At 66.1% G+C, this 56,587-nt stretch carries 56 protein-coding genes and 1 pseudogene (1 of these 57 only partly in view); 19 read left to right on the top strand and 38 right to left on the bottom strand.

Features of this window, described 5'->3' with window-relative positions; all coding sequences use genetic code 11:
• From BLV94_RS36570 to BLV94_RS36545, 6 genes are all read right to left on the bottom strand, one after another.
• On the bottom strand, nt 1–1,161 hold the 5' portion of the coding sequence (locus BLV94_RS36570; protein WP_072940403.1) for an MFS transporter. 246 nt of this gene lie to the left of the window's left edge; the window shows 1,161 of its 1,407 coding nt (coding positions 1–1,161); it begins with the start codon at nt 1,159–1,161; its stop codon lies beyond the left edge, outside the window.
• Nucleotides 1,162–1,224: 63 nt separating this feature from the next.
• Nucleotides 1,225–2,766, bottom strand: coding sequence for a class I adenylate-forming enzyme family protein (locus BLV94_RS36565; RefSeq protein ID WP_072939703.1), 1,542 nt, complete (start codon nt 2,764–2,766; stop codon nt 1,225–1,227).
• 191 nt (nt 2,767–2,957) lie between these two features.
• Nucleotides 2,958–4,208 carry a CaiB/BaiF CoA transferase family protein gene (locus BLV94_RS36560; RefSeq protein WP_072939701.1) on the bottom strand — a complete coding sequence of 417 codons (1,251 nt, stop codon included), beginning with the start codon at nt 4,206–4,208 and terminating at the stop codon, nt 2,958–2,960.
• Nucleotides 4,205–4,879: a PaaI family thioesterase gene (locus tag BLV94_RS36555; protein WP_072940400.1), complete on the bottom strand. Its 675-nt coding sequence runs from the start codon at nt 4,877–4,879 to the stop codon at nt 4,205–4,207. The genes BLV94_RS36560 and BLV94_RS36555 overlap by 4 nt, the downstream gene beginning before the upstream one ends.
• A 41-nt stretch (nt 4,880–4,920) precedes the next feature.
• On the bottom strand, nt 4,921–5,682 hold the full coding sequence (locus BLV94_RS36550) for an enoyl-CoA hydratase/isomerase family protein (RefSeq protein ID WP_072939698.1): 762 nt from the start codon (nt 5,680–5,682) through the stop codon (nt 4,921–4,923).
• Complete coding sequence (locus BLV94_RS36545; protein WP_072939695.1) at nt 5,679–6,860, bottom strand: aromatic ring-hydroxylating oxygenase subunit alpha; 1,182 nt, start codon at nt 6,858–6,860, stop codon at nt 5,679–5,681. Before BLV94_RS36545 ends, BLV94_RS36550 begins: the two co-directional genes overlap by 4 nt.
• A gap of 71 nt (nt 6,861–6,931) precedes the next feature.
• On the opposite strand from BLV94_RS36545, the gene BLV94_RS36540 reads away from it, so the two are divergent.
• A complete protein-coding gene (locus BLV94_RS36540; RefSeq protein WP_072939693.1) occupies nt 6,932–7,546 on the top strand; it encodes a TetR/AcrR family transcriptional regulator in 615 nt (204 codons plus the stop codon).
• A gap of 44 nt (nt 7,547–7,590) precedes the next feature.
• Here the strand turns inward: BLV94_RS36540 and BLV94_RS36535 are convergent, their stop codons facing one another.
• The 21 genes from BLV94_RS36535 to BLV94_RS36435 all read right to left on the bottom strand — a co-directional run bounded on the left by BLV94_RS36535 (nt 7,591) and on the right by BLV94_RS36435 (nt 27,963).
• Entirely contained in the window at nt 7,591–8,112 is a 522-nt protein-coding gene (locus BLV94_RS36535; RefSeq protein WP_241031310.1) for a hypothetical protein, read from the bottom strand.
• A 166-nt stretch (nt 8,113–8,278) separates the two neighbouring features.
• Nucleotides 8,279–9,238 carry an MlaD family protein gene (locus BLV94_RS36530; RefSeq protein WP_072939687.1) on the bottom strand — a complete coding sequence of 320 codons (960 nt, stop codon included), beginning with the start codon at nt 9,236–9,238 and terminating at the stop codon, nt 8,279–8,281.
• Nucleotides 9,235–10,242, bottom strand: a complete 1,008-nt coding sequence (locus BLV94_RS36525) for an MlaD family protein (RefSeq protein ID WP_083395790.1) — start codon at nt 10,240–10,242, stop codon at nt 9,235–9,237. Before BLV94_RS36525 ends, BLV94_RS36530 begins: the two co-directional genes overlap by 4 nt.
• A 1-nt stretch (nt 10,243) precedes the next feature.
• The gene (locus tag BLV94_RS36520; RefSeq protein WP_072939684.1) at nt 10,244–11,275 is read right to left on the bottom strand and encodes an MlaD family protein; all 1,032 of its coding nucleotides are present in this window, start codon (nt 11,273–11,275) and stop codon (nt 10,244–10,246) included.
• A 1-nt stretch (nt 11,276) separates the two neighbouring features.
• Nucleotides 11,277–12,302: an MlaD family protein gene (locus tag BLV94_RS36515; protein WP_371851545.1), complete on the bottom strand. Its 1,026-nt coding sequence runs from the start codon at nt 12,300–12,302 to the stop codon at nt 11,277–11,279.
• Complete coding sequence (locus BLV94_RS36510) at nt 12,290–13,303, bottom strand: MlaD family protein (protein ID WP_072939681.1); 1,014 nt, start codon at nt 13,301–13,303, stop codon at nt 12,290–12,292. Before BLV94_RS36510 ends, BLV94_RS36515 begins: the two co-directional genes overlap by 13 nt.
• Entirely contained in the window at nt 13,300–14,382 is a 1,083-nt protein-coding gene (locus BLV94_RS36505) for an MlaD family protein (protein ID WP_072939679.1), read from the bottom strand. Before BLV94_RS36505 ends, BLV94_RS36510 begins: the two co-directional genes overlap by 4 nt.
• Before the next feature lie 4 nt (nt 14,383–14,386).
• Nucleotides 14,387–15,262: an MlaE family ABC transporter permease gene (locus BLV94_RS36500; RefSeq protein ID WP_174705470.1), complete on the bottom strand. Its 876-nt coding sequence runs from the start codon at nt 15,260–15,262 to the stop codon at nt 14,387–14,389.
• 1 nt (nt 15,263) lies between these two features.
• On the bottom strand, nt 15,264–16,076 hold the full coding sequence (locus BLV94_RS36495; RefSeq protein WP_072940389.1) for an ABC transporter permease: 813 nt from the start codon (nt 16,074–16,076) through the stop codon (nt 15,264–15,266).
• Nucleotides 16,077–16,153: 77 nt separating this feature from the next.
• Nucleotides 16,154–17,224: an ABC transporter ATP-binding protein gene (locus BLV94_RS36490; protein WP_072939676.1), complete on the bottom strand. Its 1,071-nt coding sequence runs from the start codon at nt 17,222–17,224 to the stop codon at nt 16,154–16,156.
• Between the two features lie 401 nt (nt 17,225–17,625).
• Nucleotides 17,626–18,228, bottom strand: a complete 603-nt coding sequence (locus tag BLV94_RS36485) for a TetR/AcrR family transcriptional regulator (RefSeq protein WP_072939675.1) — start codon at nt 18,226–18,228, stop codon at nt 17,626–17,628.
• A 177-nt stretch (nt 18,229–18,405) separates the two neighbouring features.
• Nucleotides 18,406–19,635: a cytochrome P450 gene (locus BLV94_RS36480; RefSeq protein WP_072939672.1), complete on the bottom strand. Its 1,230-nt coding sequence runs from the start codon at nt 19,633–19,635 to the stop codon at nt 18,406–18,408.
• A gap of 6 nt (nt 19,636–19,641) precedes the next feature.
• Entirely contained in the window at nt 19,642–19,875 is a 234-nt protein-coding gene (locus tag BLV94_RS36475; protein WP_072939670.1) for a ferredoxin, read from the bottom strand.
• A gap of 15 nt (nt 19,876–19,890) precedes the next feature.
• Complete coding sequence (locus tag BLV94_RS36470) at nt 19,891–20,763, bottom strand: SDR family NAD(P)-dependent oxidoreductase (RefSeq protein ID WP_012689023.1); 873 nt, start codon at nt 20,761–20,763, stop codon at nt 19,891–19,893.
• A 231-nt stretch (nt 20,764–20,994) separates the two neighbouring features.
• Nucleotides 20,995–22,674 carry an FAD-dependent oxidoreductase gene (locus tag BLV94_RS36465; RefSeq protein ID WP_072939667.1) on the bottom strand — a complete coding sequence of 560 codons (1,680 nt, stop codon included), beginning with the start codon at nt 22,672–22,674 and terminating at the stop codon, nt 20,995–20,997.
• Between the two features lie 182 nt (nt 22,675–22,856).
• Entirely contained in the window at nt 22,857–23,888 is a 1,032-nt protein-coding gene (locus tag BLV94_RS36460; RefSeq protein WP_072939665.1) for an alpha/beta fold hydrolase, read from the bottom strand.
• Complete coding sequence (locus BLV94_RS36455) at nt 23,885–24,676, bottom strand: MerR family transcriptional regulator (RefSeq protein ID WP_072939662.1); 792 nt, start codon at nt 24,674–24,676, stop codon at nt 23,885–23,887. The genes BLV94_RS36460 and BLV94_RS36455 overlap by 4 nt, the downstream gene beginning before the upstream one ends.
• 211 nt (nt 24,677–24,887) lie before the next feature.
• Nucleotides 24,888–25,181, bottom strand: coding sequence for a DUF2516 family protein (locus BLV94_RS36450; RefSeq protein WP_005251878.1), 294 nt, complete (start codon nt 25,179–25,181; stop codon nt 24,888–24,890).
• A 72-nt stretch (nt 25,182–25,253) separates the two neighbouring features.
• A complete protein-coding gene (gene tadA / locus BLV94_RS36445; protein WP_072939659.1) occupies nt 25,254–26,093 on the bottom strand; it encodes a major lipid droplet protein TadA in 840 nt (279 codons plus the stop codon).
• A complete protein-coding gene (locus BLV94_RS36440; RefSeq protein WP_012689029.1) occupies nt 26,086–26,592 on the bottom strand; it encodes a helix-turn-helix domain-containing protein in 507 nt (168 codons plus the stop codon). Before BLV94_RS36440 ends, tadA begins: the two co-directional genes overlap by 8 nt.
• 99 nt (nt 26,593–26,691) lie before the next feature.
• Nucleotides 26,692–27,963: a DUF445 domain-containing protein gene (locus tag BLV94_RS36435; RefSeq protein WP_143051454.1), complete on the bottom strand. Its 1,272-nt coding sequence runs from the start codon at nt 27,961–27,963 to the stop codon at nt 26,692–26,694.
• 190 nt (nt 27,964–28,153) lie between these two features.
• On the opposite strand from BLV94_RS36435, the gene BLV94_RS36430 reads away from it, so the two are divergent.
• A complete protein-coding gene (locus tag BLV94_RS36430; RefSeq protein ID WP_063721440.1) occupies nt 28,154–28,849 on the top strand; it encodes a TetR/AcrR family transcriptional regulator in 696 nt (231 codons plus the stop codon).
• Nucleotides 28,850–28,898: 49 nt separating this feature from the next.
• Entirely contained in the window at nt 28,899–29,204 is a 306-nt protein-coding gene (locus BLV94_RS36425; protein ID WP_072939650.1) for a DUF4873 domain-containing protein, read from the top strand.
• Here BLV94_RS36425 and BLV94_RS36420 read toward each other — a convergent pair.
• Nucleotides 29,191–30,666: a flavin-containing monooxygenase gene (locus BLV94_RS36420; protein WP_083395789.1), complete on the bottom strand. Its 1,476-nt coding sequence runs from the start codon at nt 30,664–30,666 to the stop codon at nt 29,191–29,193. The two genes, BLV94_RS36425 and BLV94_RS36420, sit on opposite strands and share 14 nt — an antisense overlap.
• 35 nt (nt 30,667–30,701) lie before the next feature.
• Here BLV94_RS36420 and BLV94_RS36415 point away from each other — a divergent pair, with 35 nt between their 5' ends.
• Nucleotides 30,702–31,562 carry a polyphosphate kinase 2 family protein gene (locus BLV94_RS36415; RefSeq protein WP_072939647.1) on the top strand — a complete coding sequence of 287 codons (861 nt, stop codon included), beginning with the start codon at nt 30,702–30,704 and terminating at the stop codon, nt 31,560–31,562.
• 21 nt (nt 31,563–31,583) lie between these two features.
• Here BLV94_RS36415 and BLV94_RS36410 read toward each other — a convergent pair whose 3' ends face one another.
• On the bottom strand, nt 31,584–31,805 hold the full coding sequence (locus BLV94_RS36410) for a hypothetical protein (protein WP_072939646.1): 222 nt from the start codon (nt 31,803–31,805) through the stop codon (nt 31,584–31,586).
• Nucleotides 31,806–31,910: 105 nt separating this feature from the next.
• Between BLV94_RS36410 and BLV94_RS36405 the strand changes: the two genes are divergently transcribed.
• The 3 genes from BLV94_RS36405 (at nt 31,911) to BLV94_RS36400 (ending at nt 34,029) form a co-directional block, all read left to right on the top strand.
• Nucleotides 31,911–32,468 (top strand): DUF2231 domain-containing protein, encoded by a 558-nt coding sequence (locus BLV94_RS36405; protein ID WP_072939644.1) that lies wholly within the window; start codon nt 31,911–31,913, stop codon nt 32,466–32,468.
• Between the two features lie 16 nt (nt 32,469–32,484).
• The gene (locus BLV94_RS49715) at nt 32,485–32,640 is read left to right on the top strand and encodes a DUF6131 family protein (RefSeq protein WP_095862504.1); all 156 of its coding nucleotides are present in this window, start codon (nt 32,485–32,487) and stop codon (nt 32,638–32,640) included.
• 186 nt (nt 32,641–32,826) lie between these two features.
• Entirely contained in the window at nt 32,827–34,029 is a 1,203-nt protein-coding gene (locus BLV94_RS36400; RefSeq protein ID WP_072939642.1) for a glycosyltransferase, read from the top strand.
• Nucleotides 34,030–34,051: 22 nt separating this feature from the next.
• Here the strand turns inward: BLV94_RS36400 and BLV94_RS36395 are convergent, their stop codons facing one another.
• Nucleotides 34,052–34,360 (bottom strand): STAS domain-containing protein, encoded by a 309-nt coding sequence (locus BLV94_RS36395; RefSeq protein WP_225858508.1) that lies wholly within the window; start codon nt 34,358–34,360, stop codon nt 34,052–34,054.
• Nucleotides 34,361–34,718: 358 nt separating this feature from the next.
• A complete protein-coding gene (locus BLV94_RS36390; protein WP_072939639.1) occupies nt 34,719–35,474 on the bottom strand; it encodes a GAF and ANTAR domain-containing protein in 756 nt (251 codons plus the stop codon).
• Nucleotides 35,475–35,699: 225 nt separating this feature from the next.
• Between BLV94_RS36390 and BLV94_RS36385 the strand changes: the two genes are divergently transcribed.
• Nucleotides 35,700–36,134, top strand: a complete 435-nt coding sequence (locus BLV94_RS36385; protein WP_072939637.1) for an ATP-binding protein — start codon at nt 35,700–35,702, stop codon at nt 36,132–36,134.
• Entirely contained in the window at nt 36,131–36,928 is a 798-nt protein-coding gene (locus BLV94_RS36380) for an RNA polymerase sigma factor SigF (protein WP_072939636.1), read from the top strand. The genes BLV94_RS36385 and BLV94_RS36380 overlap by 4 nt, the downstream gene beginning before the upstream one ends.
• A 1-nt stretch (nt 36,929) precedes the next feature.
• On the opposite strand, the gene BLV94_RS36375 is transcribed toward BLV94_RS36380, so the two are convergent.
• From BLV94_RS36375 to aceA, 4 genes are all read right to left on the bottom strand, one after another.
• On the bottom strand, nt 36,930–37,970 hold the full coding sequence (locus BLV94_RS36375; RefSeq protein WP_072939634.1) for an NAD(P)-dependent alcohol dehydrogenase: 1,041 nt from the start codon (nt 37,968–37,970) through the stop codon (nt 36,930–36,932).
• 83 nt (nt 37,971–38,053) lie between these two features.
• Nucleotides 38,054–40,348 carry a 5-methyltetrahydropteroyltriglutamate--homocysteine S-methyltransferase gene (metE, locus tag BLV94_RS36370; RefSeq protein WP_072939633.1) on the bottom strand — a complete coding sequence of 765 codons (2,295 nt, stop codon included), beginning with the start codon at nt 40,346–40,348 and terminating at the stop codon, nt 38,054–38,056.
• 119 nt (nt 40,349–40,467) lie between these two features.
• Complete coding sequence (locus tag BLV94_RS36365) at nt 40,468–41,364, bottom strand: 3-hydroxybutyryl-CoA dehydrogenase (RefSeq protein WP_072939631.1); 897 nt, start codon at nt 41,362–41,364, stop codon at nt 40,468–40,470.
• A gap of 119 nt (nt 41,365–41,483) precedes the next feature.
• Nucleotides 41,484–42,773, bottom strand: a complete 1,290-nt coding sequence (gene aceA / locus BLV94_RS36360; RefSeq protein ID WP_072939629.1) for an isocitrate lyase — start codon at nt 42,771–42,773, stop codon at nt 41,484–41,486.
• A gap of 402 nt (nt 42,774–43,175) precedes the next feature.
• Here aceA and BLV94_RS36355 point away from each other — a divergent pair, with 402 nt between their 5' ends.
• The 3 genes from BLV94_RS36355 (at nt 43,176) to ramB (ending at nt 46,222) form a co-directional block, all read left to right on the top strand.
• Entirely contained in the window at nt 43,176–43,466 is a 291-nt protein-coding gene (locus BLV94_RS36355) for an FmdB family zinc ribbon protein (protein WP_072940384.1), read from the top strand.
• A gap of 21 nt (nt 43,467–43,487) precedes the next feature.
• Entirely contained in the window at nt 43,488–44,747 is a 1,260-nt protein-coding gene (gene fmdA, locus BLV94_RS36350; protein ID WP_072939626.1) for a formamidase, read from the top strand.
• 62 nt (nt 44,748–44,809) lie between these two features.
• Nucleotides 44,810–46,222 (top strand): acetate metabolism transcriptional regulator RamB, encoded by a 1,413-nt coding sequence (gene ramB / locus BLV94_RS36345; RefSeq protein ID WP_072939624.1) that lies wholly within the window; start codon nt 44,810–44,812, stop codon nt 46,220–46,222.
• Nucleotides 46,223–46,261: 39 nt separating this feature from the next.
• Here the strand turns inward: ramB and BLV94_RS36340 are convergent, their stop codons facing one another.
• A complete protein-coding gene (locus BLV94_RS36340; protein WP_143051453.1) occupies nt 46,262–46,999 on the bottom strand; it encodes a Pycsar system effector family protein in 738 nt (245 codons plus the stop codon).
• 580 nt (nt 47,000–47,579) lie between these two features.
• On the opposite strand from BLV94_RS36340, the gene urtA reads away from it, so the two are divergent.
• Genes urtA through BLV94_RS36310 form a run of 6 tightly spaced genes read left to right on the top strand, consistent with a single transcriptional unit; the run spans nt 47,580 to nt 53,118 of the window.
• Nucleotides 47,580–48,830 carry an urea ABC transporter substrate-binding protein gene (gene urtA / locus BLV94_RS36335; protein ID WP_072939619.1) on the top strand — a complete coding sequence of 417 codons (1,251 nt, stop codon included), beginning with the start codon at nt 47,580–47,582 and terminating at the stop codon, nt 48,828–48,830.
• A 48-nt stretch (nt 48,831–48,878) separates the two neighbouring features.
• On the top strand, nt 48,879–49,763 hold the full coding sequence (gene urtB, locus BLV94_RS36330; protein ID WP_012689050.1) for an urea ABC transporter permease subunit UrtB: 885 nt from the start codon (nt 48,879–48,881) through the stop codon (nt 49,761–49,763).
• Entirely contained in the window at nt 49,760–50,878 is a 1,119-nt protein-coding gene (gene urtC / locus BLV94_RS36325; RefSeq protein ID WP_072939616.1) for an urea ABC transporter permease subunit UrtC, read from the top strand. Before urtB ends, urtC begins: the two co-directional genes overlap by 4 nt.
• A complete protein-coding gene (gene urtD, locus BLV94_RS36320; protein WP_072939613.1) occupies nt 50,875–51,720 on the top strand; it encodes an urea ABC transporter ATP-binding protein UrtD in 846 nt (281 codons plus the stop codon). The genes urtC and urtD overlap by 4 nt, the downstream gene beginning before the upstream one ends.
• On the top strand, nt 51,707–52,420 hold the full coding sequence (urtE, locus tag BLV94_RS36315; protein ID WP_072939610.1) for an urea ABC transporter ATP-binding subunit UrtE: 714 nt from the start codon (nt 51,707–51,709) through the stop codon (nt 52,418–52,420). The genes urtD and urtE overlap by 14 nt, the downstream gene beginning before the upstream one ends.
• Nucleotides 52,420–53,118, top strand: coding sequence for a GntR family transcriptional regulator (locus tag BLV94_RS36310; protein ID WP_072939608.1), 699 nt, complete (start codon nt 52,420–52,422; stop codon nt 53,116–53,118). Before urtE ends, BLV94_RS36310 begins: the two co-directional genes overlap by 1 nt.
• A 151-nt stretch (nt 53,119–53,269) precedes the next feature.
• Here BLV94_RS36310 and BLV94_RS36305 read toward each other — a convergent pair.
• Nucleotides 53,270–54,333 (bottom strand): annotated as a pseudogene (locus BLV94_RS36305) (RNA-guided endonuclease InsQ/TnpB family protein).
• 73 nt (nt 54,334–54,406) lie between these two features.
• Here BLV94_RS36305 and tnpA point away from each other — a divergent pair.
• The gene (gene tnpA / locus BLV94_RS36300) at nt 54,407–54,865 is read left to right on the top strand and encodes an IS200/IS605 family transposase (protein ID WP_074933905.1); all 459 of its coding nucleotides are present in this window, start codon (nt 54,407–54,409) and stop codon (nt 54,863–54,865) included.
• Between the two features lie 77 nt (nt 54,866–54,942).
• Here tnpA and BLV94_RS36295 read toward each other — a convergent pair whose 3' ends face one another.
• The gene (locus BLV94_RS36295) at nt 54,943–56,184 is read right to left on the bottom strand and encodes an IS110 family RNA-guided transposase (protein ID WP_072951796.1); all 1,242 of its coding nucleotides are present in this window, start codon (nt 56,182–56,184) and stop codon (nt 54,943–54,945) included.
• Nucleotides 56,185–56,587 lie beyond the last annotated feature (403 nt).

Below are 56,587 nucleotides of genomic sequence, written 5' to 3'. Positions count from 1 at the left end.
GACCGGGTAGATCGACGCCGCGATCGCGATGATGCCCGCCGAACTGCCGGACATCCCGAATCCGACGATGCAGATCGTGATCAGCAGCAACGTGGAGTTCGCCAGGAACATCGCGACGACGCCGATGAACAGGGCGCCGAGTGTGTAGCCGGCCATCACCACCGCGTAGGCGGCGTCCGCGCCCCGGGACCGGCGCCACGCGGTGCCGACGCGGTCGGTGATCCACCCGATCGACAGCGCGCCTGCCATACCGCCGAGGTTGAACAGCGCCGCGGCGAGGATCGCGTGGGAGGGGCTCTGCCCGGCCTGGCTGAACAGCGACGGCATCCACCCGAACAGGAAGTAGATCACCAGGAAGTTGATGACGAACACGACCCACAGCAGCACCGTGTCCAGCGCCCGGCCGCCGGCGAACAGTTCCCGGATAGGCGATCTGGTGGCCACGGCGGCGTCCACGGTGAACGTCACCGATCCGGTGATGCCCGCCTGCGGTGCGATCGCCGAGAGGATCTTCGCGGCGCCGGCGTGATCACCGCGGGAGGCGAGGAACTTGCCCGATTCCGGCAGCCCGGCCCACGCGAGCGCCGCCACGATCAGCGGGAGGACGCCGCCGGCCACGAAGATCGACTGCCACCCGTACGCCGGGATCAGTTGAGCGGCAGCGAGTCCGCCGAGGAAGCCGCCGAGCGACATGCCCGCGACGACGATGGTGACCAGGGTGGAGCGGCTGCGAGCGGGGCTGTATTCACTGGTCAGCGCAATCAGGTTCGGGGTGACGCCGCCGAGCCCGATTCCGGCGAGAATGCGCAGCACGATCAGCACCCCCATCGACGGCGCGAACGCGGACGCGAGGGTGAACACCGCGAACAGCACGGTGCACAGCAGGATCACCCGGCGCCGGCCCCAGCGGTCGGCGACGGGGCCGAACAGCAGGCTGCCGACGACCATCGCGCCGCTGCTGAGCGCCAGCAGCAGCCCGAACGAGGCCTTGGACAGGCCCCAGTCCTCGGACAGCGCGGGAATCGCGAATCCGATCAGCTGGGCGTCCATGCCGTCGAGGATCGCGAGCGCCAGGCACAACGCGATGGCACGCTTCTGGAGGGCCGACACCGGTGCGGCGTCGATGAGTTGGGAGATGTCGACTTCACGAGTTGGGGCCACGACGTGCATTCCTCTCGAAGGGGGGAACCGCGGGAGATGAAGCCTCGAACTGGATGGGTCTTGCTAGACGGGGGTGACGGTGCCGTCGACCGCGAGTGCGTCGGCGGGCACCTCGGGGAACCGCTGGCGCAGAGACGGTTTCGCGAGCTTTCCGGAGAACGTGCGCGGCAGCGGCTCGCCGAGCGCGACGGCGTGCTTGGGGCGCTTGAACTTCGCCAGGTTCTCGCCGGCGACCTCGGCGATGTCGGCGACGATCTCGGCGGCGGGGCGCTCACTGTGGAACACCACCATCGGCACCTCGCCCCATCGGTCGTCCTTGACGCCGATGACCGCGAGGTCGACCAGGCCGTCGATGCCGTGCAACGCCTTCTCGATCTCGGCGGGGTAGACGTTGAGGCCCCCGGAGATCAGCATGTCCTTGCTGCGGTCGACGATCTTCAGGAATCCGCCCTCGTCCTGCATGCCGAGGTCGCCGGTACGCAGCCACCCGTCGCCGAGGGTCGCCGCGGTGGCCTCGGGCTTGTTCCAGTACTCCCGCAGCACGTGCTCGCCGCGGACCAGGATCTCGCCGACCTCCCCGGCCGGGGTGTCGACTCCCGGATCACCGATCCGGATGTGGGTGCCGACCAGCGGCAGCCCCGCGAAGCCGGGACGGGACACGGCGTCCTCGTAGGCGAGCGTCGAGACCATGCCGGACGCCTCGGTCAGGCCGTAGCACTGGGTGAGCGGGATGCCGTGCGAGCGGTAGAAGTCGAGCAGGTCGAGGCTGACGGGAGCGCCACCGGTGCCGGCGAACGTGAACTTCGCGAGCTTGCGGGTGCCGAAGTCGGGCAGCATCGTCATCCGTTCCCAGATCACGGGGACGGTCGTGGTGGCCGTGATCTGCTCACGCTCGAACGTGTCGAGGGCGATCTCCGGGTCGTACTCGCGCAACAGGACCATCGTCGCGCCGGGCACGACGACGAGCTGCATGAAGATCGACAGGACCGAGCCGGTGTACACCAGCGGGGCGGAGCACAGCACCCGGTCGCGGGACGAGAAGCCGAACGTGATCGACTGCGAGATGCCCGGAGTCATCGCGTTGCGGTGGGTGATCAGGGCGCCCTTCTGCACGCCGGTGGTCCCCGACGTGTAGCAGATGAAGCCGGGGTCGTCGGCGTCGATGGCGACGACGGGTGCGGTCCCGGGGTCGATCAGCCGCTCGTACGGCGGATGGGCACTGCCCCCGATCGCGTACGTCTCGAACTCCGCCTGCTCGGCGGCGACCTCGAGCAGCGACGCGAAGCTGTCCTCGACGATCACCACGCGCGGCGCGGAGTCGAGCACCATCGGCGCCAGCTCCTTGCCGGTGAGCCGGAAGTTCAGCGGCACGCTGATGGCGCCGAGCTTGAGGGTCGCCAGGATGATGTGGGCGAGTTCGGGGCGATTGAGCATCATCACCGCCACCCGGTCCCCCTTGCGGACGCCCCGCGCCGCGAGGCCGCGGGCGAGTGCGTCGGTGATCGCGTCGACCTCGGCCCAGGTCTGTGCCGTGTCCCCGAACACGATGGCCTGCTGCTGCGAACGTGTCTTACCCCAGAACCGGGTCAGGTCCGCGAGATTCATCTGTGCTCCTCGTGCTCGTCAGCCGGGTGTGACCACCCTCACTTCGTGTGCCGTAAACCTAACAGTTGTAGGCGAACGGCGCAATGCTCGATTCGGGAATTTCGGGCACCCGACAGAACCGGACCGTCGCACGAAAACAACACCCACACAGTGTATTTCGTGTGAGTGTTGCTTCCGCGGAATGCGTCCGGTCAGCCGGCGGGAGGTGCCTCGCGCCGAGGGCTCGCCGAGTCGGTTGCCGCGGCGACCCGCGTGGTGTCGTACCGCGCCACCGTCCGCAGCACCTCCGCGGTGTCCGCGCCCACGACCGGCGGCAGCGCGGGCGCGAACTTCTCCCCGGCGACGCGCACGGGGCTGACCACGAACTCGAGCTCGCCGACCCCCGGGTAGTCGACCCGGTAGGTGTTGTCCCGCGCCCGGAAGTGCGGGTCGTCGAGCATGTCGGCCACGCTGTTGACCGGGCCTCCCGCGATGCCGTGTTCGAGAAACAGCTGCACCCACTCGGCGCGGGTGCGCTGCGCGAAGATCTCCGTCAGCGCGCGCCACACCAGGTCCGCGCGGGCGGGGGCACCGTCGTCGGTGCCGGTGAGGTCGACGTCGATCAGGTCCTGGCGTCCGACCGCGACCAGGAAGTTGTGCCAGAACTTCTCCACGTGCGACCCGAACAGGATCGCCTCGCCGTCGCTGGTGCGGTAGGCCTCGAGCCGTGGCCAGTCGGGCAGCCGGCCGTCCGGCAGCCAGGTCGGCCGGGGAATCGAGCGGTCCCTGTTCAACTCCGCGTCCACCAGGTCCGGCATCCACGCGGCGGCGACGTCGATGCCCGCCACCTCGACGTGACAGCCGGTACCGGTGGCGCCGGCCTTGTGCAGCGCCGCGAGCAGGCCCATCGCCCCGTACGCGCCGAGCGCGTACATCGCGATCGGCGGCGTCGTGGATCCCGCCATCCCCTCGGTCGGCGGCTCCGCGGGAGTGCCGACCTCGCGGAGCCCGGCGTACGCGTCGAACACCGGACCTCCGGTGCCGAGAACACGGTACGGTCCGTCGGTGCCCATGCCCGACACCGTGCACAGCACGATCTTCGGATTCACCTGTCGCAGTTGCTCGTAGCCGATGCCGAGCCAGTCGAGGTACCCGCCCCGCATGCCCTCGATGACCGCGTCGCACGACCGCGCGAGGTCGAGGAACGCCTGCTTGCCTACGGGTGTGCGCAGATCGAGTGCGACGCTGCGCTTTCCGCGATTCCATCGCAGGTGCATGAAGGCAGGCCCGTCCTCTCCTCCGACGGCACGGCTGCCGCCGATGCGCACGGGATCCCCGAGCGGACCGGATTCGACCTTGATCACGTCCGCACCCAGATCGGCGAGATGCCCGCCGAGCGACGACGGCGCCAGCTGCGCGACCTCGAGGATCCGAACGCCGTCCAGCAGCGAGTACCCACTCATGAACCCTCCTTCGCTCCCCGGCCGACGGCCAGCGAGACATTCTGTGTCTGTTCCGGTTTCAGTTCGATCCAGAGTCCGTCGACGTCGGCGACGAGGACGTCGCCGTGATACATCGCGCCGCGCAGGAATCGCTTGCGGCCCTCCTGCCCGGCCAGCTCCGCCTCCACGCGCAATTCGACGCCGAGCGGCGCGGGGGCTCGGTAGTTGACGTGCAGGTACGCCGTGCGTGCCCAGTGCCTGCCGGAACTGTTGGCGAGGCGCGCGAGTATCTCGTCGAAGATCAGCGGCGTCACGCCGCCGTTCATCGCGTAGCGCCCGGAATGGAATCTGCCGACCGTGACGCGCCCCCGCGCCCGGGTCGCGGTCACCTCGTCGACGTGGAGGGGTGGCGTCAGCGCCTGTGCCCGGCCGGGAAGATCCCAGCGCCTGCCGGCGATCTGTTCGTCCTCACCGACCTCGAACTCCGCCAGTCGTGCTGCGAGGCCGCGGAGCGTACGCGCCGCGCGACTCGCCGCGTCCGGACCCGGGCGACTGCGGGTGACGGCCTCCTGCACGGAGCGCAGAGCCTCGGCCAGTTCCGCGAACTCGTCGTCACCGCCCGCGGTCGGTTCGAATGGGTCGTCCCAGCTGGGACTCCAGATGTCGTCGGGAGTCGAGAGGGTGACGTCCATCCGGACCTCGCTTGCGGTGCTGACGAGTGACGGCCCGCGGTTCACCGGGCGCGCCGTCCGAAGTAGGAGCCGAACATCTCCTCGACCGGACGCGGCCGGAGCGTCGTGCGCGACACGACGTTCTCCCGGTCGTACCGGGACCGCAGGTCGCGTCCCGGTCCGTCGAGCAGCAGAGTCTTGATCTCGCGCATCGACTCCGGGGGCTGGGCGGCGATCTGCCCGGCCGCCTCGAGCGCGGCGCCGAGCACGTCGTCGTCGGCGGCATACCGGGAGACGAGACCCATCCGGTGGGCCTCCTCACCGGTGACTGCCCGGGACGTCATCAGCAGATCGCGGGCGAGTCCGGCACCGATCAGGTGGTCGAGTACCCACGTGAGGTTGGCGCCGCCGTACTTCGCCGCGGTGACAGTGATGCGGGTGCCGGGACCTCCGACGCGCAGATCAGAACACGCCGCCAGCAGGGTGCCCGCGCCGTAGGCCATTCCCTGGACCGCGGCGACGGTGGGTTTGGGGAACGTGAAGTATCTCCACAACAGTTCGTCCCGTTCGAGCAGGCTGAGGGCGCAGGCGTCCGCCGTCATCGCCCGGAGTTCCTTCAGGTCGTATCCCGCGGAGAACGCGGCGGTACCCTCCCCTGCCAGCAGCACCACCCGGACGTCCGGGTCGTCCGCCGCCTCGGCGAGCGCGGCATCGAGTTCACGTTGCAGGCCGAGGGTGATCGCGTTGTGCACGTCGGGCCGCGCGAGTTCGAGTTGCAGCACTCCGGGCGCGGGCGACGATCGGCGCAGGTCGCCCGTCGTCACCTCACACCGCCGGCCGCGGCCTCCTGCCGAGCGACCTCCTCGGCATCGCGGGTGATCATCTTGTGGAACACCTGACCGGGAAGCTCGTTGCGTCCGTAAATCAGCTCGTCGACCTGCCCGTGCGCCGCGTTGGCCGTGATCGTCTTCGTGACGAACCAGTCCTCGGCGTGCAGGGTCTCCATCAGGAGTTCCCAGTTCTTGTCCAGAATCCGCTTCTCCCGCGGAGTCTCGGGTTCCTTCGGGGAGAGAAGGCGAATGGTGCAGTACGACACGTTGGGATCTTCGGTGTCGGGCACGATCGTCCAGATCTCGAAGTGGTTGGGCTCGGTCACGAGCATCGTGCCCGGGTAGATCGTGTAGTTCGCGAGGGAGTAGTCGCGGACGTCGAACGAGTCGGGATCTGCGCCGCGAACCTCGGTGATCGACTTGCGGGCCACGACGATTCGCCACGAACGGTCGACCAGGTCGTAGGCCGTGATGTTGCCCTCGAGGTAGTTGCACACGGTCTTGGTGTGCAGCTGGCACAGGTGGTACGAGTCCTGGACGCCGTCGACGGCGATCTTCCAGTTCATGTCGAGTTTCCAGGTCTCCTTGCGCACCTGGAACGACTCGGCCATCCCGGTGTCCGTCACCTCCGCGTCGTGCTTGGCGCCGAGAATCCCGGCGATGTCGAGTTCGGCGCCGACCGTCGGAACCACCCAGACCAGGCCGTGCCGCACCTCGCAGGGAAATTCGACGAGCCCGTATTGCGAGCGGTCCATGCCGTCGAAGCCTTCCGCATGCGGCATTCCCCGCAGATCTCCACCGCGGCCGTACGCCCAGTTGTGATACGGGCAGCTGAAGACGCGCTTGCAGCCGGCCTCCTCGAACTCCACCTTCGAGCCCCGGTGCCTGCAGACGTTGGAGAAGGCCTTGACGCTGCCGTCCGTCTGCTTGACCACCAGTAGCGGCGTGCCGATCAGCTCGGTCGTGACGAAGTCGCCCGCCTTCTTCAGCTCGTCGACGTGGGCGACGATGTGCGGCAGCCGCCGGACCACCGTGCGCTCGCGTTCGGCGAGTTCGGGGTCGTTGAACACCGAGAACGGCACTCGAAGCAGGTCGTCCGCGTAGTCGGTGCTGTTGTTGTCGACGTGTGCGATCAGTCGCTCGGTGAGTGTGATCTTGTCTTCGCGCTCCATACACCGAGAGTGGCACATGAGACATTCATTGTCTAGCGTCTCACGGCAGATTGTGGTTGTACTGTTTCCTCGTGGCTGCAAGGACTGGAAACGACCCCGCGACCGACGTCCGCTCGACGATCCTCACCGCAGCGGAGTCGTGCTTCGAACGCTTCGGGATCACCAAGACGACCATGGAGGACGTCGCCCGCGCGGCGGACATGTCCCGCGCAACCGTCTACCGGTATTTCTCCGACCGGGAGAGTCTGATCATCGAATCGGTCGCGCGGCGCGCGCGCAAGAACATGACGCCCGCCCGCGCCTTCATCGCGAAGTGGCCCACTATCGAGGAGCGACTCGTCGAGGGCATCTGCCAGAACGTCGAGAGCGGCCTGCGGGACCCCATGGTCCACCTGCTCGTCTCCCCCGCGGAGATGACCCTGGCGAACTCCCTGCTGACCACGTCGGGCAAGGCCGTCGAACTGACGAGTGAGCTGTGGGAGCCGATTCTGCGCGAAGCGCAGGAGGCCGGCGACCTCCGCGCCGACCTGGATCTGACATTGCTGTGCGAATGGATCTCGGAACTCGAGATCATGTGTATCAGCCAACTCAACGGCGGCACCGGCTCGCTGGAACGGTTCCGCGAGAAGATCCGCACGTTCCTGGTCCCCTCGGTTGTTCGTGCCGCGCTGCCTGCCGGCGACTGAGTACGCACGGTACGGCGCCGCCGGCAGAGGGCCCCGAACTCCGGCTACCGCGGCGCCGTGTCCCCGTCGAGTGCGGAATCGATTCCGCTGATCTCGGTGATCTTCCAGTCGTTTCCGCTGTCGACCGTCATCTTGTAGGTCGCGGTCGACTGCAGTCCGTCCGGTGCCTGGCTGTTCTTCGTCAGGACGCTGACGAAGCAGTCGACCGAATAGGTTCCGTCCGGTCCCGGTTCTGCTTTCGCCGAGATCGGCTGTGCGCTCGACGTCCACTGGAGCGGAGCGATGATCTGCTCCATCGACGTCGCGGCCTGGGTGAGACGGTTGGACAGTTCCGGGGCGGTGCCCGCCGTCAGCCGTGTTCGCCACGCGGGCAGGTCGCGAAAGTCCATTTCGGCGGCGCCGGTCGCGTAGTCGAGGGCGATCCGTTCGGCCTGCTGCCTGCTCGCCGCCGCGTCGTGGAGTTGGTCGAGTTCGTCGGTCGTGCTCCGAAGTTGCCACCCGAGCACCGCCAGTGCGACGACGAGAACGGCGACCAGGCCCCCGACCACCACCGACCGCAGTGGCACGTTCCTGCCACCTCGACGCTCACGATCGCCCGCACCATCGGAGGGTCCGGCCTCGGGGGCGGTTCCGGAGTTCACGAGTTCCATTGATTTCTGCATCGTTCGCCTTTCGCTGGGCTGTCCGATCTCCGGGGGTGGACGATCGAGTACGTCTGGGGTGCGGTCGGCTCTACCGCCCCGACGGGCTGAGGTGGACTGTCAGTGCATCTCCGGATGCGGTGGACGCCATGACGTTGTCGAGCAGGCGGCCCACGTCGACGGTCCGCATCGACGCCGCCCCGGCCTGGACCGAGGGCAGGAGATTCACGCCGATCACCTGCAGGTCCGGGGCGGTGTGATCGAGGAACGTCTGCAGTTCCCCGATGAAAGGGCTTGCTCCGCCTGCGATTCCGTCGCGCAGCGGACCCTTCTCGGTGGCGAACCGGATTCCGCCGAGCACGTCGTGGAACCCGCTGCCGAACTCGGCGACGATCGGTGTCGTATCCCGGAAACCCTGAGGGAGGGTGGCACTGTCCATCAGCAGTGGTTGCAGGGTGTCGAACAGCGTCGTGAGGTTGTCGGACTGCTGGGTGAGCGTCGCCGCGAGTAGTTCGCCTGCCCGCGTGAGATTGTTCAGGACCGCGAAGTCGTCGGGAAGCGCGACGTCGATCGTGTCGAAGATCGCTTGTACCCGAACGGGATCCACCTGCCCGAGGAGCCTGGTCAGGCGCTCCGAGAGCTCCTTGAACGTCGTCGGCACCACGACCTGGTTCGCCGGGACGGTGTCCCCGTCCTCGAGATACGGCCCCGCTGCGGACGAGGGCAGCACCGCGAGGAACGGTTCGCCCAGCGCCGACAGGTTGTCGACGCGGAACTCGCTGTCGGCGGGGATCGACCGGTCACTCTCGTAGTTCCACGCGACCTCGATGTGATCGGCCGACGCCGTCACGTCACTGATGTGTCCGATCGCCACCCCCCGGAGCAGCACACGGGAGCCGACGACGAGCCCGTTCGTGTCCGGCACGTCCAACGTGGCGGTGCGTACGTCGTCGAACCGGGAGACGTGCAGACCCGCCCGGCCCATGTACAGGAACGACAGCACGGCGATCACCACCATGCCGAGAATCGACAACGAAGTCTTGACAGTCATTTCACTGCTCCCAGCATGCGGAGCAGGTTCTCCGCGTCGGCCACGATCTGGTCTCCCCCGGCAGATTCGATGCCCTCGATCTCGACGGAAGGCTTCTGCGCGAACGGCACGATCCTGCTGCGCAGGAAACGGGACAGCACGACGGTCGTGTCCGGGCCCTCGTCCCAGACGTCGCGCGCCACGTCCCCCGTGTCGGCCAGCGTGTTCAGCATGGGAACCATCCACAGTCCGCCTTCGTAGACGCTGCCGACGGAGGGCAGGATCTGGCCGATGTGCGACACCACCGAGATCGCGAGTCGCCGCCAGTAATGCACGCTGGAACTGTCGAACATGGCCGAAAGCGCGTCGGTGCGATCGTCGAACGACAGTGCGGTCTCGTTCAACCCCGTCAGCGTCCGGTCGATCTCCTGCGTCCTGGCAGCGAGGTCCTGCAGGTCCAGCGCCGCCACGGACGCCGCGTCGCGCACGGCCGGGAGCGGCGGCACGACGGCATTGACGCGGGCCATCACATCCTCGATCCGCTGGATGCTGCCGCCGTTGACGAAGTTCGCGAGGACTGCGATGGTGTCCTCCAACTGCGGTGGCGAGATGGTGCGGGCGACGGGGATCGTGCCACCGGCAGGCAGGTACCCGTCGGCGGAATGTTCGCCGTCACCGGTGACCGCGATATAGGTGTCGCCGAGGAGAGTGTCCTGACGGACGATCGCCCGCGCATCGGCGGGAATCCTGGTGCCGCTTCCGACTCCGGCCGACACCGTCACCGTCGATCCGGACACCTGCAAAGACCGGACCTCGCCGACCCGCAGGCCGTCCATCATCACGTCGGCACCGGCGGGCAGATTCATCACACTGGCGAACTCGAGCGACAGGTCGTAGGTGTCGCCGACGCCACCGCGGACCGAGGGCAGGTCGTCCGGTCCCAGGGAACATGCCGGCACCGTCAGCACCACCGCGCTCACGGAGGCGGCGCACAGAAGCTGCCGCGTTCTTCTCGACAGATTCATCTCAGTTCCTTCCCGTCCGCACGAGGTCGAGCAGCCGATCCATCGGCACCTCGGTTCCGGTGGTCGTCAGAGCCACGGTCGGCGGCTGGTAGGCAATGGTGAGTGCTCCGTCGCGCGTCGTCTGCTGCGCGAGGAAGGGTGCAACCGACGGAATCGTCGAGATCAGGCCTGCCATGTCGTTCGACCGTGTCGCCGCCAGCTTCAGGGCGTCGGTCGCCGGTCCGTGCACGAAGGGCCAGATGTCGGCGCCGTAGTTCTGCTGGATGTCGTGCAAAGTCGCTACCAGCCAACCGATTCCCTCGCACACCTCGATGACTCCGGGCCACAGATCGATGCCCGCGGCAACGACGGCAGGCATCTGCTCCACGATCGACCGGATCGAACTCCACCGACGCAGCGCTTCGTCCGTCAGCGGGGCCATGTTCGCGATCGACGAGCCGATGTCGGCGACGAGTTTGTCCGGATCGGCTGCCGCCTCGGCGGCATGCCTCATCATGTCCGCGGCGTTCTCCCCCTGGCCGCGGAGCGCCACGTCCAGACCGAGCACCGTCTTCCGGACGTTCTCCTCACCGTCGTCCGGAGCGATCGCATCGATGAAATCCGCTGCCGAACCAGCGATCTCGGAGATGCTCTTCGGAGTGTGACTGTGCCCCAGCGGGATGCACTGTTCCGGCGCGAGTTCCGGACCGGACGTGTAGTTGCCGACGAGTTCGAGACTCCGATCGGCGAGCAGGGACTTCGAGCGGGTGACCGCTCGGACATCGAACGGATAGGACCGGCCACTCGCGAGCGAGAAGGTGACCTGCACGTGGTCGCCCTGCGGCTCGATACCTTCGACACGGCCCACCTCGTAACCCATCTGGGTGACCGGGTTGCCGGCGTAGAGGCCGATGGCGTCGGGCATGAGCGCGCAGAACGCCGACCGGTCTGCCGGCTCCCCCGTCGTCGCGACCGCCACACCGGCGCCACCGACGGCGGCGGCCGCGCACACGACGGCCAGCACCTTGACGATCAGGCGTGATTTCCCGGACATCTCAGCACGTCCGTCCGGGAACGGGGACACAGAAGTCCGAGGCCATGAGTGTGCCGCCCTTGATCGCGGCCATTCCTTCGGGCGTCAGCCATTCGGCAAGCTGAGTGCGCAAGGACTGAAGATTGTCGATGGCTGGGCCCATCGACGTCCGGAACTCGTCGATCACACCCTTCGCGTGGTTCACAGCGTCGAGTACCTCCGTCTTGTGGTCGAGATAGAACGCCTCGAACGGCTGAATCGTCATCAGGACGTTGCCGAGCAGGGAATACGCCTCGTTGAATCCGGCGTGGGTGGTGTTGTACGTCGAGAGAACCACGTCGATCTCGCGGATCAGGTCGAACACCATGCCCTGATCGGCCTCGAAACTCTGGAGATACTCCGCGGCGAGGTCGGCGATCGTGCGGACCTGCGCACGCTGCTGATCCATCACGCGGGCGATGCTGGTCAGGCCCGAGATCATGGACGCGATCGACGTCGGGTTCTCCTCGAGCGCCCGGGCCATCTCGTCGAGGTTCGCGTCGACGGTGCCGCCCTCGACGTTGTCGGTCGTGTGCGGCGCGGCCTGGAGGACATCGCCGATCGAATACGGAACGCTGACCTGCTCGACGGGCAGCGGGGTGTCCCCGAGCGGCAGAACGCCGAGAGGGACGAGGGTGATCGCGTATCCCCCGACCGGGGTGAGCATGCGCACCTCCACACGGGAGTCCGAGCCGACCGGTACCGCGTCGTCGATCTCGGCCGTCACCAGTACCGCGTCCGGCTCGATCAACACGTCCGTGACGGTTCCCACGCCGATGCCCGCCACCCGGACGTCCTGGCCGATGTCGATCGAGGAGGCGTCGTCGGTACGGAACGAGAACGACATCCGTCCCGGTGGGTTCGCGTAGAGGACGGCGGTGGTCACGAGTGCGAAGACCACCAGGAGAACGATGCCCGCGCCGAACGCGACCTCCCTGCCGACCAGCGCCCGCGCCCGGCCCAACACCCCGCCGATACGCTGGGCACGGTTTTTCGTCACGGGTTGCATACGACGACCTCACTCCCTCTCAGCAGAACCTCGACGTCGGTGGGTAGCTGCGCCACACCGTTCGTGCACTGGATACCGCCCGGGCCTGCCCCGGCGGTCTGCGGAACCTGCAGACCGGCGAAGGCGACCGGCAGCAGTCGCAACGCTTCCGCGGTGTCCGGCACCGATGCGAATGCGTCGGAGAGCATCTGCTCGACGTCCATTCCCGGTTGCAGACCGAGAGCATCGATCAACCGTTGGATCGGTGTGAGGAATTCGGGGCCGAACGCAGCCGTCTTCGGGAACTCGTCGATAACCGTCATAGCCTTCGCGATCGGGAAACTCACCGAGCGCAGGAACTCGACGACCTCGGGCGACCGGCCTCCCATGCTGTCGGAGATCCGTGCGAGATTGCCGGTGAGGGTCGAGATGACCTGTTCGCGGTCGTGGGCGAGGCCGGCGAGTTTCTGTGCGTCTTCGAGCATCGGTGACAGTCCGTTTCCGTCTCCTTGCAGAAGCGAGATCGCGTTCTCGGTGAAGGTGTTGATGTCGTCGGTGCTCATGGTCGCGAGTACCGGTTGCAGTCCGTTGAACAACTCGGTGATGTCGAACGAGGCCCGCGTCTTGTCGGCAGGCAGTCGATCGACTGCTCCGCCCGGATTTTCGGGGAATTCGGCGTCGATGTAGCGAACGCCGGTGAGGTTCTGGTACTTCACCGCGAGGATCGTGTCGGAGGTGAGCTGATACGGCTTCTCCATCGTGAAGTGCACTTCCGCGAGACTCCGCCCGCCGTCCCGGATCAGTTCGACCGATTCGACCTTGCCGATCCGGACCCCCTTCGTTCGGATGTCCCCGTGTGCACCGAGCCCGGAGACATCGGTGAATTCCGCTGTGTAGCTGTTTGTCTCATTGGTCACCGGGCTCTTCATCGCGCTGATCACGATGATGAAGAGGACCACGGAGACCGCAGCCGCGACGGCGAGCTTGACGAGAGTGACGATGTACCTGGTTCGGTTGCTCATCGGCCGGCCCCGTCCTCGGACGGCGGGGCACCGGTCAACGCGAGCGGGGCCGCCAGTGCGGGCAGATCGTCCAGGACGATCCGGAGATTGAGCCGCTGCCCGTCGCCGCTGTCCTCGAACGCCGAGTCCAGCCGCTCGACGGCGGTGCGCAGTCGCTCGGGGCGCGCCCCACCGTCGTACAGGTGCGGCACCACGCCGGCGAGTTCCGAGACCACCTCGGTGACCGGTACCAGTTCGTCACCGTGAGATTTCAGCAACTGCCCGGCCTGTCCGAACAATTGTCCGGCCGCCAGGGTCAGACCGGCGTCCGTCTCGTCCATGAACGGGTCGTCGACCCCTACCGAACCGTCGGGTCGCTGGTTGTAGGTGCTGTTGTAGATGTGGGTCAGCGAATCGATCGCCTGTCGATTGAACGCCGGGAACACGTCGAGGACGTCGTTGACACGCCCGAGCAGGTCGGCCGGAAGTGCCTGCTGAGTCTGCGCGACCCGGTCGCCGAGCACGAGTGCCGCATCGAACATCGGTGTCAGGCCGTCGGTGTACCGGACGACCTTGTCCAAGCTGGTGATCATCGAGTCCGTCAGGGTGCCGTCGACGGCCAGCGAACCCTTCTCGATCATGGTCGACATCGTGAAATCTCCTGTGGGCGTGCGGTCCAGGGTGCGGTGTGCCTCCAGACCGGAACCGCCGGGCCTGCCGACCAGATTGACGGCGGTGGATCCGAAGTAGTTCTGCGGCCGGAAGTCGACATCGAAGGCATCGGTCAGGCCGCCGATCTGATCGGGATCCAGCTGGAGGTCCATGCGGACGGAGTCCGCGCCCGTCCGTTCCAATCCGGTGACGACACCGACCTCACCGCCCCGCAGGATCACCTTCGTGCCGGAGTCGACGCCCGGGCCCACGTAGGGGACGTCGATGCTGATCGGCAACCCTTCCGTGTCCGCGCTGCTCGGGTATACCCAGACTGCAGCGATCACTGCGCAGGTCGTCACGACGACCCCCAGCCCCGCCCCGTGCAGCACTCGGCTCTGACGGCCGGGGACCCCTCTCAGGAAGTCCTGACTCCTCGCTCTGCTCATTGACTCATCCTTTGAACACCAGTTCGGGACTGAGGCCCCAGATCGCCACAGTCATACAGAAATTCAGGACGACGATCGCGACGAGGCTCGCCCGGATAGCCCGCCCGGACGCCGCGCCGACCCCCGCGGGCCCGCCACCGGCGAAGTATCCGTAGTAGCAGTGGATCATCGTGACGACGGCACAGAAGACGACTGCTTTGACCAGCGACGCCACGAGGTCCGGAACACTGAGAAATTGGCTGAAGTAGTGATCGTAGGTACCCGAAGGCTGGCGGTGAAACGTCTTGATGATCAACCCTCCGGTGAAGAAACTGACCACGAGCGCCATCAGATACCCGGGGATCACGATGAGCATGCTTCCGATCAGCCGCGTCCCGACCACGAACGGAATGGCCTGCAATCCCATCGATTCGGTGGCGTCGATCTCCTCGGAGATGCGCATCGAGCCGATCTCGGCGGTCATCCGGCAGCCGGCCTGCGCGGCGAATCCAATTCCGGTGATGATCGGGGCGATGACCCGGACATTGCCGAACGATCCGATGATCCCGGTCAACGCGCCGAAGCCCAGCAGATCGAAGGCCATGAACGCCTGGATCGCGACGACGGCGCCGACGGCCAGTCCCAGGAAGAACATCAGGCTGACGACACCACCGTCGACGACGAGGGATCCGTTCCCCCACGCCATGTTGTTCATGGTGGTCATCGTCTGCTTGCGGTAGTGCCGCAGCGTTGTGGGCAGCAATGCGACCGTCTTGACGGTGAAGACCGTCACCTGACCGATTTCCTCGATCACCGACGTCGCAGCGCGACCCACCGAGCGAATCGGTTGCAGCAGAACCTCGCCGACAGGTCCCCTGCGATGCGTGGAGTGTGTGTTCATGTCACGCCAACCGGGCCGGAAAGAACATCATCTGGATCTGACTGACCACGAGATTGGTCATGAAGATGCAGAAGACACTGAGAACCACCGAGGCATTGACCGCGTTGGCCACGCCTTTCGGGCCGCCCTTCGCTTCGAGACCTCGCAGGCTGGCGATCAACACGACGAGCGCCGCGAAGATCACCGACTTGAGCACGGAGAAGACCAGATCGGTCGGTGTCGCGAAGGAGCCGAACGATTGCCAGAAACTGCCGGGCACCACATCGTTGACATTCGCCGAAATCACCAGCCCCGCCGCCACACCGGCCGCGACGATGACGATGCACAGCATCGGTGCGATGGCGACCATCGCGATGAACCGCGGAACGACCAGTCGCTGGACCGGGTCGATTCCCATGACCCGGATCGCTTCGATCTCCTCGCGGATCGCACGGGCACCGAGATCGGAGGCGATCGCCGATGCGGCCGCACCGCTCATCAGCAGTCCCGCCGCCATCGGCGCCCCCTGCCCCACCACGCCCAGCCCACTCGCGGCTCCTGCCAGCGAGTTCGCGCCGACCTGGTTCATGATTCCACCGACCTGCACCGAGACCTCGGCACCGATCGGCACCGCCATCAGCAGCGCGGGAAGTGCGGTGACCTTGAGAAGTTTCCACATCTGCGTGGCCACCTCCTCGAGGGGCAACCGCAGGGCGATCGTGTCGGATACCGTGTATTTCAGGATGTTCACGGCGAGCTCACCGGATCGCCCCAAAGTCGCGAGGCTGCGAATGGGCGTGTCCTTCAGGTATTTCCCCACCGCGGCGATCGACAGACGCGGCCGCCGTCGCTTCTCCGCTGCGTCCGGCTCGATCGGCGCGACGTCCACGGCGATCGGGACCTTCACACTCGTCACTTCGCAACTCCCGTGTCGAATCCCGCTGCCTCGAAGTACATTCGGTCCGTGTCTGCGTCTCCCGGACTCCACTCGTCGCCGACGCCGTCCGCTCCGAGGCTTTCCTGGATCGCGATCTGCGCGTTCTCCGGCAGGGTGTGCATGATGTGCCGGACCCGTTCCTGACGACGGGCCACGGCCTGCCGGAACGGCATCCCCGGCGTCGCCTTCATCTGCGGAACGATCCCCTCGACGTCGTCGACACCACCGGCATGGTGACCGGCATCGACCATCGCCTGCTCCTGCGCCATCTGCGCCTCGTCCTTCTCCTCCGACATCCCGATCGGACCGATCATCGTGCCGTTCAGGAACTGCTTGACCACCGGCTCCTCGCTGGTGAGCAGCACCTCCCGCGGACCGAACATCACCAGATGCCGGCGGAACAACATCCCGATGTTGTCCGGCACCGTCCGCGCCAGATTGATGTTGTGCGACACGATCAGAATCGTCGCATCGATCTCCGCGTTGATGTCGATCAACGTCTGCGAAATATAGGTGGTGCGCACCGGATCCAGACCCGAGTCCGGCTCGTCGACGAGAATGATCTGCGGATCCAGCACCAGCGCCCGCGCCAGCCCGGCACGCTTGCGCATACCACCGGAGATCTCGCCGGGCAGCTTGTCCTCGGCCCCGAGCAGGCCGACGAGTTCCATCTTCTCCATCACGATCTTGCGGATCTCGGACTCGGACTTCTTCGTGTGCTCGCGCAACGGGAACGCCACGTTGTCGAACAGGTTCATCGACCCGAACAGCGCACCGTCCTGGAACAGCACCCCGAACAACTTCCGGATCTCGTACAGCTCCTTCGAGGAGCACTCCAGAATGTTGGTGCCGTCGATCACGATCGACCCCTGCTCCGGACGGAGCAGACCGATCAGCGACTTCAGGAACACCGATTTACCCGTGCCCGACGGCCCGAGCAACGCACTGACCTCACCGGCCGGAAGGGTCAACGTGACGTCCTGCCAGATCCTCTGCGAGCCGAAGGACTTGGTCAGTCCCTCGACGGATACCTCGACTCCCACCATTACCTCCGTGTATTCAGGCGTCGAACGCGCCTCGGATGTTGCAGGGCACTTGCGACCTCGGGCCGGAACCCACAGCCGTCCCGCCGCGCACGTCGAATACAGCTTGTTTGCAGCATTTTTCATCGAATCGCGGACGATGGACGGCGAGTTCACGACCTCCAGCTGTGATACAAATTACGTCGCACGTAATACGTTATACGGCTTTTGACCGACCAGGCAAGAGCAGGAAGCGAAATGGCTCATCTGCGAAATACGCGCCGGCATAGGCATTCCCGACCGATTCGGCCGTGACCAGGCACGGGAACCGTCGACCAGCATACTTAAGGACATTAGATTTACCGGGTGAAAGCACAAAGAAGCCGTGCCCCCTCGGGGACACGGCTTCTTTTGGACGCGGGCGACTACGGCAGGAAGGCCGGCAGGACGAATTGCCTCATCATCTGCCGGTGCGAGGGATCGGCAGGATCCGAATTATCCAGTCTCGGAGCGAGCATCAGCTGCACGAGGGTGATCCAGGAGCACGCCTCGTCGGTGTCTATATCCGACCTCATTTCGCCGCCTGCCTTGGCGTCGTCGAAGATCGGCCCCCACAGTTCGGTGGTCAGACTCGTTGCGAGGGGGATCGTCTCGAGCCACGACTCGCCGCCGACGTGTTCGGGGCTGACGAGGATGCGCACGATCGGATCGTTGATCCCGTCGTACACCAGGTAGATGAGGCCTTCGATCAGCCTGTCCTCGAACGTCGCACACTCCATCAGGAACTTGCGGCCACGTTCGAGCGTCTGACGCGATCGCCACCTGATCAACTCGGTGGTGAGCGTCTCGCGGTCCTGGAAATACCGGTAGACGGTCGGGCGAGAGACCCCCGCCTCCTTGGCAATGTCCTCCATGGTGGTCTTCGAGATCCCGAAACGAAGAATCATCGTCTGGGCTGCCACGAGTATCTGAGACCGTGCGACATCGGCGTCCTGGCTCAGCACACCGGCGGTCTTCCTTCTTGCCATCCTCGCTCCAGACACCGTCACTTCCGACCAGCCACCCGACCAGTCGCGATACAAATGACAATACACGTAAGTTGTTGCATACCGGGGGCGACGTCCACTCCATTACACCAAAAGAGCGAGGCAGCTGCCCGAAGTCCCACAGGACCACGGACAACTGCCTCGGACGTCCGCCCGGCCTCAGGCCGACGGAGTGAAGGTGATCGGGAGCCGGATGCAGCCGCGAACCTGGGTGGCGTGCAGGATCGGCGGATCCTCCGGAACCAGTCGGTAATCGGGCAACCGCTTGTGAATCTCCTCCATGGCCAGCTTGAGCTCGATTCGTGCCAGGTGAGACCCGATGCACCGATGAGGACCGGCACCGAAAGAGAGGTGACGGTTGGGCGAGCGGTCGATCCTCAGCTCGTCCGGATCCTCGAACTCGTTGCCGTCGCGATTCGCCGAGCAGAGCAGCACGATGAGCTGTTCCCCCTCCGCGATCGTGACGCCGCCGATCTCGACGTCGCGGGTCGCTCGCCGGCCCGCGATCACCGCAGCCTCGATCCTCAGAATCTCCTCGACCGCCGCCGGGATGGTGTCGGGATCGTCCACGATCTCCTGCCGCTGCCCCGGATTGTTCGCCAGGTGGATGATCCCCCACGCCAGTGAACCCTGGACCGTGTGCAGGCCCGCGATGAGCAGGAGGAAGAACATGCGATACAGCTCTTCGTCGGTGAGCAGCCGTACCCCGTCCTCCATCTCGATCGGGGTGTTGATGATCTGCGCGGTCAGACTGTCCGAGGTGTTCTCACCGGACCGCACTCCGGCGACGATGGCACCGAAGTAGCCGAAGATCTGGTTGGCCGCATCCTCGCGGGCCTTGGCCGATTCTTCTTCCGTTCCACCGGGAATGCCCTGCAGTGCAACGTCCGTCGTCTTGGTGAACATCTCGGCGTCTTCGAGGGGCCAGCCCATCAGGGCCAGGAACACCCGCGTCGGCAGCTCGTGGGCGAACTCCGAGATGAACTCGGCTTCACCGCGTGCCGCGAAGTCGTCGATGAGCTCGTTGATGACGTCCCGGATCTGGGGCTCGAGTTCCTTCATCCGCTTGGGACTGAACAGCGGTTGCAGCGCCTGCCGGTAGAACGTGTGCTCCGGCGGGTCCAGCTCGATCGGGATGAACTTCCCCTGGCCCGCGTTCACGAGATTGTTCGGGTAGCTGGAGAAGGTCTCCGGATCACGCAGGACCTGGTGTATCTCCTCGTAGCGCGTCACGATCCAGTGACCGCCGTGCGCCTTCGAATACACGACTGGGCCGATGGCCCGCAGCGCCGCCGCGCGTTCCTGGAACACGTCCTCGGGCATCGCCAACGTCTGGTCGTAGACGTCGAAGTCCACGATGAGGTTCTCGGGTAGTTGGGTTGTCGTCACTGCTTCTCAGCCTTCCGAATTCGGGAGTTCGACGCTCAGCGCGCGTTCGGGGCACATCTCGACGAGGGCACCCAGTTGATCTCGTAGTTCCTCGGGAACAGGTTCGGCCACGACGATGGGGAAGCCCTGGTCGTCGCTGTCGACTATCTCGGGTTCCGCGCCGTAGCAGAGGCCGTGGCCCGCACAGGCGGATCGGTCGACCTTCAACGACTGCGCACGGTTCTGCGCATGAATGGTCATCGACGGACGCTCCGCTCAGTCGACGGGAAGCGTGGGAGTCGGCGTGTCCTCTTCGAACATCATCGCGACTCGTGACAGTGTGCCACCGTCCGTCGCGGGCAGCGTCAGACCGGAAATGTATGCGGAGTCGTCCGACACGAGGAAGAGTGCGACCTTCGCGTTGTCCACGAGCGACGGCGGACGCTGGAGCTTGAGCGGAATCGGCGAGACGCCCGGATCCCACGGTCCCGCGGTCTCCTCGTAGGACTGGCCGATCACCGGGGTGCCCGGGCCCATCAGGAAGTTCGGCGACATCCCGTGCGTGGGTGCGAGGGCATTGACGCGGATGCCGTAGCGTCCGAGATCCAGGCTGAGGCCACGAACCAGGCCGTTGACACCGGCTTTCGTCGCCGAGTACATCGCGATGCTGTGATAGGCGGCGAAGGAAGCCGCGGACGACGTCGCCAGGATGGTGCCGCCGCCGTTGGCCCGCATCGCAGGCACAGCAGCCTTACAGGAGTACACGACGCCGCTGAGGTTGACTCCGAGAACGTGCTGCCAGTCCGCATCCGTGAGGTCCTGGAACTCCACGTGTTCGCCGCCCGCCACCGACGGGACACCACCGCGGGAGACGACACCCGCGTTGGCCCACATGATGTCGAGCTTGCCGAACTGCTCGACGGTGGTCTCGACGCTGCGGTAGACGGCGGCCTCGTCACTCACGTCGGCGGTGATGGCGATCGCCGTTCCGCCCTGCTGTTCAACCAGTTTCGCGGTCTGTTCGGCTCGGTCGCCGTCGATGTCGACGACCGCCACCTTCGCGCCTTCCGATGCGAACAACTGCGCACCCTGGCGTCCGAGCCCGGATCCACCTCCGGTGATGACGGCGACTTTGTCCTGAAGTTTCATGTGGACTCCTCTGTGATGATTCGTCAGATGCCGGAGACTTGCGGTGCATGGGACATCGTCCGGCGAAGTCGGGCGGCGAGACTGTTCCGATCCTCGACGGCGGGGCTGTCGCCGGTCGAGAGGATCGAGTGCGGGCCGCATCCCCGATCCGAATAAACCTTATACCGTTAGGTGATGAGACGTCAATCACTTTCTTCGACGCGCGCCGGGTCGGCGCGCATCAGGGTGATATCAGCCGGAAATAGATGCACTCGAAGCGATTTCAATCATAGAGGCGGTGTCCACGAGCTTCACGCGCGGTCGGCCCGATTCCCTGCCGAGTCGCCGCTCGTGCGCGTCGATCGCCTTCCATCCGTCGTAGTCGATGCGCTCGGGACGCCGCTCCGCAACCAGCCGGCGGAGATCCTGCCGGCCACCCCCGGGAGCCGCCAATCGACCGGAGTGGAAGTCGTCTACGAGTTTGTCGACAGTTTCGGCGGCGCACGCCTTGTTGGTTCCGATGACGCCGGAGGGACCTCGCTTGATCCACCCGACGGTGTACACACCGGACATCGGTCCACTCGCGTCCGGTTCCAGCACACGACCTCCGACGTTCAGCATCGTGGATCGTGCACCCGAGACGGGGATTCCCGCGACGGGGATCCCCCGGTACCCCACCGACCGCAGGACCAGACCACAGTCGACGTCCTCGACGACACTTGTGGGAGCCGCCCTGGAACGGCCGTCCGCATCCTGAACCAGCTCGTTGCGGACCAGGCGGATCCCCTCTACCCGGCCGTCTCCCAGAACCGATACCGGAGAAAGCAGGTAGCGCAGCGCAATACGTTTGTATCCCGGAATGTGCGGGGCGGCGGCGAACTCTGCGACGATCCTGGCTTTCATCGCCTCGATCGAGTCGGTCCGCCCATCTGCCTCCCGCACCACCTCCTCGGGCCGTACCGCGACAGTCACGCCGGGGAGATGGCCGAGCGCGAGCAACTCCGGATTCGTATACGCCGCTTGCGCCGGACCTCTCCGGCCGACGACGAGCACTTCTCTGATCCTGCTCTCCGACAACGCTTTCAATGCGTGCGGGGCGATGTCGGTCTTGGTCAACTCGGCGGTGCCGGCGACGAGCACTCGGGCCACGTCCAACGCCACATTGCCGTTGCCGATGATCACGGCGCGCTCGCCCGACAGGTCGAACGTGCGGTGCGCGTGGTCGGGGTGACCGTTGTACCAGGCCACGAATTCCGTTGCCGAGTGGCTTCCGGGCAGGTCCTCACCGGGAATCCCCAGCGAGCAGTCGGCGGGGGCGCCGACCGCGTAGATCACCGCATCGTGATGCGCGAGCAGGTCGTCGTGAGTCAGGTGCGTGCCGACCTCGACGTTGAGGTAGAAGTCCACATTCTTCCGCGACGCCGTCTTCTGGAAGAGGGAGGCGACCGCCTTGGTCCCCTGATGGTCCGGTGCGACACCGAATCGGATCAGCCCGAATGGTGTCGCAAGCTTCTCGAAGAAGGAGATTTCCACGGCGGGACCGATCCGGGACAGCAGGTTCTCGGCCGCGTAGCAGCCGGACGGCCCGGAACCGACGATCGCCACCCGCAGCAGTGCGCGTTCGGACACCCGGGCAGCCTCGGCAACGGGACGTTCGGGTACGGGGACGGGCTGATCCCGGTTCGCGTAGAACGCCGCGTTGATCTCCTCGTAGCGCGCGGTTTCCGGAGTCAGGTCGTATTCGGGAACGATCGCGTCGACCGGGCACGCATCGATGCATGCGCCGCAGTCGATGCAGCCGACCGGATCGATGTACAGCATCTCCGCGCTGCCGTAGCCGGGCTCGTTCGGAGTGGGATGGATGCAATCGACTGGGCAGACCGCGACGCAACTCGCGTCGTTGCAGCAGGATTGCGTAACTACATGAGCCAACGTGAGCTCCTATCGCCTGATGACCGGATCGGTGGAACGCTGGGTCGCGTCACGTTTTACAGTGATACAAATTACGTTAGATGTAATGTTGTCGATGTGTCAAGCCTCACACCGCCACAAAAAAATCGGGCCCACACGCCACCCGGCGTGTGGGCCCGACCGACTGCGGGGCAGCCGAAAGGTCAGAGGTTGCGCAGCCGCACGATCTCCTTGTCGAACTCGTCGATGCTCTCGACGGAACTCATGTGACCGACGCCGGGCAGGACGATCAGGCGCTCGAGGTGACCGGCCTCGTCCAGGACGCGAGCGAGCTTGCGGGCATGGACGGGTGGGGTCAACCGGTCCATGGAACCGACGAGCACCGTCGTCGGAACCGCGAGGTGGTCGAGTGCCTCGTGGATGTCGAGGCCGCTGAGGGCAGCACCCCAGCCGCCGCGGATGCGCGGCTTGCAGTCCCGGACGATGTTCTCGCAGAACTGGACCTCGGCGCGCGAAGCGTTCGGCGACATCGACACGTACTGCAGCGCTCGCGTCATCACCGGCGAAGACACCAACGGGACCGGCGTCTTCAGGACGGCGCGGCCGACCGGAACCGGCACGCGCGGAAAACGATTCGGCAACGGTATGACGGTGGTCTCGGCGACGAGCCGGTCGCAGGCGGTGCTGGCGAGCAGGACCGCGGACGCATATTCCTTGACCTCGCCGGGGTGCCGTCCCGCCCACGCCATGATGCTCATGCCACCCATGCTGTGACCCACGAGCACGGCCTTCTTGCCTTCACGCACCGTCGCCTTCAGCACCTCCGACAGGTCGTCGGCGAGGACGTCGGGACCGAGCGGAAGCGAGCCGACCGAGCTGCGGCCGTGCCCACGCTGGTCGTAGGTGATGACGCGGTACTCCTCGGCGAGCGCATTCACCTGCGGGTACCAGTACTCGGTCGAACACGTCCAACCATGGCTCAGCACAATGGGATCGCCGTCCACCGGACCGTAGGCGCGCACGTACAGCGTCGCTCCGTCGTCGGTGAGGATCTCCGTCACGTCCGGGCGCAGATCCGGGGTGCGCAGCAATTCGTTCGGCGCCACCTCGGTCGACAACGTCAACCCGCGGGTGGCGCGCTTGTGACGGATCGCCGCTGCCGCGGCGGCGACGGCGCCGACCCCGGCTGCGCCTGCGAGCGCCCGGAAGGCGATGGTGCGCGAACTGCTGGTCATTCCTGCCCCTGTCCTGTCTCACTTGCTCTGTTGGTGTCTGTGCCCGACGCCGGACCCGGTGTCTCGCCGAGTTGCCGGGCCGCCCGCTCGAGGGCCCGGGAGATCTGCTCCTCCATCGCCTCTTCGAACAGCGACTGGACGGCGTCGTGCGCGAGGGGACGCATCTGGTCGACGAGGCGCGCGATTGCCGAGACCTTCGCCTCGTCGAGTTCGAGCGGCTCCCCCTCGGCGGCGAGGTAGCGGTCTGCGACGACGGCAACGAACCGCGCGGCGACGTCCGAGAGATCGCGTCGCACCGCCTCGGTCTGCTCGAGGACGTCCTCGAGCGGGATGCCTGCGTCGACGAGGACCTGCGCCGCCTCGATCAGTCGCGGATTGTCGACCGAATAGTCGTCCCCGGCGGGAACGAGCACACCGAGTTCGGTGCCGCGGGCGATGTTGGCCTCGGTGGTCTGCGCCCCGAACATGCGTTTCAGCTCGGCGATCGTCAGGCGTGCCGCCCGCCTGCGCTTCTTCCAGCGGCTGCCCGGGTCGTCGGTCTCCAGAACGTCCTTGACCTGGAGTCCGTAGTGCGCGGCGGTGAGCAGTTCGCTGATGGTCGCGAATGTGTAGCCGCGATCGAGCATCCGCCCGATCAGGTGCAGCCGCGCGAGGTGCGAGTCGTTGTACCACCCCGTGCGCCCCTGCTTCCGCGGCGGCGGAAGCAGTCCGCGGTCCTGGTAGACGCGCACGTTGCGCACGCTCACCCGCGCCTCGCGTGCGAGGTCGTCGATCCGGTATTCCGTCATCGGACGGTGTTCGCCCGTCGGAGCAGCAGCCGGGACGTCGGGCGGGCACCGCTCGCCGATTCACGCTGATGGACGACGGACATGTCAGCTCCCTCGGTAGCCGTACAACCACCATAGCATTGTCACAATGTCCATTGTCATCGTCAGGGCACGAAAGGCCCCGACCTTCACGGAGCCGTGAGGAGGAGCGGTAACTGTCCGGCCGGAATGCCTACCAGCGAGGTCCGCGCTGCACGTCGTCGACACGGGGGCGCACGTCCACGAGATAGACGCACACCGCGACGACCGCGACGATGCCGAACAACTGCACGGCGGGGAACAGCAGGAGGACGAGAAACGCGACCGCGAGAATGCTCAGCCAGATCGGTTTGCTCAATTTGTCCACGGCGGTGAACGCATCCTTGCGCTGGCGGGCCGCGTGGAACAGCGCGTACGCAGCACCACCCAGAGCGACGATGCGAATCACCAACAAGATCACCGAGACGACGCCGTCAACTTGAATCACAGCCCCATCCTACGAGGTGGGCACGCAAACGGCCCCCGCACCGAACGTGCGGGGGCCGAAAAGCGTGAAGGATCAAGCCTTCTTGACCGGAGCAGCCTTCTTCACCGGAGCGGCGGCCTTCTTGGCCGGAGCCGGAGTTGCCGCAGCCTTGGCCGGAGCGGGAGCCGGAGCAGCCTTCTTCGCGGGAGCGGCAGCATGCTTGGCCGGGACCGCCTGGTCGGCGCGGGCATGGACGTCGGCCGCGGTGGCGGTGACGCGATCGGCAGCGCCCTTCGACGCTTCCTCAGCCTGGTCGCCCAGGTCGAGAACCTTCAGGGCAGCCTCGTCGCCGGCGTCGGCGATGGCCTCGCCGAGTCCCTCGGCTGTGTCGGAGATGCGACCCGAAGCGCGGCCCGCGAGCTTCGCGGCCTGCTCGCCCACGGCGCGCGTCTGGCGGGCCACGGTGCCGAGAGCTTCCTCGGTCAGCTCGACTGCGTCGCCGAAGGCGGTCTCGGCGCGGCCGATGCCCTCCTCGACGACCGGCTGCTTGCGGATGCGCTCGACGGTGTCCTCGCCGCGCTCCGCGAGCGACGTGTACAGGTCGGATGCGACCTTCAGGTAGGCCTCGGCGACCTTGCGCAGCTCGTCGGCGGTGAACTTCTCACGCAGCTCGGCGAGCTCCTCCGGCAGCTCGGACGGCAGTCCGGCGAGGCGGTCGCGAAGGTTCTCGACACCCTCGGTGACCTCTTCCTGCAGTCCGGCGAAGCGCTCCTTGGCGCCGCCGACACGCTCTTCGACGTCACCCTGGGTGGACTCGGCGCGCGAGCGGACCTGGGCGACGACGTCGGCCACGGCCTGCACCACGACGTCTCCGGCACCTACGGCCGCATACAGCGAGGTCTTGACGCTGTCGATGGTCTTCTGGTCAGTCATCGGCTTTCTCCTCTTCAACGGTGGGGGGTTCTGGTTCCGGCGTCTGGGAATCAGAACGCTGGTGTTCTTCTGTCCGAAGCTCGGACGTCCGGGATTCGGCCGCTTCCGCCGATTCGTTCTCACGACAGAACGACTCGTAGATCTCGAGCAGCACCTGCTTCTGCCGCTCGGTTATGGCCGTATCCGCGAGCAGAGCGTCACGGAGGGGACCGTGTGGCCGCTGCTCGAGGTAACCCGCCTGGACGTACAGGACCTCCGACGAGACCCGGAGACCCTTGGCTATCTGCCCAAGCACCTCGGCCGAGGGCTTGCGCAACCCACGTTCGATCTGACTCAGATACGGATTACTGACACCGGCCAGCTGCGCCAACTGCCGCATCGACACCTGGGCTGCTTCGCGCTGGGCACGAATGAAACCTCCGATGTCGTGAGCGGCGTTGCTGACTACGCGAGCTGCCAGATCTCCTGCACCGGCCGCATCGCGGTCATCGCTGGCCATCAGTCCTCCGTGTTGCTGGGCAGCACCAAGCCTAAAGCAGGGTGCTAGCAATTGCAAGCACTCTGTTAGCACCCAGCTAGCGGGCCGTTCCGCGGGACGTCAGCCGAACAGCAACGTCGAGAACGTGTAGATCAGCAGGCCCGCGATCGCACCGACCACGGTGCCGTTGATACGGATGAACTGGAGATCGCGGCCCACCTGGAGCTCGATCTTCTTGGACGCCTCCTCGGCGTCCCAGCGCTCGACGGTGTCGGAGATGATCGCGGTGATCTCGTCGGTGTAGTGGACGACGACGTAGCGCGTGCCTGCGAGCACCCACCCGTCGACCTTGGTCCGCAGCTCGTTGTCGTCGCGCAGCCTCTCGCCGAATCGGACGACGTTCTCCGCGACCTTTGTGCGCAGGGTGCTGTCCGGGTCGTCGACGGACTCCATGATCAGGCGCTTGGCGACCTTCCACGTCGCCGCGGCGAGGCCCGTCACCTCCTCGCGTCCCATGATCTCGGCCTTGATCTTCTCGGCCTTCTCCATGGTCGCGGGATCGTTCTGCAGGTCGTCGGCGAAGTCGACGAGGAAGCGGTTGGCCGCCTGCCGCACCTCGTGCTCCGGGTTGGACCGCACCTTCCAGGTGAATTCGACGAGTTCCCGGTGGATCTTCTCGCCGAGCATGGCGTCGACGAACTTGGGCGACCAGGCCGGCGAATCGCGGCTGACGATCCGGTCGATGGTCTCCTGACTCCCGAGGGCCCACTGGTGCGCCCGCTCGGCGAGCAGATCCAGGATCGGCAACTGCCGGTTCTCTCGCAGCAGTTCGCCGAGCACCCGTCCGATCGGCGGCCCCCACTGGGGCTCGGCCAGCCGGCGCACCAGCGTGCTGTCGATGATCTGCTGCACGTCCTCGTCGCGGAGGATCTCGACGAAGCCGCGCAGGATGGTGGCCGTCTCGGCGGCGACCCGCGCGGCATGCTTCGGCTGCGCCATCCACGTGCCCAGCCGGAGCGGGATCTCCGCGGCCTCCACCTTGGCGGACACCACCTCGGGGGCCAGGAAGTTCTGGCCGACGAAGCTGCTGAGGCTCGCCCCCAGCTGATCCTTCTTGCGCTTGATGATCGCGGTGTGCGGGATCGGCAACCCCAGCGGATGCCGGAACAGGGCCGTCACCGCGAACCAGTCGGCCAGCGCGCCGACCATGCCTGCCTCCGACGCGGCCCGCACGTAGCCGACCCACGCCCCCGCGCCCCGAGATTCCTGCCACCGGCACACGAGGTAGACCACGGTGGCGAAGACGAGGAAGCCCGTCGCGACAGCCTTCATCTTGCGAAGATCGCGACGCTTCGCATCGTCGTCGAAGACGGAAAGGCTCAATTGATCCACAGACGCCATTGTGCCCAAGGTCGACGCGGGGGCGGTCGCCCAGCCGCGGGACGCGCGCCCGCACAGACGGCGTTGTGCCGTGAGACAAGACCCGCGCACTAAGCTGACAGGAGATCGCGACACGAAACGGATGTGAAGAGAGTCAGTGGCGAACGACGGCGTGAAGGATCCCGAGCAGGTGACCGAGTCGATGACCAAGCTGGACAAGGCGGCAAAGCCCGATGGGCGCAAGCGCCGCTGGCGTGAGCACAAGATCGCGCGCCGAGAAGAACTCGTCGACGGAACGATCGCCGCCATCCGCCTGCGTGGACGGGACATCGGCATGGACGAGATCGCGTCCGAGATCGGCGTCTCCAAGACCGTCCTGTACCGCTATTTCGCGGACAAGAGCGACCTGACGAACGCGACCATGGCGCGGTACGTGGAGACCACGCTCGCCCCCCGGATCTACGAGGCCATCGGCGGAGACCTCGACGACTTCGAGTTGACCCGCGCCACGATCACCGCATACGTGGAGACGGTGGCGTCGGATCCCGACGTCTACCTCTACATCATGGCCAACGGTTCCGGCCCCGGCCGCGAGACGGTCGCCGACTCGGAACGGATGATCGCCGAGGTGCTCTCCACCGTTCTCGGCGAGCGGCTGCGGCAGATGGAGATGGACTCCGGCGGCGCAGTTCCCTGGGCGTACGGAATCGTCGGCGGTGTGCAACTGGCCACCCACTGGTGGATCTCCAACCGGTCGATGTCGGTCGAGGACCTGATCAACTACCTCACGATGATGACCTGGGGTGGCGTCACGGGCATCGCCGCGGTCAACGGCTCGCCCGCCCGCTTCAATGCGATCCCGCACCCGCTGCTGCCGCCTGCCGACGCGACCGACTAGGCGTCGGTCAATTATTGTGTAACTCATAGTTGCAGGTAAACTTGCCCGTGTGAACGAACACGAGGAAGAAGAGGGCTACCGCGGCCCCGCCGACGTCGTCGTCGGCGACCGTCCCGCCGTGACCGTGCAGGTCCAGTTGGCGGGAAACTTCGAACCCATCAGCGGTCGGTACGTCTGGCACGGCCGCGTCCGCACCCTGACGGATGCCCTCGGCGCGGACGCAGACCTGGCCGCAGGCACGGAACTTCGGATCACCAGCCCGGAAGGCACGGCCACCGCCCGGATCACCGGAGTGGATCTCTGGGGAAGCCATCTCGTCGACGGAGTGACGCCCCCACCCTTCAGCCGGGTGTGAACTCGAAGTCCGCCGGATCGACCTCCCGCGTCTGCCGCCAGTAACGCACGGTCGAGCCCGGCCAGATCGCGCGGTTGACGCCGTGCGAGTCCAGATACCAGCTCACGCATCCGCCACGGGACCACACGCCCTTCGACAGCTTCCGCTGAATGTCTGCGTTGAACCTGCTCTGCACGGCCGGCCGGACGACCGCAGCGTCCGCGCCGCGCCGGTCGACGAGATCCATCAGCCGGAGGGCGTAGCGAATCTGCGACTCGATCATGAACACGACCGAATTGTGACCGAGCCCGGTGTTGGGGCCGAGGAGGAAGAACGCGTTGGGGTAACCCGCGACGGTGATACCGAGATGAGTGCGGATGCCGTGCTCCTGCCATTCATCGGCGAGGCGCCTGCCGTCGACCCCGGTGAGGGCGACGCTCTCGAAGCCGTCGGTGACGTGGAATCCGGTGGCGTAGATGATCGCGTCCACGTCCCGCTCCGTCCCGTCCCCCGCGACGATGCCGTGCGGCCGGACCTCCGCGATACCCTCGGTGATCACGACCGACCTCGGTGAGATCAGCGCCGGGTAGTACCTGTCCGACCCGAGGATCCTCTTGCAGCCGATGACGTAGGACGGGGTGAGCTTGCGGCGGAGTTCGGGATCGGTGACGGTCCTGTTCAGATTCCCCCGCGCCGCGCTCTCGATCGGCTTCATCAGGCGGAAATGCCCGTTGAACCCGAGCGCGAGCGATTCGTAAGTCCAGTAGACGGCGGCACGCGCCATCCGTCGTGCCAGCGGGACCCGGCCGAACAGGCGCCGCGCCTTCTGCGGGATACGGAAGTTCAAGCCCGGGATCACCCAGGGCGGAGTCCGCTGATACAACTGCAACTCGGCGACGTCGCCCACGATTTCGGGAACGAACTGGATCGCGCTGGCGCCCGTGCCGATCACCGCGACCTTCTTGCCCCGCAGGTCGTAATCGTGGTTCCACCGCGCCGAATGAAACGCGGTGCCCTCGAACGTGCCGGCTCCCGGCAGATCCGGGACGTTCGGGATGTGCAGCGAGCCGATCCCGGACACCACGAACTGGGCGACGTACTCGTCGCCCGACTCGGTGTGGATGTGCCAGCGGCAGTGTTCGGCGTCCCAGTAGCCGCCCATCATCGTGCGGCCGAAATGAATGTTGCGCCGCAGGTCGTACTTGTCGGCCAGTCCGCGCAGATAGTCGAAGATCTCCGCCTGCCCCGACCACATCTGCGTCCAGTCCGCGTTCGGCTCGAACGAGAACGAATACAGGTGCGAGGGCACGTCACACGCACAGCCCGGATATGTATTCTCCCGCCACGTACCGCCGACCTCCCGCGCCTTCTCCAGCAGGATGAAGTCGTCGCGCCCACGCTTGCGTAGCTGGATGGCCGTGCCCAGACCGGAGAACCCGGTCCCGATCACCAGGACACGGCACTGATGCACCTCGCCGCCCACACCTCCATGTAACGCTCCTGTGGCACTGTCTGTACATGGCAGAGAACGCACGCGGATTCTGGACGACGCCGGCAACCGAGGCCCTGCGGTCACACCCGGGTCGGCGGATCGCCGAACTCGACTGCGGGAGCACACCCGGATTCGTCGGCGACAAGTCGGACGGCGTCCAGCTGTTCGAGGAACGCGGCGCGGTGCTGTCCGCCCTGCAGGAGAAGCTCTACGCCAACGGACGATCCGGCGACCGGCGGTCGGTGCTCCTCGTGCTCCAGGGTATGGACACCGCGGGTAAGGGCGGGATGGTCCGCCATGTCATCGGGCACGTGGACCCGCAGGGAGTCGATCACGCCTCCTTCGGTGTTCCCACTCCCGAGGAGAAGCGTCACCACTTCCTGTGGCGGATCGGCAAGGCCGTCCCCCGCGGCGGGCAACTCGGCGTGTTCGACCGGTCGCATTACGAGGACGTGCTAGTGGTCCGGGTTCACGATCTCGTGCCCGAGGCAGTCTGGAGCGGCCGCTACGACGAGATCAATCAATTCGAGAAGGAACTCGTCGCGAGCGGCACGACCCTGGTCAAGGTCGCGATGTTCGTGTCACTCGACGAGCAGAAGTCGCGGTTGCGCGAGCGTCTGGAACGCCGCGACAAATACTGGAAGTACAACCCGTCGGACGTCGACGAGCGCTTGCTGTGGCCGGCGTACCAGGACGCGTATCAGGCCATGCTCGACCTGACGTCGACCGACTACGCGCCGTGGCACGTGGTTCCGTGCGACCGCAAGTGGTACAGCCGGCTCGCGGTCACCGAACTGCTGATCGACGCACTCGAGAAACTCGACCTCGACTGGCCGCCCGCCACTTTCGACATCGACGCGGAAAAGCGGCGGCTCGCGGAATCCTGACGCCGACCGGGAGCGCCGCAGTCAGAAGAGGTGCGGCGATTCGTGATGCAACCTGTGGTCGTGGCGCACGGTTCCGCCGTACAGCGCCATCGCTCCGGCCAGTGCGACGACGCACAGAGACCCGGAGATCACCGCCCAGCCGCCCTGCCCGGATCCCGCGGCGACGAGGAACCCGCCGAGACAGACCACCGAGAGCAGAACCAGTGCGAAGCTGACCCAAGCTGCGAAGAGATTGAGTTTCATTGCACTCACCTCACCTTCGAGAACGTGGTCCCGACGCTACGCCCGACCTGCACCGACGACAAGGCGGGCCGGTTTTCTTCGAGCCGCGGTGGGTAATCGAATGTCATGAACCTCGAGAGCGTGTTCCGGAAAGCGGAGGCCGCCGGATTCCTCGACGGCGGCAGCCGGTTTCTGCAGCAGCGGATCCAGGGGGCGCTCGGTTCGTCCGGCGCGGGCCCGTTGTTGCGCGGGTCCTGGCTCGGGCACCCCGTGCATCCCGTTCTCGTCAGCATTCCCATCGGCGCGTGGGTCGGCGCGAGCATCTTCGATCTGGCATTCCGCGATCACGTCGGCGCACGCAGGCTGATCGCCCTGGGACTACTCGCCACTCCCCCGACGCTGATGACCGGCTGGGCGGATTGGGCCGACCGCGACACCGTTCAGCGCCGCGTCGGACTGATCCACGCCGAGGCCAACGCCATCGGTGTCGTGGCCATGCTCGCCTCCTACCTTCGCCGCAGACACGGGACGGACGGACGCGCTGTCGCCACGAGCACCGCGGGACTCCTCGCGATCGGCATCGGCGGCGCGCTCGGCGGGCATCTGACCTACGCAATGGGCGCAGGGGTCGACGGGGTGCGGGAGGGTCCGCGAACGGACTCGCCCCTCACTTCGGTGGGATGAAGAATCGAGGAACGTCATGATCGTGCTCGGACTGATCTTGCTCCTGATCGGATGGCTGGCCGGCATCAACTGGCTCTGGACCATCGGCATCATCCTCGTGGTGATCGGTGCGGTCCTGTGGATTCTCGGCGCGACCGGGCGTGCGGTAGGCGGCAGGCGTCGCTGGTACTAGAACGCAACACCGGCCGGCTCGTGTCACCCGTCCCGTGACCGAATGCGAGTCGGTCGGTTTACAAACCCGAACTTCGGGAATCCCCGTGGCATGACGGCCATTCATCGCGAACCCAGACCTCCCGTGTGCGGCGGGCAGCCGATGAGAACGACCGCCGTCGGCACCTCGAGACGATTACGGATTTCAATGGTCTCCGCCAACGCCAGTCCCCTCGACGTGTCGGACGGCGCCGAAGTCGGAGGGCAGAGCATTCATCTCGCCGAACTGTCGGCGGCCCTCACGAGGGAGGGCCACGACGTCACGGTCTACACGCGGGCGGAGAGCGAGGACGCCCCGGCACGGGTCACAACCGCGGGCGGGTACACCGTCGTGCACGTTCCGGTCGGCCCCGCACGGCCGATGCCGGAGGCCGAGATCCTGCCGCTGATGGGGGCATTCGGCAGCTTCCTGAAGGCCGAATGGGAGGCCGAGCGGCCCGACATCGTCCACGCCCACTACTGGATGTCCGGGATCGCGACGCAACTCGCGGCCCGCACACTCGGCATTCCGGTGGTCCAGACGTTCCACGCACTGGGAGTGGTCGAGCAACGGTTCGAGCACGCCGACACGTCGAGCACCCACAACCGAATTCACTTGGAGCAGTTGATTGCCCGCGGCGCTACCCGTGTGGTGGCGACGTGCACGGACGAGGTCTTCGAACTCTCCCACCTCGGCCTGCCCCGCTCGCGCACGTCCGTCGTTCCGTCCGGCGTCGACGTCAAGGAGTTCACGCCCGACGGCCGCGCCGACGAGAAGGGCAAACGCCACCGCCTCGTCATGGTCGGCAGGCTGGCGCCGAGCAAGGGCTTCGACACTGCCATCGAGGCGCTCACCCACTTCCCCGACACCGAACTCGTCATCGCGGGCGGACCGGCCGCAGACGACGTCGCCGACGACCCCGAAGCGTCCAGACTGCTGACGCTGGCCCGTGAGACGAAGGTGCGCAACCGGGTACGGATCGTGGGGCGGGTGCCGCGAAACGCCATGCCCGCGTTGCTGCGCTCGGCGGACGCCGTCGTGTGCACCCCGTGGTACGAGCCGTTCGGCATGGTGCCGCTGGAGGCGATGGCCTGCGGCACCCCGGTGGTCGCGTCCGCCGTCGGCGGCATGCGCGACACGGTGGTCGACGGCATCACCGGACGCCTGATCTCCCCGCGCAACCCGGTCCGCCTGGCCGAGGCCCTGCGACAGATCTTCGACGACGACGCCCTGCGCACGGGATACGGCATGGCGGGCTGCGATCGCGCCCGCGCCCGCTATTCGTGGGACCGGGTCGCCACCGACACCCTCCGCGCCTACGGGCGCTGTGTGTCGGCCCCTCCGCGCACGAGTCGAACCGGCGCCCACTGAACTCGGGCGCCGGCTCGGCCGGTTACGCCGTACGGCCGTGCCAGGCCCCGAGGGCGCTGTCCACGGACGCGAAGCAGGGGAAGCTCGACTCCTGGCCCGCCGCCCTGAGCAGCCGGTAGACCGGCCGGCCACAGATCATCGCCCACGTCCGCCCGTCCCGGACGTTCGTCTCGTGAACGGTGTCGAGCACCGACAGACCCGCGGTTCCGATGAAGTCCACCTTCGACATGTCGAGGATGAACTGCCCCTCGGGCGAGATCCGCGTGCACACGTAATCACGGAACCCCGGTGCACTGAACAGGTCGATCTCGCCTCGCACCCCTACCAACATCACCCCGGAACCGAGCCTCTCGGAAGTGAATTCCGCGCTCGCACAGCGTGTCGGAGCGGAACCGACGGCCGCGAGCGTTACTCTCGGCTTGTACGTGGTACCGAACTCCGTGCCCGAACACGCCATTTCAGGTTCTGGGACCCCTTGACCAACAGACATGGCTCACCCCATCTCGAACATTGAGAGGGGAAGCGGAGCACCTGCAGACAGACCCGACCTCGGACACATGACACTGTCTGCTACGGCAGCGCTTCCCGACATCGGCTGTGTGTTCAACCTCGGTTCGAGACTACTCCCGCCTGTGATGTGTCACAAGGAAATAACAGATACTGGGGCCCTCATTTGCCCTGGTGAGCGTTTACAAACCGTTATGCACGGTTGTGCGGGCAGAAACAGCCGCCACGACACGTTCTGCGACCACCCGAAGTTTGACGTTCTCGCGCTGCGAACGGGTGACGAGGACATCGAATGCGGTCTCGGCGTCGAGACCCCGCAACGCCATCACGATTCCCTTCGCCTGGTCGATGACGGAACGGGAACGAAGTGCGATACGAAGTTGCTCGATCAGATTTCTCGCCTCGCCGTACCGTCGCGCGTTGCGCACCGCGACCGATGCCGCCTCGACGTGCAACTCGAGCACCGACTCGTCCATCCGGTGGAAGGCGTGCGGCAACAGTCCGTACAGATTCAGTGCCGCCGACTGCTCCGGGCCGGGCAGCGGCACGGACAGATAGCTGTGGACGCCTGCCGGTTCGGAACTCGCGGCGTACGCCGGCCACCTCTCGTACGCGGCGGCGCGGTCGGCGCGCACCGGTTCACGGGAGCGCACCGCGTCGAGCGCGGGACCCTCACCGAAGCGGTACTGCAACTCCTCGAGTGCCACGACGTCGTCCGAGGTCGCCGCCGCCGTCACCGGACCGGTCGCCCGGAGAACGGTGACTCCGGCCATCGCCGCACCCGGGAACGTCGACACGATCCGACGGCACACCGTGTTCAGCGCGACCTCGAACTCGTCCTCGGGCTCGAGCAATTCGAGCACGGAGTCGAGCGAAACGGTGACCGCGTCGGCATCGACGTCACTCGTCAACGTGTGCAGGTGAATCTCGTCAGGCATCCCACTCACTCGTCTCCCGTGACCATCATGACCCTGCCGAGGGCCTCAGGAACGCTGATCGTGCCGCCAACACTACCCGCGCAAACGTACTGATCGGACTGGTTTGATCGGTCCTGTTCTGCGGTATTCCACCTGCGGTGTCGCCGGATCGCTACCCTGACTTTTCAGCAGTGCGAGCCGACCCACCACTCGCCGACAGCACGGAACGCCCGACCCGGAGGTCTCATGGCCATCGCCAAGACAATCGAACCCGACCAGGATCACACACATCCCGTCGTCGAACTGCGCGTGCGAGCAACGCCCGATCAGCTCTCCGTACTGCGCGCCCTGGCAGCTACCGTTGCCATCCACGAAGACTTCGACCTCGACTCCATCGCCGACATCAAACTGGCCATGGACGAGATCTGTACCCAGCTGATCGTCCGCGCGACACCGGATGCACTTCTGGTGTGCCGGCTGCAATTTCTCGACGGCACCTTGCGAGTCGACGTGTCGAGCACCACCACCTCGGTCGACTCCCTCGGCGAGCGTTCGTTCGCCTGGCACGTCCTCAACGCCCTCACCGATTCGCTCGACCTGAAACAGGAGCCCGACCCTTCCACCGCGGGTTTCGTCACCACCATGGAATTCACCAAGGTGAAGAATGGCCTGAGTCTGTGACGTCCCATACTCACAGTGGGGGGCACACGGCCCGTTGGCCGGACGAGTATCAGGACGTCACAGCACTGTTTCAACAGATGGCAGCCCTCGATGAGGACGACCCCCGGCGCAGCAGACTGCGCGACGCCGTCGTGACTCGCTGCCTGCCACTGGCCGAGCACATCGCCCGCCGCTTCGACGGCCGCGGCGAGGCGCACGACGATCTGGTGCAGGTCGCGCGCCTCGGCCTGGTCAACTCCGTGGACCGGTTCGACGTGGAGCGCGGATCGGACTTCGTGTCGTTCGCCGTTCCCACCATCATGGGCGAGGTCCGGCGGCATTTCCGCGACACCGGGTGGGCCGTCCGCGTCCCCCGCCGGATGAAGGAACTGCATCTCGCGCTCAGCCAGGCCGTCGCCGAACTGTCGCAGAGCCTCGGCCACGCCCCCACCGTCAGCGAACTCGCCGAGCACCTGGACCTCGAACAGGAGGAGGTGGCGCAGGGACTGCTCGCCGGCAACGCCTACCAGACCGTCTCCGTCGACAACACGTCGTCGGACCGGGCAGGTGAGCTGTCCATGGTGGAGACGCTCGGCGACTACGACGCCGCGATGGACGACGTCGAGAACCACGAGACCCTGCGCCCCCTGCTCCAGTCACTGCCCGAACGGGAGCGGACCGTCCTCATGCTGCGGTTCTTCGGCAACATGACCCAGACCCAGATCGCCGATCGCGTCGGCATCTCGCAGATGCACGTGTCCCGCCTGCTCGCGAAGACCCTGGCGTCGCTGCGAGATCAACTCGGTGACGCGTAGGTCAGATCGTTGCCGTGTCGATCACGAATCGGTACCGCACGTCGCTGCCGACCACGCGGTCGTAGGCGCCGTCGATCTGGTCCGCCGAGATCACCTCGATCTCGGCGCCGATTCCGTGTTCGGCGCAGAAGTTCAGCATCTCCTGCGTCTGAGCGATGCCGCCCACCATCGAACCGGCCAGGCTGCGGCGGTTCGCGGCGAGGCTGAACGCGCGCACCTCGATCGGCTTCTCCGGCAACCCCAGTTCGACGAGTGTGCCGTTGATCGCGAGCATGGACATGTACGCGTCGATGTCGAGATTCACCGACACCGTGTTGACGATGAGGTCGAACTGTCCGCGCAACTGCGCGAACGTGCCCGGATCCGAGGTGGCGTAGTAGTGGCCGGCGCCGAATTTCAGGCCGTCGTCCTTCTTGCCGAGCGACTGGCTGAGCACGGTGACGTCGGCGCCCATCGCATGTGCGATCTTCACGCCGACGTGTCCGAGACCGCCCATCCCGATGACCGCGACCTTCTTGCCCGGTCCGGCGCCCCAGTGGGCGAGTGGTGAGTACAACGTGATGCCCGCGCACAGCAGCGGCGCCGCGACGTCCAGTTCCAGACCGTCCGGGATGGACAGGACAAAGTGTTCCGTCACCACGATGTGCGTCGAGTAGCCGCCCTGCGTCCACTCGCCGTCGCGCCCCGTGGCGTTGTACGTCCCGGTCGCCCGGTTGACGCAGTACTGCTCCTCGTCGGCCCGGCAGGCGTCGCATTCCCCGCAGGAGTCGACGAAGCACCCGACCCCGACCCGGTCGCCGACCCGGTGCTTCGTGACCTCGGACCCGACCGCGCTCACCACGCCCGCGATCTCGTGACCGGGCACGACCGGGTAGTGGGTGCTGCCCCATTCGTTACGGGCGGTGTGGATGTCGGAGTGGCAGATGCCGGCGAACTTGATCTCGATCAGCACATCGAGCGGTCCGAGTTCGCGGCGCTGCACGGTGGTCTTCTCGAATCGGCTGTCGGCGGACGTGACTGCATATGCGGCTGCGGTAACCATGCTTACATGCCTACATGTTTGCGCGACCGAACGCACGTTCGGGGCCACCACTGCCGCGGTGACCCCTGAACACGCCTGAGGAATCAGTCCTCGGATTCTTCCTTCTCGGACCGCCGGCGCAGACGCTTCGCGGCCGCCACCAGGTTGCGCAGCGACGGCTCGAGCTGCCAATAGTGGCGAGTCTTCAGCCCGCCGTCCGGGTTGGCCCACAACCGTTCCAGTGAGACCGACTCGCTCGCCTCCGTGAGCAGTTCGTCCAACTCGTCGATGTCCGGAATCCGGGCCGACCGGCTCTCGTACACACCCGGACCGACCCCGTGGGTCAGCGCCCGCTCCTTGATGGCATCGAGCACCCACGTGATGGAACGCGTCGCCACGATCGCCGTCACGTCCGCATCGAGCCGTTCGATGGCGTCGACCACCGACGCCCGGCTCGTGTACGTGAGGTGCGTGTGGATCTGCGTCTCCGGCTTCGCCGCACCCGTCGCGAGACGGAACGCGTCGACCGCCCACTCGAGATACGCCTCGCGGCCGTCCTCGCGCAACGGCAGCAGTTCCCGGATCGCCGGCTCGTCGACCTGGATGATCGCGATTCCCGCCGCCTCCAGGTCGGCGATCTCGTCACGGATCACCAGCGCCAACTGGTCAGCCGTCTCGTACAGCGGCTGATCCTGGCGGACGAACGACCGCGCGATCATCGTCACCGGACCCGTCAGCATGCCCTTGACCGGCTTGTCCGTCAGCGACTGCGCGTACGCGATCCACTCGACGGTCATCGGCTTCGGCCGCGACACGTCCCCGTAGAGGATCGGGGGACGTGTACACCGCGAGCCGTAAGCCTGCACCCAGCCGTTGTGGGTGAAGGCATACCCCTCGAGAAGCTCCGCGAAGTACTGCACCATGTCGTTGCGCTCGTGCTCACCGTGCACGAGGACGTCGAGACCGATGTCCTCCTGCAACCGGATCGTGCTTTCGATCTCCGCCTGGATCCCCTTGTAGTACTCGTCCCACTCCAGGCGCCCCTGCCCCAGCTCGTACCGGGCCTTCCTGATCGCATCCGTCTGCGGGAACGAACCCAGCGTCGTCGCCGGAACCAGCGGCAGGTTCAGTCGCTCCTGCTGCGCGACCCGCCGCTCCTCGTACGGGACCCGGATGCGGTCGTCCGGCTTGATCGCGTTGACCCGTGCGCGCACCGCATGCTTGAGCTTGAAGTGCACCGACGTGGGACGCTTGCGCCACTTGTCGGACGGGCCCTCGGTCAGCGCCTTGGCCAGCGAGACCACCTCACCGACCTTCTGCTTCGCGAACGCGAGCCGGTCCGCGACGTCACCCGGAATGTCGTACTCGGACAACACGTCGTACGGCACGTGCAGCAACGACGTCGACGTCGAGACCACCAGATCGGGCACGACGTCCTTCAGCGTGTTCAGGTACGTCAGCGTGTTGTACCGGTCGACGCGCCACACGTTCCGGCCGTCGACCACGCCGGCGTAGATGCGCTTGCGCTTCATCCCCGGGATCCTCGCCAGCTCGTCGGCACTGAGCCGATGACTGACGAGGTCGAGACCGAGAGCCTCGACCTTCGTGGAGGCGAGGACGGCGAGGGCCTCCCCGAGATGCCCGTACGGGCCGGTGACGAGGATGCGGGGACGCAGCGGCGCGTGCGACAACTTCTCGTACACCCGGGCCAGCGCCGCCAGCTCCTCCGGCGTGCGGTCCTCGGTGAACGACGGCTCGTCCAGCTGGACACACGTGGCGCCGGCCTTCGCGAGCTGCTCGAACAGAAGCTCGTATTCCGGCAGCAGTTTGTCCAGCAGCTCGAGGGTCGAGAAGCCGTGCCGCTTCGACGTCGGACCGACCTTCGACAGCAGGAGCAGCGACACGGGCCCCATCACGACGGGACGCAGTTCGATCCCGCGTGCCTTCGCCCGTTCGAACTCGTCCAGCAGGATCTCGGACCGCAGCGAGAACTCGGTGTTCTCGTCCAATTCGGGCTGGCGGTAGTGGTAGTTGGTGCCGAAGAACCGCACCAGCTCGAGCGGGGGGAAGTCCGGCCTGCCCCGTGCCAGCGTGAAATAGAAGTCCAGCGGATCGAGCTGGTTCTCGAGCGGCGCGAACCGCTCGGGCACCGCACCGAACAGCAGCGCGTTGTCGAGTACGTGGTCGTAGTACGAGAACGTATTGCCCGGGACCTGGGTCAGACCGGTTGCGGCGAGCTCACTCCACGTCTCCTCCTGGAGATCCCGGGCGACGGCGACGAGTTCGTCCTTCGTTCCCGTGCCGTGCCAGTAGGACTCGAGGGCACGCTTGAGTTCGCGGTGAGGTCCGATGCGGGGATACCCCAGGATGCTGGATCCGTATGCTGCGGTGCTGGACATGCGGTCGACCTTTCTGGGCTCAGTCCGGTGGCTGAGAATGCCTCTGGGCTCGATGCACCTGTGCGCCTCTCACAACCGCCGGAGGTCGTGAAAGGCGCACAGCTGTAGTCGCCTACCTACTAGCTGGCCTTCTTGCTCGCACGGCCGTTGTCGCCGTACTCGTAGAAGCCCGCGCCGGACTTCTTGCCGACCAACCCGGCCTCGACCATGCGGAGCAGCAGCGGCGGCGCCGAGTACAGGGGCTCCTTGAACTCTTCGTACATGGAGTCGGCGATGGACTTCACCGTGTCCAGGCCCACCAGGTCGGTCAGTGCAAGCGGTCCCATCGGGTGTGCGAGGCCGAGAACCGTTGCCTTGTCGATGTCTTCCTTCGTGGCGAACCCGGACTCCACCATGCGGATCGCGGACAGCAGGTACGGCACCAGGAGGGCGTTGACGACGAATCCGGAACGGTCCGCGGACCGGACGACCTGCTTGCCCAGCACGTCGCTCGCGAAGGCCTCGGCCCGCTCGGACACAGACTTGCTCGTCTTGAGCGTGGTCACCAGCTCGACGAGGGGAAGCACCGGAACGGGGTTGAAGAAGTGCATCCCGATGACCCGCTCCGGGGCCGTCGTGGCGATGCCCAGCTTCATGATCGGGATCGACGACGTGTTGGACGCCAGCACGGCGTTCGGATCCGTCACGACCTGGTCTAGTTCGGCGAAGATCTCGCTCTTCACCTTCTCGTCCTCGACGACGGCCTCCACGACGAGCTGCCGGTCCGCGAAATCGCCGAGGTCGGAGGTGAACCGCAGCCGCCAGGCGGCCTGCTCACGTTCCCGCTCGGTGATCTTGCCGCTGCTCACTCCGCGATCGAGCGAACGCAGGATGCGCGAACGCCCCGCCGCCGCAAGCTCACGGGTCTGCTCGAACACCAGAACGTCGACGTGCGCGCGAGCGCACACCTCTGCGATTCCGGCACCCATGATCCCGGCGCCGATCACGCCGACGCGCTGAATCTTTTCGCTGGTCACGTCAGCTCCTTTTCGTCTAGTGGAGTCGTCGTCCGGGGAGGGGCCCTGTCACAGGCCCCTCCCCGGGGTCGGGTTGATCAGGTGAGGCCTTGATCGGTCGAAGCCTCGGAGGACAAGACTCAGTGGAACTGACCCTCTTCGGTGGAGCCCTTCAGCGCAGCCGTCGACGTGTTGGGGTCGACCGTGGTGGCGATGCTGTCGAAGTAGCCGGCTCCGACCTCACGCTGGTGCTTGATGGCCGTGAAGCCACGCTCCTCGGCGGCCTTGAACTCGCGCTCCTGCAGGTCGACGAAGGCGGTCATGCCCTCGCGGGCGTAGCCGTGGGCCAGGTCGAACATGCCGTAGTTGAGCGAGTGGAAGCCTGCCAGGGTGATGAACTGGAACTTGAAGCCCATCGCGCCGAGCTCCTTCTGGAACTTCGCGATGGTCGCGTCGTCCAGGTGCGCCTTCCAGTTGAAGGACGGGGAGCAGTTGTAGGCGAGCAGCTGGTCGGGGAACTCGCTGCGGACGGCCTCGGCGAACTTCTTGGCGACCTCGAGGTCCGGCACGCCGGTCTCCATCCAGATGAGGTCGGAGTACGGGGCGTAGGCCTTGGCACGCGCGATGCAGGGCTCGATGCCGTTCTTGATGCCGTAGAAGCCCTCGGCGGTGCGGGTGCCGTCGAGGAACGGGCGGTCACGCTCGTCCACGTCGGAGGTGATGAGGGTGGCGGCCTCGGCGTCGGTGCGCGCGATGACGACGGTGGGGACGTCCGCGACGTCGGCCGCGAGGCGAGCCGAGGTCAGGGTGCGGATGTGCTGCTGCGTCGGGATGAGCACCTTGCCACCGAGGTGGCCGCACTTCTTCTCCGACGCGAGCTGGTCCTCCCAGTGCGAACCGGCGACACCGGCCGCGATCATGGCCTTCTGCAGCTCGTAGACGTTGAGCGCGCCACCGAAGCCGGCTTCACCGTCGGCGACGATCGGGGCGAGCCAGTTGTCGACGGAGGTGTCACCCTCGACCTTGGCGATCTCGTCGGCGCGCAGCAGCGCATTGTTGATGCGGCGCACGACCTGCGGGACCGAGTTGGCCGGGTAGAGGCTCTGGTCGGGGTAGGTGTGTCCGGACAGGTTCGCGTCACCGGCGACCTGCCAGCCGGACAGGTAGATGGCCTTGAGGCCTGCACGGACCTGCTGCACGGCCTGGTTGCCGGTCAGCGCGCCCAGCGAGTTGATGTAGTCCTCGTTGTTCACGAGGTCCCAGAGGATCTCGGATCCACGGCGTGCGAGGGTCGCCTCTTCGACAACGGTGCCCTGGAGCTTGGTGACCTGCTCCGCCGTGTAGTTGCGGGTTACTCCCTTCCAGCGCGGGTTGGTGTCCCAATCCTGCTGGATTTCAGCTGCGGTCTTCGGGGTGCCGGTGGTCGACATCAAGACTCCACTCTCTTCGACTTCTGGTCCGGTACGGATGTACTGCTTCACATCCTTGCCAGGCCCTTCGTATGTACTCACCGAGAATGACATAAGCAAAAAGTGCCGTCTACCTGTTGCTACTGCCAATCTTGGCTAGCTTTTCACAGCACTTTGCAAAGACTGTTAAGAAAGTTCAGCGTCAAACCTGCCCGATCGGGGAGGAAAATTACTCGCCAGTAGCAAATACTCGCAGGTGGTGAACCATATGCACGCAACCCGGCGTACACAGATAGTTGCTCCCGTCGGACCGTGCCGTTCACCGCCTGCGCAGGAGCCTCGACGCATCCGATGTGACTGCAATCACGGATCGGGTCGGCTACCGTGACCTCGAATGGTCTCCTCCGGGCGAAGGGCACCACGATGCCGCTGTACGAATTCCGATGCGCCGCCGACTGCGGCCCGTTCGAGCGGTCGTTCCCCATGGCCGACGTGCCCCGATCGGTCCCCTGCCCCGGATGCGAAGGCGACGCCGCCCGACTCGTGTCCTCCCCGCGCCTCGGACACGGATCTTCGTCCGCGATGAAACTCCTCGACGGAACGAAGAGGTCGGCTCACGAACCGGCCGTCGTCGCCGGTCCGCCGCCCCCGGCCGCGACCGGGCGTCCACCCGTCACGAACAACCCGCTGCACCGCCGACTTCCTCGTCCCTGACCGGCCACCGAAGGAGCGCACATGCCCGAACTGCTGTTTCCGCTCGATTCCTCGAAGAAGTTCACCGACCAGGCGATAGTCGGCCACAACCGCTGGCACCCCGACATCCCGGCCGCGGTCACGGTCAAACCGGGCGACTCCTTCCGCGTGCACTGCCGCGAATGGTTCGACGGCGCCATCCACAACGACGACTCCGCCGACGACATCCTGAACGCGCCCCTCACCACGGTCCACACATTGTCCGGGCCTTTCGCCGTGGAGGGCGCAAAGCCCGGCGACCTGCTGATCGTCGACATCCTGGACGTCGGACCCATCCCCCAGGAGGATTCCGGCCCGCTGGCCGGCCAGGGCTGGGGGTACACGGGAATCTTCTCCCGCCACAACGGCGGCGGATTCCTCACCGAGCAGTTCCCCGACGCCTACAAGGCCGTCTGGGACTTCTCCGGTCAGACCGCCACGTCGCGGCACGTCCCGCACGTCTCGTTCACCGGCATCGTCCACCCCGGACTGATGGGCACCGCGCCGTCGGCCGCACTCCTGTCGAAGTGGAACGCGAGGGAGGGTGCGCTCATCGCCACCGACCCGGGCCGGGTTCCCCCACTCGCCCTGCCGCCCGAACCGCAGGACGCCGTCCTCGGGCCCCTATCGGGCGCCGACTTCGACCGCGTCGCCGGCGAGGCCGCCCGCACCGCGCCCCCACGCGAGAACGGCGGCAACCAGGACATCAAGAACCTCACCAAGGGCAGCCGCGTCTTCTACCCGGTGTTCGTCGACGGCGCGAACCTGTCCGTCGGCGATCTGCACTTCTCCCAGGGCGACGGCGAGATCACGTTCTGCGGCGCCATCGAGATGGGCGGCTTCATCGACCTGCGCGTCGACGTCATCAAGGGCGGCATGGACACGTACGGCGTGTCCGAGAACGCGATCTTCATGCCCGGCAACACCGACCCGCAGTATTCGGAGTGGCTCGCGTTCTCCGGAACGTCCGTCACCCTCGACGGGGAACAGAAGTACCTCGACTCGCACCTGTCGTATCAGCGCGCGTGTCTTCACGCGATCGACTACCTCACCAAGTTCGGGTACAGCCCCGAGCAGGCCTACCTCCTGCTCGGCGCCGCCCCGATCGAGGGCCGGCTGTCCGGGGTGGTGGACATTCCGAACTCCTGCTCGACGGTGTACCTACCGACGGCGATGTTCGACTTCCCCGTCGCACCGTCCGCGTCGGGTCCGTTCCGGATCGACCCGGGCGTCGGCGCGCCGCGCTCGGAGAACAGGACCTGATCGCGAGTAAATCTTGCGAAGGTTCCGTTCGCACACCTGACCTGCACCGGTACCATTGCCGTATGTCCAAGACCTTCGTCGGCACCCGGTTGCGTCAGCTCCGAACCGAGCGTGGCCTGAGCCAGGCGGCGCTGGCGAAGACGCTGGAGATCTCCGCGAGTTACCTCAATCAGATCGAGCACGACGTCCGGCCGCTGACCGTGCCGGTGCTGCTGCGGATCAGCGAGGTGTTCGGCGTCGACACCACGTTCTTCTCGTCTCAGGACGACACGCGCCTGATCGCGGAGATGCGCGAGGTCGCGCTGGACCAGGAGATGGGCATCGACGCGGACGCCCAGGAGATCGCGGAGATGGTCGCGTCGCATCCGGGCCTGGCGAAGGCGATGGTCAACATGCACCGCCGCTTCCGCAACACCACCGCCCAGCTGGCTCTCGCGACGGAGGACCGCTACAGCGACGGCAGCGGCAGCGGCGCGATCACGATGCCGCACGAAGAGGTCCGCGACTACTTCTATCAGCGGCAGAACTATCTGCACGAACTCGACACGGCGGCGGAGGAACTGACGGCGCGGATGCGGTTCCACCGCGGCGACGTCGGCGGTGAGATCGCCCGCCGGTTGCAGACCGTGCACGACGTGCAGATCGTCAAGCGCATCGACCTCGGTGAGAACGTCCTGCACCGGTACGACCCCGGGTCGCGGCTGCTGGAGATCTCACCGCACCTGTCGGGTGGGCAGCAGGTGTTCAAGTTCGCGACCGAGCTGGCGTTCCTCGAATACGGCGACCTGCTCGACAAGCTGGTGGCGGAGGGCGGCTTCACGAGCGACGAGTCCGTCGCGCTCGCCCGGCTCGGGCTGGCCAACTACTTCGCCGCGGCAACGGTCCTCCCCTACGGCCAGTTCCACGACGTGGCCGAGGATTTCCGGTATGACATCGAGCGCTTGTCGGCGTTCTACTCGGTGAGCTACGAGACGATCTGCCACCGCCTATCCACGCTGCAGCGTCCGAAGCTGCGCGGTGTTCCGTTCATGTTCGTGCGCGTCGACCGGGCGGGCAACATGTCGAAGCGGCAGTCCGCCACCGGGTTCCATTTCTCCACCAGTGGCGGCACGTGCCCGCTGTGGAACGTGTACGAGACGTTCGCGTACCCGGGCAAGATCATGAACCAGATCGCGCAGATGCCGGACGGCCGCCGGTACCTGTGGATCGCCCGCACCGTCGAACGCCGCGCCCAGCGTTACGGTCAGCCCGCCAAGATCTTCGCGATCGGGCTCGGCTGCGAGATCCGGCACGCGCACCGGCTCGTGTACGGCGACGGTCTGGACCTCGACGATTCCAACCCGGGCACCCCGATCGGCGCCGGCTGCCGGGTGTGTGAGCGGGTCAACTGCCCGCAGCGCGCGTTCCCGCCACTCGGTAAGCAACTCGACATCAGCGAGCACCAGAGTTCGGTCTCCCCGTATCTGATCCGCTAGCTCACGACCTTGACCCGCGCCGAGGTACCGGCCACACCGCTATTCGGGACCCCACAGCCAACGCGCGAATCTCCCCCACCGGATTGCCAGGTTTCTTCGCAGACGAGTGGGCACGGGCGCGAGTAAGTACCGTTTGAGGTCGTCGATACGGTCCTGACGCACCGGATGCAAGACGAAGACGAAGAACACCATCAGACCGACTGCAACTGCATACGCCCATAGTGTCGTCTGAAAGCTGAGAAAGAGAAGCACCGACCCTACGGTGGTGAACAACAAGGCGAGTTGTGTGAAGCGGTTCTTTCGCCAGGCATTGTCACCGGTGTACTTCAGTTCGTGGGACAGAGCGCCGAGGATCGCCGGACCGTCCAATTCCAAGTACCGATGAATTTCCGTGTCGGACAGCTGTCGGAGATGTCCGTAATAGATGAATTTGTTGTGGTTCCTCGCTTCCGACTGGAGCACACTTCTGCGCCGCAGCACGGGAGTCACCACCGCCACAGCGCACAGTGCCGAAGCGAACACGAAGGCCACGCCCACGAAGTTGAAGACACGCGACGCGCCGCCCAGACCAGCGAACAGACCGCCGTCCGTCGACAGTGCAATGACGGCACCGATCAGAGCCGTATCGATGGTGAGAGTGAACGTCGCTCGTATGTCCACCCGGCCATTCCAATCGAGGAGCGCCTTCTGGATCTCCCAGGCGGTGTCGACGCGAGCCTTGTCCCTCATCACGTCGAGGCGTTCCTGATCGAGTCCGCGATCGGATCCAGTGGTCACCGGCGCGGTGGGCGTTGCGCTGGCAGAAGAATGTGCAGCACCGTCAGACGACTGCGAGCCGGTGTGCCGGGGATGGCTCCGCCTCGACGCCCGGCTTTTCGATCCCGTTGTCATTCGAATTCGCCACCTCACGGGTCGCGCGGTGAACTGTGCGCTTGCCGCTTTGTCCGGGGCTCAGTACATCGCAAACGGTCTGTTTCAATCGTGCTCCCGGGCTCCGCAATTGTCACTGACCTTTTGAACGGCAAATGGTCGTCGTACCACACGGGTCCCGCCGTGTCCGGCAGAATCAGTCGCGGGGATCGACTGCTGCCGGCGCGGACCGACGTCACGGTGGTTCAATCCGTGTGAACAACTGAGACATTGGCCGCGGGCAGCAGCAATATCCGACCACCCGTCAGCGCTGTGAGCGCTTGTTCACGCAACCGTAATTCGCGTCACGAACACGTCACCGACAGACATTCGGACGCAACAACGGCCGCTTAATGTTCGCCCCACGAATACACCTCTGTATACGTGGGGCGGATACATGTCCCGGGTTGCGGAGGTCCACCAAGTCCTCCGACGGAAAGGCCCGTAGATGCGCACCTTCTCCAAGCGCGCCCTCGCTGCACCGACCGCGCTCGCCGCCATCGGGCTCGTGCTGACCGGTTGCGGCAGCAAGGCGTCCGACACGGCCGGCGAGTCCACCGCGGCGTCCTGTGTGGACACGTCCGGGGACACGATCAAGGTCGGGTCTCTGAACTCGCTGTCCGGCACCATGGCCATCAGTGAGGTGACCGTCCGGGACTCGATCGCACTCGCGGTCGACGAGATCAACAACTCGGGCGGCGTGCTCGGCAAGAAGATCCAGATCGTGGCCGAGGACGGCGCCTCGGAGCCCACCGTGTTCGCGGAGAAGGCCGAGAAGCTCATCAGCAGCGATTGCGTCGCAGCCGTGTTCGGCGGCTGGACGTCGTCGAGCCGCAAGGCGATGCTGCCGGTGTTCGAGGACAACAACTCGCTGCTCTACTACCCCGTGCAGTACGAGGGGCTCGAGGACTCGAAGAACATCTTCTACACCGGCGCGACCACCAACCAGCAGATCGTGCCCGCTCTCGACTACCTGAAGGAGAAGGGCGTCAAGTCGCTGTACCTGGTGGGTAGCGACTACGTGTTCCCGCAAACGGCCAACCGCATCATCAAGGCGTACGCGGAGGCCAACGGCATCGAGATCAAGGGCGAGGACTACACACCGCTCGGCTCCACCGACTTCTCGACCATCGTCAACAAGGTCCGCTCCGCCGACGCGGATGCCGTGTTCAACACCCTGAACGGCGATTCCAACGTCGCCTTCTTCCGCGAGTACGCGAACGTCGGCCTGAAGCCCGCCGACATGCCCGTCGTGTCGGTGTCGATCGCCGAGGAGGAGGTCGGCGGCATCGGCGTCCAGAACATCGAAGGTCAGCTGACCGCATGGAACTACTACCAGACCATCGACACGCCGGAGAACAAGAAGTTCGTCGACGCGTACAAGGCCCGGTACGGCGCGAACAAGCCGACGTCCGACCCGATGGAAGCCGCGTACACGTCCGTGTACCTGTGGAAGAACACTGTCGAGAAGGCGAACTCCTTCGCCACCAAGGACATCCAGGACAACGCGGACGGTGTCACGTTCGCCGCGCCGGAGGGACTGGTCACCATCGACGGGTCCAACCATCACATCACCAAGACCGCGCGCATCGGTGAGATCCGCGGCGACGGCCTGATCTACACGGTCTGGGATTCGGGCACCCCGATTCAGCCGGACCCGTACCTGAAGTCCTACCCGTGGGCCGAGTCGCTGGGGTAGCTGGAACACGGTCCGACGAGCACGAGGGAAGAGAGAGGACATACATCGATGGATGTAGTGATCGGACAGCTGTTCACCGGGTTGAGTATCGGATCGATCCTGTTGCTCGCGGCGCTGGGGCTGTCGTTGACGTTCGGCCAGATGGGCGTCATCAACATGGCGCACGGCGAATTCATCATGGCCGGCTCGTACACGGCCTACGTGGTGCAGCAGGTGGTGTCGAGCGCGACCGGTTCTCTGTTCATTTCTCTGCTCGTCGGTTTCGTGGTCGGTGGTGCGATGGGCGTCCTGCTCGAGGTGACACTCGTGAAGCGGATGTACCACCGGCCGCTGGACACGCTGCTGGTGACGTTCGGTGTGGGACTGATCCTGCAGCAACTGGCCCGCGACGTCTTCGGGGCGCCCGCCGTCAACGTCGCCGCACCGGGCTGGCTGTCCGGCGGGGTGGAGATCCTGGGCGCGGTGGTCCCGAAGACGCGGCTGTTCATCCTGGTGCTCGCCGTCGTGGCCGTCGTCGCGCTGTCGCTGGCGATGCAGAAGTCGTCGATGGGACGCCGCATCCGCGCCGTTGTACAGAACCGCGACCTCGCGGAGACGAGCGGGATCTCCAGTCGCCGAACCGATGTGACGACGTTCTTCATCGGTTCCGGGCTGGCGGGCGTCGCGGGTGTGGCGCTGACCCTGATCGGCTCGACGAGCCCGACCATCGGCCAGAGTTACCTCATCGACGCGTTCCTGGTGGTCGTCGTCGGCGGCCTGGGCCAGATGAAGGGTGCGGTGATCGCCGCGTTCGCGCTCGGCATCCTCAATTCGTTCGTCGAGTACTCGACCACGGCGTCGATCGCCAAGGTCATCGTGTTCGTGGTCATCGTGGTGTTCCTCCAGGTTCGGCCGCAGGGCCTGTTCGCCGTCAAGACGAGGAGTCTCGTATGAGCATCCTGACGAGTGGCCGCTACCGCGCGCGGGCGGGATTCGCGCTGGCCGCGCTGCTTCTGTTCGTTCTCGCCCCCGCGGTCCTCAGCGACTTCCGGCTGAGTCTGCTCGGCAAGTTCCTGTGCTTCGCGATCGTCGCGGTCGGGATCGGCCTCGCCTGGGGCCGCGGCGGCATGCTCACGCTCGGCCAGGGTGTGTTCTTCGGACTGGGCGCGTACATGATGGCGATGCATCTGAAGATCGCCGACGCCGAACTCCGCGGCGACACCGTGCCCGACTTCATGCAGATCGCGGGCATCCGGGAACTGCCGGGCTACTGGGTGCCGTTCACTTCGCCGATCGTGACGATCCTGGGAATCCTCCTGGTCCCCGCGTCGGTGGCGTTCGTCCTCGGCCTCGGCGTGTTCAAGCGCCGCGTCAAGGGCGCGTATTTCGCGATTCTCAGCCAGGCACTCGCCGCCGCGTTCGCCATCCTGCTGGTGGGTCAGCAGAGCACCGGAGGAAGCAACGGCCTCAACCGGTTTCGCACGTTCTTCGGTTTCAACCTGAACGATCCGGCCAACAAGCAGATGCTGTTCTTCATCGCCGCAGGCGTGCTGCTGGCCGTCGTCGCCGTCACCCGGCAGCTGATGAACAGCCGGTACGGTGAACTGCTCGTCGCCGTCCGGGATCAGGAGGAGCGGGTGCGCTTCCTCGGGTACGACCCGGCGAACATCAAACTCGTCGCCTACGTGACGGCAGCATTCTTCGCAGGCCTCGCCGGTGCGCTGTTCGTGCCGATCGTCGGCATCATCTCCCCCGCCGACGTCGGGATCGTCCCGTCGATCGCGTTCCTGATCGGGGTGGCCATCGGCGGACGCGCCACGCTCCTCGGCCCCGTCCTCGGCGCGATCGGGGTGGCGTGGGCGCAGAGCGCCTTCTCGGAGTCGTTCCCGTCCGGCTGGATCTACGCGCAGGGTCTGCTGTTCATCGTGGTAGTCGGATTCTTCCCCGCAGGTGTCGCGGGACTGTTCGCGCTGCTGAAGCGCAAGCAGAAGGCCGCGTCCGAGCAGCAGCCACGGCCCGGTCCGGAGGACGAGACCGAGGCGGCGGAACGAATGGAGATGGCGCGATGACGATTCCCACCACAACCAGGGAGCCGGTGCTCGGCGGCAACGCCGGAATGTCCAGCGAGTACCTCGAGGTCCGGGACCTGCGGGTCAGCTTCGACGGCTTCAAGGCGGTCGACGGCGTCGACCTCACCCTGATGCAGGGCGATCTGCGGTTCCTGATCGGCCCCAACGGCGCGGGCAAGACCACGCTGGTCGACGCCATCACCGGGCTCGTCCCCGCGACGGGATCGGTCACGAAATCCGGCGTCGAGTTGATCGGCAAGAAGGTGCACCGCATCGCCCGGCTCGGCGTGGGCCGCACGTTCCAGACGGCGAGTGTGTTCGAGGAACTGTCGGTGCTCCAGAACCTCGACATCGCCGCGGGCGCGGGCCGCTCCGCGCTCACCCTGCTGCGCCGCCGCAAGACGGTGCTCCCCGCGATCGAGGAGGCGCTCGACATCACGGGTCTCGGCAAGCTCCGCGACACCCCGGCCGGAATCCTCGCGCACGGGCAGAAGCAGTGGCTCGAGATCGGCATGCTCCTCGTGCAGAACTGCTCGGTCCTGCTGCTCGACGAGCCAGTGGCGGGCATGAGCCACGAGGAACGCGAGGAGACGGGAAACCTGCTGCGCCGCATCGGCGGTGAACGGACCGTCGTGGTGGTCGAGCACGACATGGACTTCATGCGCGCGTTCGCGACCTCGGTGACGGTGTTGCACGCCGGGAAGGTGCTGAGCGAGGGAACGGTCGAGCAGGTGCAGGCCGATCCCCGTGTGCAGGAGGTGTACCTCGGGACCGCCGCGGCGGGCGCCGCCCCCGAGTTGCAGCCCGACGTTTCGAAGGAGGACAGCGATGCTCGAGCTTGACGACGTCCGGGCCGGGTACGGCCGAACCGAGGTGATCCACGGAGTGTCGCTGACGGTCCCGTCGGACGGGGTCGCCGCGGTGATGGGACACAACGGCGCAGGCAAGACCACGCTTCTCCGGGCCGCGGTCGGACTGATCAAGGTGAATTCCGGGCGGGTGCTGTTCGACGGCGAGGACGTCACGGCGCTGCGGCCCAGCGCCCGGGTGGCGCGCGGCCTCGCGTACGTGCCGCAGGGCCAGCAGTCGTTCGGTCAGCTGACGACCGCGGAGAACCTGCAGGTGGTGGCGGACGGCCGCAAGCGCGGCAAGGAACTCGTCGGCGAGGCGCTCGACCTGTTCCCGGCGCTGCGCGGCCTGCTCGACCGGCGCGCCGGTCTCCTCTCCGGGGGCCAGCGTCAGCAACTCGCCATCGCGCGGGCGCTGATCACGGAACCGAAGATGCTGATCCTCGACGAACCGACGGAGGGAATCCAGCCGTCCGTCGTGACGGAGATCGAACGCACGATCATGGAACTCACCCGCCGCGGCGGCCTCGGAGTCCTGTTGGTGGAACAGCACATCGGGTTCGCGCTCGAATCCGCCGAGCGCTACTACGTCCTCGAGTCCGGGCGGGTCACGTCGTCCGGCGACGGCGGCGCCGCACCCGATTCCGACGTCCGGACCGCGGTCTCCGACGTCCGCGCGGCGATGGCGATCTGATGGCCCGCCGAGAACCGGCCGGTTCCCTCAGCGACCACGTGTACCTGTCGCTGCGCACCGATCTGATGAGCGGCCGGATCCCGCCGGGACAGCGGCTCGGCGAGGAGCGTCTCGCCGACACCTATGGAGTGTCGCGGACACCGGTGCGGGAGGCCCTCGCCCGGCTCCTCGCCGACGGACTCGTCCAGCGCGACGTCGGCGGACTGTTTCCGTACCGCCCCCGCATCGACGAACTGGCCGGACTGTACGAACTGCGCATCACCCTCGAGCTTCAGGGAATCGCCCGGGTCCGTGCCGACGAGTCGCTGTCGCACGACCCGGACGTTCTGGGACCGGAACTCGAGCGGTGGTACGCGCTGCGGAAGGAGAACCCCGAGCCGGATGCCGGATTCGTCGCGCTCGACGAGCAGTTCCACACGGTGCTACTGCGGTCGGCCGGAAACCGGGCGCTGTCCGATGCGCTCGTCAGCGTGAACGCGAAGGTTCGGCCGGTCCGGATGTTCGACTACCTGACCCCCGACCGCATGAGCGCGACCGTCGACGAGCACATCGCGGTGGCCGAGTTCGCACTCGACGGCAAGCTCGATACCGCGTACGACACACTGCTCGCGCACATCAGCGAGTCGCGGGAGGTGGTGATCGAGCGCGCGGAACAGGCGCTTTCCCTCGCGCGGATGGCCTGGGCGATCCGTGATTGAGACAGTTGTCCAACTCGGTGGGACGTTGTTGTTTGTTTGTTGTGGGAACTCGCTTCATTTGACGTCCTCCCGGCCGTGAACGGCCGGGATTCCTTCTGCGCCGCTGCGCGCCGCTGGGGTGGGTTCCTGTTTCACTGGGGCTCGCTTCCCTCTAGGAGGGAAGGCTGACGGCCCCTCCGCAGGCGTTTAGCCACTCCGCACGTCCTGCGGCGTGGATGTTCTTCGCGGCGTTGACGTCGCGGTCGTGAACCGCGTCGCACGCCGTGCATGTCCACTCCCGGATCGAGAGCGGTTTCGGGCCGCCCCGGACCCCACATCGGGAGCAGATCTGCGACGACGGATAGAACCGGTCCACCTTGACGAAGGTGCGCCCGTAGCGGGCGGCTTTCTCCTCCAGCATGCGGGTGAACATCCCCCACCCGGCGTCGTGTACCGATTTCGCCAACCGTGTCCGCGCCAGCCCCCGCACGCACAGATCCTCGACGAACACCGCTTGGTTCTCGCGGATGATCGCCGTGGAATGCTTGTGCGCCCAGTCCCTGCGGGCGTCGGACACTCTGGCGTGGGCCTTCGCGACGCGAAGACGTGCCTTGACCCGGTTGTTGCTGCGCCGAGCTTGCGTTCGGCACGGCGCAGGAACTTCGGCGAGCTGATCGTCTCGCCGTTCGACAGCACCGCGAACGTCGCCAACCCGAGGTCGATCCCGACCTCCGCATCGACCGGCGGCAGCGGTTCGTCGGTCGTCTCGACCACGAACGACGCGAAATACCGGCCCGCCGCATCCTTGATGATCGTCACCGACGACGGTTCCGACGGCAGATCGCGGGACCAGGCGACCTCCACCTCGCCGACCTTCGCCACGTACAGCTTCCCGTTCGGTCGGATCGAAAACCCGTTGCGGGTCAGACGGATCGTCTGCCGATTGTCCCGGCGGGACCGCAGCCGCGGCGCGCCGACCATGCGGCCCTTCCGTTTCCCGGAGAGCGAGTCGAACCAGTTTCGGTACGCCCGCCGCGCGTCCTGGCACGCCTGCACCAGCACCACCGAGGCGACCTCGCCCAACCAGGCCCGCTCCGGAGTCTTTTTCGCCGCGGTGACCACCTGCTTCTGTACGGCGGTATCCGACAGGCTCACCCCGGCCGCATACGCGTCTTGGCGGATGCGCAGGCAGTCGTTGAACACCACCCGTGCACACCCGAACGACCGGGCCAGCATGTCCTGCTGACCGGGCGTCGGATAGACGCGGTACTGGTATCGCAACTGCACACCCACAGAATATCATTGGTCTATGGTTTCTGAACCGGAATACAGACGTGGCCGCTCCGTTTTTGCCGCCCTACACGTCCACTTGGTCTTTGTTACCAAGTATCGGAAGGGAGCCCTTACCGACGAGATGCTGACCACCTGCGAACAGGTGATGCGCAGCGTGTGCGACGACTTCGGTTCCCGGTTGGTCGAGTTCGACGGGGAGGGCGACCACGTGCACCTGCTGATCGACTACCCTCCGACCATCCAAGTCTCGAAGCTGGTGAACAGCCTCAAAGGCGTCTCCGCACGCCGCCTGCGCGACCAGTATCGCGAATGGGTGAACCGGCACTCCATGAACGGGCACCTCTGGTCCCCGAGCTACTTCGCCGCATCGTGCGGCGGGGCACCGATCTCGATCATCCGGCAGTACATCGAGCAACAGCGGCGACCGCCCCGCGCTCCCGGCAGGCCGAAGTCGATGCGCTCCCACGAAAATTAGGTGACCACCGCGGGTGAGGACAGGGGTCGGTGACCCGCCGGGATTACGACGGGTTGACCGGGTCCGGCGGTGGTGGGTTATGCGGTGTCGGCGAGTGGTTCGAGGATGACGCGGTAGCCGAGTGCCTCGAGCTGGCCGACCGCGCGGGCCCTTGTCTTGGTGGGGGTGCGTCGGGTGAAGTAGTCGGCCCCGGGATCGCGGTAGAGGTCACCGTTGGTGAGCATGTTCCAGGCGGCGACGAGCATCGCATGCTCGACGGCGACGAGCGCCTTCATCGGATCCCGGTGGGATGCGATCCGCTTGTACTTGGCCGAGAAGTAGGTGCCCTTCGAGCGGGACACGGACAGCGCTGCGGTCCCGAGGGCACCCTTCAGGTGCCGGTTGCCGGGCCGGGTCTTGGTCGACTTCACCCGTCCCGCGGACTCGTTCGAGCCGGGTGCGGTCCCCGCCCACGAGGCCAGATGACCGGCGGTCGGGAACACGCTCATGTCGCCGCCGGTCTCGGCGAGGAACACCTCAGCGACGACCGTCGAGAAACCCGGGATGCTGATCAGCAGGTCCCGGGCCGCGCGAAAAGGCTCGATCGCCTCCGCGATCCGGTCATCGAGCTCACCTAGAGCCTGCCCGTACTGGTCGATCAAAGTCAGGTGCATGCGGATCAAGAACCCGTGATGGGCGGTGAACCGTCCGGTCAGCGCCTCGGTCAAGGCCGGGATCTTCACCCGCAGCCGCCGTTTCGCGAGATCCGCCATCGCCGCCGGATCGTCGGATCCGTCGATGAGGGCCTCCAACATCAACCGACCGGAGACACCCATGATGTCGGTGGCGACCGAGGACAGTTTGATCCCGGCGTCCTCGAGGACCTTCTCGATCCGCTGCACCGCCCTGCCGCGGTCGCGGGTCAGCGCGGTGCGAGCGCGGGTGAGATCACGCAGCCGGCGGATCGGAGGCGGCGGCACCAGTGATCCTCGCAGCAGCCCGTGCGCGCCCAGGTCGGCCAGCCAGGCAGCGTCGGAGACGTCGGTTTTGCGGCCTGGCATGTTCCGAGCGTCGTGGGCGTTGACCAGCATCACCGGCAGCGTGTCCTCGAGCAGGTAGTAGTAGGGCTTCCAGTACTCGCCGGTGGCCTCCATCACCACACAGGTGACCTTCTCGGCCAGCAAATGCTCACACAACGCCAGGATCTGGTTGGTCATCGCACCCCAGGTCGTCACCGTCGCGTTCGTCGGCCTCCTCCCGGAGCCCTGGATCCGGACACATACCTTCGCGTCCTTCTTCGAAATGTCGATTCCCGCGCACCGCGGGTGCACCACTTCCATCACCGATCACTCCCTCGCCCTTCATGTGCGACACTGCCCGTTGCAGGCGTGCGCGTTGAGGGGAGGGCGGGATGAAAACAGAACTCTCCCACTCGTGCTCGAAGGCAACAATCCACGGTTCCCGCGGATGAAGATTGGCCCTCCGCCACCATGCTGACACGCAGGCTCACCGGCACCACAGACGGATCGGGGTCGACCACAACACGCACCCTGAAATCGTGCGCCTCCGCCGCGACGCAGGCCAGGGGTGACCACCCGCCCAGGTGAGATCAACGCCCAGATTTTCCGTCCCCACGGAGGGGCCAGCGAAGCGCCCCTGAATTGCTCCCACGAAAATTAGGTGACCACCGCGGGTGAGGACAGGGGTCGGTGACCCGCCGGGATTACGACGGGTTGACCGGGT

Source organism: Rhodococcus koreensis, assembly GCF_900105905.1.
In the GTDB taxonomy this organism is placed as follows: Bacteria; Actinomycetota; Actinomycetes; order Mycobacteriales; family Mycobacteriaceae; genus Rhodococcus_F; species Rhodococcus_F koreensis.
The sequence above is the reverse complement of the archived record's forward strand: the minus strand, read 5'-3'. Positions and strand labels throughout refer to the sequence as shown.

Excerpts from the sequence above, each read along its gene's own strand:
- BLV94_RS36565 (WP_072939703.1), bottom strand. The coding sequence starts at position 2,766 with ATGAATCTCGCGGACCTGACCCGGTTCTGGGGTAAGACACGTTCGCAG.
- BLV94_RS36560 (WP_072939701.1), bottom strand. The coding sequence starts at position 4,208 with ATGAGTGGGTACTCGCTGCTGGACGGCGTTCGGATCCTCGAGGTCGCG.
- BLV94_RS36555 (WP_072940400.1), bottom strand. The coding sequence starts at position 4,879 with ATGGACGTCACCCTCTCGACTCCCGACGACATCTGGAGTCCCAGCTGG.
- BLV94_RS36545 (WP_072939695.1), bottom strand. The coding sequence starts at position 6,860 with ATGGAGCGCGAAGACAAGATCACACTCACCGAGCGACTGATCGCACAC.
- BLV94_RS36530 (WP_072939687.1), bottom strand. The coding sequence starts at position 9,238 with ATGACTGTCAAGACTTCGTTGTCGATTCTCGGCATGGTGGTGATCGCC.
- BLV94_RS36525 (WP_083395790.1), bottom strand. The coding sequence starts at position 10,242 with ATGAATCTGTCGAGAAGAACGCGGCAGCTTCTGTGCGCCGCCTCCGTG.
- BLV94_RS36520 (WP_072939684.1), bottom strand. The coding sequence starts at position 11,275 with ATGTCCGGGAAATCACGCCTGATCGTCAAGGTGCTGGCCGTCGTGTGC.
- BLV94_RS36515 (WP_371851545.1), bottom strand. The coding sequence starts at position 12,302 with ATGCAACCCGTGACGAAAAACCGTGCCCAGCGTATCGGCGGGGTGTTG.
- BLV94_RS36510 (WP_072939681.1), bottom strand. The coding sequence starts at position 13,303 with ATGAGCAACCGAACCAGGTACATCGTCACTCTCGTCAAGCTCGCCGTC.
- BLV94_RS36505 (WP_072939679.1), bottom strand. The coding sequence starts at position 14,382 with ATGAGCAGAGCGAGGAGTCAGGACTTCCTGAGAGGGGTCCCCGGCCGT.
- BLV94_RS36500 (WP_174705470.1), bottom strand. The coding sequence starts at position 15,262 with ATGAACACACACTCCACGCATCGCAGGGGACCTGTCGGCGAGGTTCTG.
- BLV94_RS36490 (WP_072939676.1), bottom strand. The coding sequence starts at position 17,224 with ATGGTGGGAGTCGAGGTATCCGTCGAGGGACTGACCAAGTCCTTCGGC.
- BLV94_RS36485 (WP_072939675.1), bottom strand. The coding sequence starts at position 18,228 with ATGGCAAGAAGGAAGACCGCCGGTGTGCTGAGCCAGGACGCCGATGTC.
- BLV94_RS36475 (WP_072939670.1), bottom strand. The coding sequence starts at position 19,875 with ATGACCATTCATGCGCAGAACCGTGCGCAGTCGTTGAAGGTCGACCGA.
- BLV94_RS36470 (WP_012689023.1), bottom strand. The coding sequence starts at position 20,763 with ATGAAACTTCAGGACAAAGTCGCCGTCATCACCGGAGGTGGATCCGGG.
- BLV94_RS36460 (WP_072939665.1), bottom strand. The coding sequence starts at position 23,888 with ATGACCAGCAGTTCGCGCACCATCGCCTTCCGGGCGCTCGCAGGCGCA.
- BLV94_RS36455 (WP_072939662.1), bottom strand. The coding sequence starts at position 24,676 with ATGACGGAATACCGGATCGACGACCTCGCACGCGAGGCGCGGGTGAGC.
- tadA (WP_072939659.1), bottom strand. The coding sequence starts at position 26,093 with ATGACTGACCAGAAGACCATCGACAGCGTCAAGACCTCGCTGTATGCG.
- BLV94_RS36440 (WP_012689029.1), bottom strand. The coding sequence starts at position 26,592 with ATGGCCAGCGATGACCGCGATGCGGCCGGTGCAGGAGATCTGGCAGCT.
- BLV94_RS36430 (WP_063721440.1), top strand. The coding sequence starts at position 28,154 with ATGACCAAGCTGGACAAGGCGGCAAAGCCCGATGGGCGCAAGCGCCGC.
- BLV94_RS36415 (WP_072939647.1), top strand. The coding sequence starts at position 30,702 with ATGGCAGAGAACGCACGCGGATTCTGGACGACGCCGGCAACCGAGGCC.
- BLV94_RS36410 (WP_072939646.1), bottom strand. The coding sequence starts at position 31,805 with ATGAAACTCAATCTCTTCGCAGCTTGGGTCAGCTTCGCACTGGTTCTG.
- BLV94_RS36405 (WP_072939644.1), top strand. The coding sequence starts at position 31,911 with ATGAACCTCGAGAGCGTGTTCCGGAAAGCGGAGGCCGCCGGATTCCTC.
- BLV94_RS49715 (WP_095862504.1), top strand. The coding sequence starts at position 32,485 with ATGATCGTGCTCGGACTGATCTTGCTCCTGATCGGATGGCTGGCCGGC.
- BLV94_RS36400 (WP_072939642.1), top strand. The coding sequence starts at position 32,827 with ATGGTCTCCGCCAACGCCAGTCCCCTCGACGTGTCGGACGGCGCCGAA.
- BLV94_RS36395 (WP_225858508.1), bottom strand. The coding sequence starts at position 34,360 with ATGTTGGTAGGGGTGCGAGGCGAGATCGACCTGTTCAGTGCACCGGGG.
- BLV94_RS36390 (WP_072939639.1), bottom strand. The coding sequence starts at position 35,474 with ATGCCTGACGAGATTCACCTGCACACGTTGACGAGTGACGTCGATGCC.
- BLV94_RS36385 (WP_072939637.1), top strand. The coding sequence starts at position 35,700 with ATGGCCATCGCCAAGACAATCGAACCCGACCAGGATCACACACATCCC.
- BLV94_RS36375 (WP_072939634.1), bottom strand. The coding sequence starts at position 37,970 with ATGGTTACCGCAGCCGCATATGCAGTCACGTCCGCCGACAGCCGATTC.
- metE (WP_072939633.1), bottom strand. The coding sequence starts at position 40,348 with ATGTCCAGCACCGCAGCATACGGATCCAGCATCCTGGGGTATCCCCGC.
- aceA (WP_072939629.1), bottom strand. The coding sequence starts at position 42,773 with ATGTCGACCACCGGCACCCCGAAGACCGCAGCTGAAATCCAGCAGGAT.
- BLV94_RS36355 (WP_072940384.1), top strand. The coding sequence starts at position 43,176 with ATGCCGCTGTACGAATTCCGATGCGCCGCCGACTGCGGCCCGTTCGAG.
- fmdA (WP_072939626.1), top strand. The coding sequence starts at position 43,488 with ATGCCCGAACTGCTGTTTCCGCTCGATTCCTCGAAGAAGTTCACCGAC.
- ramB (WP_072939624.1), top strand. The coding sequence starts at position 44,810 with ATGTCCAAGACCTTCGTCGGCACCCGGTTGCGTCAGCTCCGAACCGAG.
- urtA (WP_072939619.1), top strand. The coding sequence starts at position 47,580 with ATGCGCACCTTCTCCAAGCGCGCCCTCGCTGCACCGACCGCGCTCGCC.
- urtB (WP_012689050.1), top strand. The coding sequence starts at position 48,879 with ATGGATGTAGTGATCGGACAGCTGTTCACCGGGTTGAGTATCGGATCG.
- urtC (WP_072939616.1), top strand. The coding sequence starts at position 49,760 with ATGAGCATCCTGACGAGTGGCCGCTACCGCGCGCGGGCGGGATTCGCG.
- urtD (WP_072939613.1), top strand. The coding sequence starts at position 50,875 with ATGACGATTCCCACCACAACCAGGGAGCCGGTGCTCGGCGGCAACGCC.
- urtE (WP_072939610.1), top strand. The coding sequence starts at position 51,707 with ATGCTCGAGCTTGACGACGTCCGGGCCGGGTACGGCCGAACCGAGGTG.
- BLV94_RS36310 (WP_072939608.1), top strand. The coding sequence starts at position 52,420 with ATGGCCCGCCGAGAACCGGCCGGTTCCCTCAGCGACCACGTGTACCTG.
- tnpA (WP_074933905.1), top strand. The coding sequence starts at position 54,407 with ATGGTTTCTGAACCGGAATACAGACGTGGCCGCTCCGTTTTTGCCGCC.
- BLV94_RS36295 (WP_072951796.1), bottom strand. The coding sequence starts at position 56,184 with ATGGAAGTGGTGCACCCGCGGTGCGCGGGAATCGACATTTCGAAGAAG.